The sequence below is a fragment of the Weissella koreensis KACC 15510 genome, from assembly GCF_000219805.1.
Lineage (GTDB): Bacteria > Bacillota > Bacilli > Lactobacillales > Lactobacillaceae > Weissella > Weissella koreensis.
The window spans coordinates 115,344-173,014 of the sequence record NC_015759.1; the positions used below are offsets into that span (position 1 = coordinate 115,344).

The window sequence follows — 57,671 nt, forward strand, 5'->3', positions numbered from 1 at the left end:
ATCGGCTGATGCACCAGTCATCCCTTTAGTAGCACCATTACCACCAGGTGTAGCCTTAAAGTGACTCTTGTATCGGAAATCCATCAAAGTGCGTAAACCTTCATCTACAACTAAGATTACATCGCCACCTTTTCCGCCGTCACCACCAAAAGGTCCCCCCATATTAATATACTTTTCATGTCGGAAAGAAACAGCTCCATCGCCACCTTTTCCACCTTTAACAAAAACTTTTACTTGGTCAACGAATGCCATCGTCGTACCCCCTTCTGCTCTATCTAATCATGTGATTAGAGCCGTTAAACTTATTTAAAATCTGTCAATTAGAAAAAATTACCAGCTTCCAAAAAGCAAGATTTGATGCGTTATTAACTTGTCTATTGTATCGTATTTAACTCGATAAAGCTAATACCTACGTCAATGAATTGCACCGAGTGATATTTTAAGTGATTGAATAACCTTATCAGAAAGTCCCAATTGCTTCAACTCATCTACAGGTGCTTTTTCAATTTTACCTAATGATCCATATTTTGTGAGCAATTTTTGCCGCGTTTTAGGGCCAACCCCCGCAATTTCATCTAATTTAGAACCAAGTGATGATTTAGAACGTAAATTACGATGAAATGTTATTACAAATCGGTGTACCTCGTCTTGGATTCTTTGTAATAAAAAGAATCCTTGCGACTTTGGATCTAGCTCGGTATGTTCATTGCCTTCCGACTTCAACAAATCTGCGGTTTTATGATGCTCATTTTTAACCATCGCCGCTACTGGTAAATCAATTAATCCTAACTCATCTTCCAAAACTTCTTTAGCCGCATTTAATTGAATGATCCCACCATCCATTAAAACAAGATCCGGCATTTGAGCATGTTCTTTTAATAAGCGTGAATAACGACGTCGAATCACTTCCATGGTTTCAGCTCGCTCATCTGCATGATCTACACTCTTAATTTTATATTTACGATACTTTTGTTTATTTGGAATTCCATCTTCAAAGACCACCATGGCAGAAACAATTTCTTCACCTTGTGTATGAGAATGATCAAAAGCCTCAATGCGATGAATTTCATCAATTCCTAAAGCATCCGCAATTTCTTGCATGGCTCCGTTAGTTTTTTTCTCATTCATTTCCATTAAACGAAACTTTTCATCTAAAACAATCTTGGCATTTTCGACTGCCAAGTTCATCAATGCTTTTTTCTCACCACGTTGCGGCGTCCGCACTATAGTTTGCAAAACAGAACTAATTAATTTAGTATCAACGCCAGATGGTACTAGGATTTCTTTAGGCAACACCGTATTTTTACGATTGTAAAATTGTAAGATAAAACTAGTTAATTCTTCATTTGGTTCATCAACAATGGCAAATAATCTTTTTTCTCGTTTCAACAACCGGGCTTGACGAATGAAGAAAATTTGGACCGACAGCCACCCCTTATCCATATAAAAGTTAAAAAGGTCACGTGGCGTTCCATCTTTAGAAATTATTTTCTGCTTTTCAACCGTTTCAGCAATAAAATGTAATTGATCTCGTAAATCAGCTGCCCGTTCAAATTCTAACTTTTCTGCCGCTTCTTCCATTTTTTGATGTAGTTTTTTAGTAACAACTTGGGTATTTCCGGCTAAGAAACTTTGAATTTTTTTAATTTGCGCTTGATATTCATCAGCTGGAACTTCATGCCAACAAGCTCCCAAGCACTGCCCCATATTTGCGTACAAGCAAGGACGTCCTTGATATCCACTACATCTTCTTAGTGGATAATTTTTCTGAATAAAATGCAATGTTTCTTGAGCAGCATACACATTCGGATAAGGTCCAAAATACTGTGCATTATCTTTTTTAACAATACTAACTAGCTCAATTTGTGGGTCCTTTTCATTCGTTATTTTAATATAAGGGTAACCCGTTCCTCTTTTTAACCGAATATTATAATATGGTTGATACTTTTGAATCAACGTAATTTCAAGTAAGAGCGATTCTTTTTCAGAACTAGTTACAATAAAATCAAAATCAGCAACATTACGAACTAATTCGGCTGTCTTACCATCATGCTCACTCTTAAAATAAGAACGCACTCTATTTTTTAAGTTTTTAGCCTTACCAACGTAGATAATTTTACCATTCAGATCTTTCATTTGATAAGAACCCGGTAAATCAGGTAATAAGGCTAATTTTTGTTCAATATGTTCTGATGCCATAGAGCCCTCTTTCACAACTATTTTCACCCTATTTATACATTTTCAAGTATTTAAAATTAAATTTTATTCTTGATTGTTGTTTTTTTCAAATTTATCAACAATTAGATAAAATATTATTACCATATCAATCTATTGGTTATAACTTAAAACTTTAATTTTGGAATTATCTAATTCTAATTTGGTAATGCTTCCGTTTTGCGGACGAATCTTCAAATCGAATTGACCTTTTCCATATAATTCCATAAGACTAAGCAATGTATTACCATGGCTAATGACTAATACATTATCTCCATCTTGCAAATTATGATTTTCAGAAATTAATTTGAAACCCTTTTGAATTCTTTCCCAATACTCATGCTGATCTTCTGCATCATGGAATGGATCAGCTAATTTCATCATATCTTTTGCTTCTGCTATAGAAAAGGATTCAATAATCTCAGCAAATGATGTCAAATGTTGTGGTGCACCAACTTTAGCCCAAACCGCATCCATATTATCACCCTCAAAAGATCCATAAAATTGTTCTCTAAAGTAGGATGATTTGGTAGCTTTGGTCAAATTACTTTGATGATTTTCAGCTAAAATTAATTCAGCTGTATCTTCAGCCCGCGTTGTGTCTGAAGAATAAGCAGCAGCAAATTTAACTTCAGCCAATTTTCGACCAGTGTCTAATGCATTTTGGATACCATTTTTAGTCAAAGGCGAATTACTCCAGCCTTGTAATTTGTTATAAATATTAAAATAAGTTTGTCCGTGCCGAACCAAATACAATGTTAATTTAGCCATATCATTCTCCTAATTTCAAAATAAATCAATCAAAATATTAATTAATTCAATTCATAAAGTCTACCTACTATTATTATAGTATAATGAACACAAATAAGGAGGAATTCACCTATGGGATTACAATCAAACCGTCAAAATAGCATGGAAACATCTTTTGATAATTTCATCGAATTACCAAAAAAAGATGATAACGAAAAAAATGCTTTCTTAGGTAAGAAAAAAACACAAGATTTATTATCTGAAGAAAAATAAAAAAACACGATAAATCGTCGATTATTATACAGACGACAGAGAGGCCAGGACATTTTTGTCCCAGCCTCTTTTTTAATTATTATCTTTTTCTTCACGCTTAACTTCAGCTAATAGCTTTCTTTCAGTTGCATCTAATTCATAATTTTCAAGTAAATCAGGCCGTCTTAAATAGGTCCGGCGAAGTGCTTCTTTTTTACGCCATTCTGCAATATTAGCGTGATGTCCACTCATTAAGACATCAGGAACCTTTTTACCTTTAAAATCAGCTGGACGGGTATATTGAGGATATTCCAAAAGCCCAGTTGAAAATGAATCATCAACCGCTGACATATCATCGCCTAAAGCTTCATCTAATAACCGTACAGTTGCATCAATAATAACCATTGATCCTAACTCACCACCAGTTAAAACAAAGTCACCCAAGGAAATTTCATCCGTAACTAGATCGCGTATCCTTTCATCATATCCTTCATAGTGTCCAGAAATAAACGTTAAATGTTCTTCTTGTGATAATTCTTCGGCCATCTTTTGATCAAAAGTACGCCCAGCTGGGTCTAAGAGAATCACACGCCCTCGGTTACCAGCTACAGCTTCAACATGCTCCATCGCTGAATAAATAGGTTGTGGCGTTAAAAGCATTCCCTGCCCACCACCATAAATGACATCATCAACATTATGATGTTTATTTTCAGTGAAATCACGAAAATCAACTACATTAAAATCAACCAGTTTACGTTCAATGGCCTTTCCAATAATGGATTCTCGCATAGGTGCAAACATATTGGGAAATAAACTTAATACATCAATTCTCATCAGCAACCCACTCTTCTAATAGAACAACTTTAGCAGTTTTGTCATCTAAGTTAATTTCTTTGACCACTTGTTCTGTAAATGGTATCAATAAATCTGATCCTTGCTTCCGTTGTATTACCCAAACATCATTTGCTGGTAATTCTAGAATTTCTTTGACGGTTCCAATAACACTTTGATCCTCATTATTAATAATAGAAAGTCCGACAATATCATGATAAAAATATTCATTTTGATCAAGTACTGGTATTTGAGTATCATCAACCATCAAATCCATTCCTTTATATTTTTCAATAAAATTAATATTTTGTAAGTCTTTAAAACTCAATAAGATAAACTGTTTGTGGTTACGTACAGTTGCAATTTCAACTTCTACATTATTTTTTGCCCCAATCACCATTTTGTTACCTGGCACAAACCGTTCAGTTGAAAAATCGGTTGTTGAAATTACCCGAACTTCCCCTTTAATTCCATGGGTATTGACAATAGTTCCTACTTTATATAAAGACATTCAATTGCTCACTCTCTTTTTTGATATACTATATTTCATGAATTTTAATGCTATGCTTCTAAACTTAAATACTTCTGTAAAGCCGCATTGAACTGTTCATCAGGTAATGTTTCATTTGTAAAACGACCCATAACCGTAAAATCATGCCGATTTTTGAAGCTCAAGGATTTTACCTCAACTAGTGCAACCGCCATGTTTTGTTCAGTTAAGAATATCTGTCCAGGCCCTCGTAATTTTCCTTTAGTGTGCTTACCAACACGCCAACTATGAAAATCAGCTAATTGGAGGGCGGTGTTTTCAACATGATATTGACCATTTAAATCTTGTTTAAGCATTACACCTACTAACTCTGCTGTTGAATATTTACTAGCCATATCTTTAACCGTCCTAATTATTCAATGTAATTAATTATAGATAAATCTAACTATCGACGCAATAGCCAACTACTTAGATTATCCGCTATTCTAAAAGAATTACCAACTTTAGATTTGACATTGATGACAAATGAGTTTAGTATAAATCAGGTCGGTTAATATGTGCAGTTGCACATAAAGGAGAAATATATGAACCCAGAGGTAAGTGATGACCAACTTCAAAGCTTTGGAATTGTCAGCCGTGTCATTCGTACTGAACTAAATCGGGTCCTTAAGCCTTACGGATTGAACGACAGCAATTATTTTTTTATATCTTATATTGCAGATCATCCAGAGTCTTCTCAAGGTGACCTAACTCGAACAATGTTTTTAGATCATAGTACGATTACTAGATCTGTTGCTAAACTAGTTGAGTTAGGCTATCTTGAAAAACATCTTGATGAAAAAGATCATCGAACGACACGTCTCTTTTTAACAAATAAGGGTGCTGAAATTCGATATGAAATACATGAACTCACTACGACTATTTTTGATAATACCTTTTCTGAAATTTCATCTGAAGAAAGTGAAACCATTAAAAGTATATTATTAAAAACAGCCAATCATTTAGAAAAAACGAGGTCTAAGAAATGAATAATACCGCTCAAAAGATGTCTACTAGAGACATCCTCTCGATTGCCGCTGCGGCAATCATGGCATTCATTGGTGTCTTAATTGAAACTTCAATGAATGTTACATTCCCAACTTTGATTCGTCAATTTAACGTTGATTTATCAATGGTGCAATGGCTTACAACTGGATATTTATTGGTTGTATCTCTTATTATCGTTTGTTCTTCTTATATTAAAGGAAGATTTAAAGAACGTAATATTTTTATGACAGGTGTTATCTTTTCAATTATTGGAGATCTTGCCTGTGCCCTAGCACCTGGTTTTTCCGTTCTATTACTAGGACGTCTAATCCAAGCAATCGGAACTGGAATTGTTCTACCACTTCTATTTAATATTATTCTTGAACGTGCCCCAATGGAAAAACGTGGAGTCTTCATGGGATTAGGTGGTCTAATTGTTTCAATGGCACCTGCCCTTGGCCCTACCTTTGGTGGAGTTGTCGTTAACTTTGTTAGCTGGCGTTATATTTTCTGGATTGTCCTACCATTAATGATTATTGGTTTTGTCTTAGGATTTTCAATTGAACAAATCACACCACTTGTTAAGCAAAAATTTGATTGGATTCGTTTAATCTTATTAACTATTATGTTTACAACTCTTACTCTAGGATTTAATACAGTTAGCCAACATGGTTGGTTGAATGGTGAATTAGGTCTTAGCCTAGTTATTACTGCTATTGTAGTATGGATTTTCATTGCTGTTTCTAATCGTTCAAAGCGAGTTTTGATTAATATTTCTATTTTTAAAAACCCTGTCTTCACATTGGCTCTAATTGCTTACGTATTAATTCAATTTTCAAATATTGGTATTAATTTCGTCTTACCAAATTATGCACAAATTGCTGATCATGCTACTGCTATGATTAGTGGTCTTATCCTACTTCCTGGTAGCTTAATTTCTGGATTATTAAATCCTGTCTGGGGTCGTATGTATGACACCCTAGGTGCTAAAAAGCCAATTTTCATTGGAAATTCGATCTTATTCTTAGCAATCATCGCCTTCGCTGTCTTTAGTCTTAAACTAGCACCAGTAATGATCTTAGTTTATTACCTAATCTTTGCCGTTGGAGTTGCTATGTCATTTGCTAATACAATGACTTATGCACTTACCATTACCGGTCCTGAAAAAGAAGCTGACGCTAATGCCATTTTCAACACCCTTCAACAATTCGGTGGTTCAATTGGAACTGTTATCGCCTCTAGCTTCCTAGCTTCTGGAACTGGTAACAATGCTGCTGAAGTAATGCAATCTGGTACACAACATGTCTTCATGTTCTTTGGTATCTTAATCTTCATTAACTTCTTCTTATACCACTTCACATTTAAATTAGGTCATAAATTAATGCCTAATCTATAAATAAATAATTAAAAAAGACTGGTCTATAAAAGACTAGTCTTTTTTTACGTATATAATGAATTACAATAAAACAAAACACTTAATAATTTACTGCATTCTTTTTGATATTTATTTGTATGTATCATTTTAAATTTGACATGATGATGTATTTACAACACTTTGGCTTTTATATTCGACTAAAACATCGTAAGCATCTCATTTTAAGCATTTATCATCATGGTATGAATACTTCATCAGTCTTTGCCTCTTATCACGTTAATAACCATTAAAATTTCATCTAAAAGACACTATAAAAAAGGTTAGTCCCTATTTCTACGGACTAACCTTTTTATAAAACCCTCAAATTACTTTGAGAACTTAGCTTCATGGTACTTCTTCATGATTCCAGCTTCTGATAACAAGTTTTTAACTGTATCAGAAGGTTGTGCACCATTGTTCAACCATCCCATGATAACTTCTTCTTCCAACTTAACTTCAGCTGGTTCAACCAATGGGTTGTAAGTTCCAACGTTTTCAATGAAACGTCCGTCACGAGGTGAACGTGAATCTGCTACAACTACGCGATAAAATGGGCGCTTCTTTGATCCCATACGCTTTAAACGAATTTTAACTGCCATGTTTAATTTCCTCCGGTAATTTTCTACTCTTATTATAATACCAGAGTTATATAACAGTGTAAAGTGTTTTTCCTTTACACATTATTTTTATTTTAGCGGCGCTTTTTCTTATTTTTTTTAATTTGACGCGCCATACGCTTCATAGCCATATCTTGCATCTTTTTACCCATATTACCGCCCATACCAGGCATGTTCGGCATTCCACTAGGCATACCAGGCATACCGCCACCTTGTAATGAACCCATCATTTGTTCCATTTGAGCGGTATTACCATTCATGGCTTTGCTCATCATGCCCTTCATTTGATTAAATTGTTTAATCATTCGGTTAACTTCAACAATCGGACGACCTGCTCCAGCAGCCAAACGACGACGTCTTGAAGGATTAATTAGATCTGGGTCTTCTCGCTCAGCTGGTGTCATTGATAGCACAATAGCTTTCATATGATCAATTTGCTTAGGATCCATCTGCATATTTTGCAAAGCAGGATTATTAGCCATTCCTGGAATCATTTTCATCAAATCTTCCAAAGGACCCATATTTTGAACTTGGTCCATTTGATCAATGAAATCATTGAAATCAAATGTGTTTTGACGCATCTTTTCAGCCTGTTCAGCGGCCTTTTTCTCATCAACATCTTTTTGGGCTTTTTCGATCAGGGTCATTAAATCACCCATTCCCAAAATTCGTGAAGCCATTCGTTCCGGATAGAAGACATCCAAATCGGTCATCTTCTCCCCTTGTCCTACGAATTTAATGGGTTTATTAGTGATCGCACGAATTGAAAGTGCTGCTCCGCCACGAGTATCACCATCCAACTTAGTCAAAACAACCCCAGTAATACCCAAACGATCATTAAAACCAGTTGCCGTTTCAGTAGCGTTTTGCCCAGTCATTGCATCAACAACCAATAAAATTTCATCAGGTTGCGCAATTTCCTTAACATCAGCTAATTCTTGCATTAATGCTTCATCAATTTGTAAACGTCCCGCAGCGTCAATAAAGACATAATCAGACTTCAATTCTTCAGCTTTAGCAAGCCCTTGCTTCACAATTTCACGAGGATCTACATTAGTTCCCATTGAGAATACTGGCACATCAATTTGTTGTCCCAAAGTTTCCAATTGATCAATGGCAGCTGGTCGATAAATGTCAGCAGCAATCATAAGTGGACGTGCGTTTTGTTCTTTCTTTAACTTAAAAGCAAGTTTACCGGCAGTGGTAGTTTTACCGGCTCCTTGTAACCCTACCATCATAATAACAGTGGGTATTTTTGGTGAACGATTTAAGGGAACATCTTGTTCCCCCATCATTGCTGTTAACTCATCATTCACAATTTTAACAATTTGTTGAGCCGGATTTAATCCTTCTAGAACTTTCTGCCCCGCAGCCTTTTCACGAACATCGCGAACGAAACTTTTTACAACCGTATAATCCACGTCGGCTTCCAACAAAGCCATACGAATTTCTCGCATTGTATCCCGTAAGTCAGCGTCTGTAACTTTTCCCTTTTTTCGTAATCCGCTCAATGCAGATTGTAGTCTTTCTGTTAATCCCTCAAAAGCCATTTTATTTAATCCTCCTCAAGCGTAATTAATTGTTCCATTAAATCAATTAATTGCTGATCATTTTGATAATTTTTTTTAATATATGTCTCAATTTCAGCAGCAGCTACCTGCCTTTTTAAATATTCAGCATATAAATGCAATTTATTTTCATAATTTTCTAAAAGCTGCGTACTTCGTTTTAAGTTATCATAGACAGCTTGTCTTGAAACAGAAAATTCATCTGCAATTTCACCTAGTGAATAATCATCTGCATAATATAATTCTAAATAATCATCCTGCTTACTCGTCAATAAAGAACGATAAAAATCAAACAGAATATTAAGCCGCATACTTTTTTCTAGTTCCATCTTATAACTCCAATAATGGTCCGAATAAGCTTTTGGCAAAATCATTAGCATCAAACGGTTTTAAATCACCTACTTGCTCGCCAAGGCCAATCCATTTAACAGGTAAGTGTAATTCATTTCGAATTGGCAAAACAATTCCACCTTTGGCTGTTCCGTCTAATTTAGTTAAGACTATTCCTGTAACATCCGTTGAACTTTTGAATAACTTAGCCTGCTGCAAAGCATTTTGACCCGTTGTTGAATCCAATACTAGGAGAACTTCAGCTGGCTGATCAGGTAATTCACGTTCAATAATACGTTTCATTTTAGCTAATTCTTGCATCAGATTAACATTATTTTGTAAACGTCCAGCTGTATCAACAAATAAGATATCAGCTTGCTGGTCAATCGCCGCCTTCACCCCATCAAATACTACAGAAGCCGGATCTGATTCCGGTGGTCCAGCAATGACTTCAACACCATCTCGTTCACCCCAAACTTGTAACTGTTGTGTTGCCCCTGCTCTAAATGTATCTGCAGCTGCGAGCAAGACCTTCTTTCCTTCTTGCTTATAACGTGCAGCCAACTTTCCAATCGTAGTCGTCTTTCCGACACCATTAACTCCTACAAACAAAATAACCGTTGGCCCAGATTGAGCGAAATGCATTGATGAATCTTCATCACGGCCTTGTTCAGTATAATGATCAACTAATTTCTGTAAAATAACGTTTGAAACTTCTTCTTTGCTCTTAGCATTTTGAAGCTTAACTTCATCTCGTAATTCATCAGTTAATTTAAAGGCGGTTTCAGCACCCACATCAGCCTTGATCAAAGTTTCTTCCAGATCATCAAAAAAGTCCTCATCGACGCGTCTAAAGTTGGCCATAAATTGGTTCCAACGTTGGCTCCAAGACTTTTTAGTTTTATTCAAACCTTGATCCAAGTCTGATTCTGTTGGTTGATTTGGCTCTTCAATGTCCTTCTCTACTTCTGATTCATATACTTCTGTCTGTTCTAAATCAGATGAAGAAGCAACCACATCAGTATTTGGCTCATAAACAGCAGACGCTTCTTCAACTATCTCAATATCCGAATTTTTAACTGCATGAATTTGTTCATTGTTTTGATCTAATAATTCAGCGGTTTTCTCTATTTCATAATCATTTGATACTAATTCAGATTCATTGGCATCAAAGTTATCCTCAACTGGACTTGCTTGTTCACTTGGTTCAGAAAAAGTAATCGTATCATTAGAATTAACTTTTGATATATCACTAACCTTCTCTGCTTCTGTATGAGCTTCTAGTGATTCGTTAACTTTCTCTGCTTCATCAATTACAGAATCAATCTCGATTGCCTTAGGTATCAATTGTTCGACTTTAACAATTGCCTGCTTCACTTTGGGCTGAAAAGGATTATCAGCCGTGATTCGTGGATATAACGTTACTACTTCAACCGGCTGTTTCGTTATCTTGGGTTCAGAAGGCTCTCCGGTAAATGCCTTTTTTATTGCATCAAATAATCCCATAATTTGAATTCCTCATTTGTAATTTTAATTTGTTAAACTTTGATAAGCATCTCGTGCAGCCGCTTTTTCCGCTTCTTTTGTCGATTTACCTTGACCTGCACCCAGCTTTTTATCATTGACACTCACAGCTACTGTGAAAATTTGCTCATTATTTTCAATTTGTTCTTCAGCTATTTTTTCATAATTAATTTCCACTGATCCATGCTTCTGCAACAATTCTTGTAATTTCGATTTATAATCAACAAAACGATCATAGAAACCTGTTTTAATTTTAGAAAAGAAAACAAGATCTAACAAATGCATTACTGCATCTTGACCTTGATCCAGGAATAATGCCCCGATAAAGGCTTCCCACAAATCTTCTAAAAGCGAATCTCGATTTCTCGCCCCAGACATCTCTTCTCCATGACCCAATTGGACATATTTATCAAGATGTAACTCACGTGACAAAGCTGCAAATGAACGGGTTTGTACCATTAAGATTCGCAACTCTGTCAATCGACCTTCATCCCAGTCTGGGTAATTTTGAAAAAGATAGACCGCAGATGATTGTTGCATAATTGCATCGCCCAAAAATTCGAGACGTTGATAATCGCGACCTTGATAACCTGGATGTTCATTAATATAATTAGCTTGCGTTAAAGCCTCTTCTAGTAATTTTAAATCATTAAATTGTAAGCCGTATTTATCGGCAATTTCTGCTTGTAATTGCGCAAACATTAAAAATCTCCTTCGATATTCTTCTTTGATTATTCTCTGTATAAGTATACCAAAAAACCGGACCCACAAACGTTCCGGTTTTTAAATTATCATGATATTGCTTACTTTTTAGCTTGATGTTCATAAATGTAATCAACGGTTTGATTAATCGTTGTTAACTTATCAGCATCTTCATCTGGAATTTCGGCATCAAATTCATCTTCCATTTCCAAAACCAATTCCACAAAATCAATAGAATCAGCGTCAATATCATTTAAAAAGTTCAAATCACCACTGATTTGATCTGTTGAAAGTTCAAAATGGTCAGCCACTAAGGCTGCCACACGATCATAAATTACTTTTTTCTCTAACATTTTATTTCTCCCTTAATTACTCTTGACTGTCAATTCTAGCGGCCAAATCATTTTTATGTTCAGCCACAAAAGTTTCAACCTTATTAATTAAATCACTACTTAACATTGATTCGATTTGAACCATCGTGGCAGAAATTGCCTCTGCACTGGCGGAACCATGCGCTTTAACAACCGGAGCTTTAACACCCAAAACAACTGCTCCACCATACTGCTCAGGATTCCATTGATGTGCTATATCTTTTAATGTTGGAAGTAATAATCCCGCTCCCATTTTAGCACGAATTCCACCATTTGAAAGTGAATGTTTTAATGTTTTCATAACGGTTTTAGCAGTTCCTTCAATTGCCTTTAAGGTTGCATTACCTGTAAAGCCATCCGATACTACTACGTCGGCCGGTCCTTGTAAAATATTTGCAGCTTCAACATTTCCTACAAAGTTAACCAAATGTTTTGCATGACCCGCCTTAAGCAACTGATGAGCGTCTTTATGCATTTGATCGCCCTTATCTTCTTCGCCACCATTGTTTAACAAACCTACCCGTGGCTGGTCATAGTGTAAGATTTCATGTGCGTAAAACGATCCCAAAACACCATATTCATAAAGATGATTAGCACGATTATCTGCGTTGGCCCCAACATCCATCATCACAAAAGCATCGTGTTCACCACCCATTGCTGGCAATAAAGTCATTAAAGCTGGACGACTAATCCCTTTAATACGTCCCACTAAGAAAATACCTGCCGCTAAAAGAGCTCCAGTATTCCCAGCTGAAAATAAAGCATCAGCCTCACCATGTTTGACCGCATTGGCAGCCATAACTAATGAACTATTTTTACGAGTACGAACCGATTTAACAGGTTCATCTGCCATTGCAATTGCATCATCTGCTTGAACTAAACTAATTCGGGTCATATCTTTAATTAGAGGCTTAACTTGATCAAGTTTTCCAAATAATACAAATTCTACATTTGGTAATTTGTCTCGAGCACTCTCTACCCCGGATACTACAGTGGTTGGTGCATCATCCCCACCCATTGCATCTACGGCGATTTTATACATCTTTTTTTCCTCTTTTTCTAGTATTATTACATAATATCATATAGATAAAATCACACCTAATCAAAATTTCGATATCTTTCCATCGTTTCTGACAAAAATTTACTAAGCATAATATTTTCAGGTTGATCAGCCCAATCGGGAGTATTCACAATTTCAAGAGCTTCTTGTTGAGCGGTTTCCATCATAATTAAATCATGAACTGGATCCCCCACCTTAAACTCAGGCATTCCAGATTGTCGATTTCCCAAAACGTCCCCTGACCCTCTTAATTCTAGATCTTTTTGAGCTAAAACAAAACCATTGGTCGTTTTAGTCATCGCTTCCATCCGTTCGATTCCAAATTGAGTTTTCGGATCTGAAATCAAAAAAGTATATGATTGACGTTGACCTCGACCAACTCGTCCACGTAACTGATGTAATTGAGCTAGTCCAAAGCGATCAGCATCTAAAATCAACATAACTGTAGAATTAGGCACATCAACCCCGACTTCAATCACCGTAGTTGCCACTAAGACTTGAAATTCATTCCGTTTAAAAGATTCCATCACAGTATCTTTTTCTTGATTAGACAAACGCCCGTGTAGCAATCCTACTTGATACTGTGGTGCAAAATATTTCATAAGGTCTTCATAAACGGCTTGTGCATTTTGAACATCTAAAGTTTCAGATTCTTCAATTAACGGAGTAACTACATAAGCCTGTGCACCTTCATCTAGTTGTTTTCGAATAAAGCTAACAGCCTTTTCAAATTCATTATTTCTTAACCATTGTGTTTTGATGGGCTTTCGTCCAGATGGTAACTGATCAATAACTGAAACATCCATTTCCCCATAAGCCGTAATAGCTAATGTACGAGGAATAGGAGTTGCAGTCATCGCTAAAATATCGGGATTCATTCCAATTTCACGCAATTTTGCACGCTGCTTTACTCCGAATCGATGCTGCTCGTCAATGACAGCCAGGCCAAGATTGTGAAAAGCAATATCCGTTTGTATTAAAGCATGCGTTCCAATTAAAATATCAATATCCCCATTTACTAAATCAGCTAATATCTGCCTTCGCGGACCAGCTTTCATTGATCCAGTCAATATTTCGATGCGAACATCATTTACATCAAAGAATTGGCTCAAAGTTTTGGCATGTTGCTGAGCTAAAATTTCAGTGGGAGCCATTAATGCTGCCTGCATACCAGCTGATACAGCTGCGTACATAGCTAAGGCAGCCACCACCGTTTTACCAGACCCTACATCTCCTTGCAGCAAACGATTCATATGCTTAGGTCGACGTAGGTCAGCCACAATTTCGTTCACCACTTTTTTTTGAGCAGCTGTTAGTTCAAAAGGCAATGTCTGAATAAAGGCTTTTAATTTATTATTATTAAACTCAATAGATCGTCCATGATAACTTTGGTCTGTCATTTTTAATAATTGTAAGCGCATTTGAAATAAAAAAAACTCTTCAAAAGATGCCGTTCGACGAGCAGCATGAGCCTCAATTGCATTTTTTGGTACATGCACTCCAAACAGCATTTCCATTCGTGGTAATAGGCGGTAACGGAATCGAATAGGCTCGGGAATTAAATCTACAAAGAGTTCTTTATATTTACCAAGTGCTTGCTCAATCAGCGCTTTCAATGTTTTTTGAGTAACTTCTTTTGAAGCAGGATAAGTAGCTTGTAGTTCATCCATACTATCTTTGGCTAAAATTTTAATTCCCATCAGGGTTTGGCGCCTTTGTTCATAGGTCCCATATATAGCAACCTCTTCACCTAACTTTAACTTTTCCTGCACCCAAGGTTGATTAAAGAATGTTACTACAATATTTTCGTTTTCGACAAGCAGTCTGAAATTTATGCGTGTTTTTCGATATCCATAACGGGATAAGACCGGTTCAGAAGAAACAAGACCTTTGAATGTTACTTTTTCCCCACTCCCTACTTCGGAGGGTAGTTTGGTGGCCAGATCACTATAGCGTAAGGGAAAATGGCTTAAAAGGTCTTCAATCGTAAAAATTCCTAAATGATGCAACCCATCAAGACGTTTAGGACCTACACCACTCAGTTCTGCGACCGAATCATTTAATTGCATTGTCTCCCCTCCTTTTTTATTATTCTATTAATTATACATTGTTTTTTTACAATAACTAACGAGCTTTATCATAAATCACTTAAATTTAGACCTATTTTTATCACATAATAAATTAAAAAAAGATCGCTTCAATTAGGCGATCTTTTTCTTAATATTTTAAATTAAAATGCTAATGAAATGAAATTTAGTAAGAATAGCAAAGCCACTACCCACAGTACCGGTGTAATTTCAGAAGCTTTCTTTTTGGCAAGCTTAACGATGATAAAGAAAATGAACCCAGCTGCAATTCCATATGAAATTGAATATGATAGGGCCATAAATGCGGAAGTAAAGAAGGCCGGGATGGCGACTTCTAAGTCATTCCAATCAATGGCCTTGAACTCATTCATCATTGAGATTCCCACAATGATCAAAATCGGTGCCGTGGCTGCAGAAGGTATTACCCCCACAAGTGGTGCTGCCACAATTGAGAACATAAATCCAATTGCAATGACCAAAGAAGTTAGTCCAGTACGACCTCCAGCATTAATTCCAGAAGCTGATTCAATGAAAGTCGTCGTATTTGAAGTTCCATATATTCCAGCAAACATTGTGGCAAAAGTATCAGCGACTAGTCCACGATCCATTTTAGATTTAAAGCCTTTACCTTCTTCAAATTCTTTTTGATCTTGCTTTGAAAAAATACCAGTTGTTAAACCAGTTCCAATGAATGTCCCAATCGCATCAAACAATCCGGAAAGTCCCATTGAAAATACCGTTAAAATAACTACTAAAATTTGCTTAGGCGTAGTGAACATCGACCAAAGGCCGTCTTTACCCAACGCTGCCCCAAATACAGTCCCAAAATCATGGAAAGTAGTAACAAATGAATTATGAATATCAACATGAATATTCGTTACTCCCATAGGTATTCCAATTAAGGTTGTTAATAATACAGTAATCAAATAGGCTCCACGAACTTGTTTCACTACTAAAATCACAATAATAATCAAACCAATTAAAGCTAATATAACTGGGGCAGTATTAAAGTTAGCTAATGATGGAGTTGTACCACCACCAGCAACCATTGTTTCAATTGCCTTAGTTCCTTGTCCTGAATGAAAAGGTTTATTATTAATGCTTAAAATACTATCACCACCAACAATAAAGTTAATAAATCCCGCATTTTTTAAACCAATATAGGCAATAAACATTCCAATTCCAGCAGCAATTGCATGCTTTAAAGAAATTGGAATAGCCTTGACGATGGCTGATCTTAATTTTGTCAACGTAATGATCACATCAACTAATCCAACCAAGAAAACCATCCCTAACGCTTGTTGCCAACTAAAGCCTAAGCCAAATACAATGGTATAAGTAAACATTGCTTGCATCCCAATTGAAGGTCCAATGGCATACGGTAAATTAGCAAAAAGTCCTGTAATTAATGTTCCAGTAATTATTGTTAGAATTGTGGCCATGAAGACACCTTGTGATGGCATCCCGGTCATTGATAAAACAGCTGGATTCAAGAAAATAATATAGGCCATCGCCACAAAGGTTGTTAAACCAGCTGTGACTTCCGTTCTAACCGTTGTATGGTTCTCCGATAATTTAAAAAAATGCTCAAACACGATTTATATCCCCCGAGAAATAAAATATGCGTCTCCGAATCCATACCAAAGACGCATGAAATAAAAGACGACGTAAAGTAATAAACTTTACGTCGTCAACAAAAACCTATAATGCCACTTAAAAAAGCAACATCAAAGTATTTTATTTCAAGTCTGTGGCAGAACACGTTAACGACTGATTGATTTAAAATGTTGTTTTAACAATACCGCTCATTTCAAAATTAGTCAAGATAATATCACAATTAAACAGATCTTAAATTTTTTTAAATATTTCTATAAAAAAACTAAAACTACGTTAAGACGTAATTTTAGTTTTTTATTTATAATTTAATATTACATCTCACTTGGTGCTTTAACTCCCAAAAGGCGCAAAGACTCAGTCAGATTATTTGATACCGCTTGTACAAGGGCTAAACGAGCATTCAATTCATCATCTTCTACCAAGATTTTTGAATTAGCATAATACTTGCTAAAAGTACGTGCTAAGTTCAAAGCATATTTAGCAATCACTGATGGTTCACGATCACGCCAGGCCCGACGAATAACTTCATTAAAAGTCCCAAGTAACTTAACTGTCTCCCAGACTTTTTCATCTGAAATTTCTAAGTGTTCTGGATCAATTTCTGGATTACCTGCTTTTCGCAAAATTGAGTGGGCCCGAGCATTAGCATATTGCACATATGGTCCAGTATCACCTTCAAAACGCACAACATCTTCTAGTTTAAAGTCAAAATTCAAAGTCCGTTCATTCATCAAATCATGGAAAACGACCGCTCCAGTTCCAACTTCATGAGCAACTTCTTCTTTATTTGGAAGATCAGGATTCTTTTCATTAATTTGAGCCAAAGCCAAATTTTCAGAATCAGCCAAAACATTCTTCAATAAAATAATTCGACCTGAACGTGTTGATAATTTCTTCCCATCAACCGTAATCATTCCAAATACGATATGTTCAATATCGTCAGACCATTCATAACCCATTTCTTTCAAAATAGCTTTCAATTGTTCGAAATGTTCACGTTGTTCCCCACCAACAATGTAAAGAGATTTTACAAAGTTGTAGTTCTTCTTACGATAAGTCGCAGCAGCAAGGTCACGAGTCATATACAAAGTAGCACCATCGGTTCGTTTGATCATAGCTACATTTAAATCATAATCATCCAAGTTAACAACTTGCGCTCCTTGTGACTCAACTAGCTTTCCTTTTTCTTCCAAGCGATCGATCACAGCTTCCATCTTATCGTTGTAGAAAGCCTCACCGTTGAATGAATCAAATTGAATATCCAAAGAATCATAGACATCCATAAACTCCTTTAATGATTCATCTCTAAACCATTGCCAAAGTTCCAAAGCCTCAGTATCGCCATCTTCTAGCTTTTTAAACCAAGCTCGACCTTGATCATTTAATTCTGGTTCATTTTCAGCTTTAGCATGGAATTCAACATAATAACGAACCAACGTATTAATTGGATCAGCTCTGACCTCAGCCTCTGAGCCCCATTGCTTGTAAGCAACAATCAACTTACCAAATTGAGTTCCCCAATCACCTAAATGGTTAATTTTAATTGGTTGATAACCATTGGCTTTTGATATTTCTGCCAAAGAATTTCCAATGACAGTTGACCGTAAGTGTCCCATCGACATTGGCTTGGCAATATTTGGAGAAGACATATCAATTGTAATATGTCCTGCTTCTCCATCTGTATTATGCCCATAATTTTCATTGGAAATAATTTCTTTTAAGATATTCGCCCCAGCAGCCTTAGGATCTAAAAAGAAATTAACATAAGGTCCCATTGCAATAACTTTTTGATAATCACTAGTATCCATTGCGTCAACTAAGTCACTTGCAATCAAATTGGGCGCTTTTTTTAATTCCTTTGCTAAGGTGAAGGTTGGGAAAGCATAGTCACCCTTGCTTGAATCTTTTGGAACTTCTATCTTGGCCTTTAACGTCTCAACATCTAAATCAGGTAAAATCGTTGACAATGTTGATGCTATTTTTACTTTATAATCCATCGACTTTTCTCCTAGTTCGTTTCTTCTGGCTTCTCATCCGTGGTTTCTTCTTCAGGCAATTCACGAGGAGCTGGGTTTTCAGTCTTAACTAAAATTTTTGTTTCACTCATTCGGGTAATTGCTCGTCGGTTATATTCAACCACAGTTGCATCGTCAGCTGGATCATTTTCAGTAATCATGACCAATAAGGCATGTTCGTATATTTTTTCAATAATTCCTTTAAAGGAATGTTCGAAATTAGCAAATGCGGGTGCTTCAACATAGTCACCAATATCAAATTCTGATGTATTTACAAGCGGTTCTTTTTTAGCCATTCGTCAATCCTCTTTTGTTTTTGTATTTAATTAATTTTGTATAAAAATTCAACGCCAATCAACATATTATACCAATTTTTAGGTTAATTTTCCAGCTCTGAAACAACTCGTTGTGCAACATTCCAGTCATTTTCATATGGGGTATCCACCCCATTAACTTTTTGATATTCATCTAGACCTTTTGCTGCTATTACTACAACATCATTAATTCCAGAAGCACTAATCGCTCGTTCAATAGCAAGCGAACGATCCATTTCTCTTAAAATTTCTACCTTTGGATTTATAATATTTTGTTCAATCTCATCCGCAATGGCTGAAGGATCTTCAAATTGAGGATCATCCGCCGTTAAAATGGCAACATCAGCTCCTTCACTTAAAGCTTTCCCAATGCCTGGGCGACGAGAAACCCCTTTATTTCCAGGAGCCCCAACCACTACGCGTAAGACCTTTACTGCTTCATTTGATCGTACGAATTTTAATAAGGCCGCAATTGAGGCATAGTTATGTGCATAATCCACATAGATTGTCCCATGCTTTTGCGTCGAAAACATTTGCATTCTTCCAGGAATTTGAACTTCTTCTAATCCAGCTTCAATTGCATCTGGATCAGCACCGACTAACCGACTTGCTAAAGCTGCCGCAGTGGCATTACTTTCGTTAAAATCGCCTGGCAAATCTAGATCATAATTTCCTTGAATATTTAGTCTTTGTGCCTGTTGATTCATTTCAATCAGATCAAAATTTGAACCGCTTAAATTAGCAGAATTTGTCCTAAATTCTAAGTCCGGTTTAACTCCATCATCTTGTTGCGCTCCATAAAGCCAAATCCCATCACGAGGAATTAACTCTGTAGCTCGAGCCATCAATTCTGAAAAATGTTGACTTTCTGCATTCAAAATAATCTGATCAGAATGATCAATTAACATCATTTTATGTGCTAAGTAGTCTTCAAATGTCGGATGTTCATTTTCTCCGACATGATCAGGAGAAATATTCAAAAAAATACCAACGTTATATCGGAGGCCATAAACCCGTCGCATTTTAAACGCTTGTGAAGAAACTTCCATCACCATATGTGTCATGCCATTATCAACAGCTTCGCGCATTAATTTAAATAGATCTAATGATTCTGGTGTTGTCAAATGAGCACGGTAATGATTTTCTGGTTTTGGTCCAGTAATCTGACTAATTGTTGATGACAAGGCGACTTTATTATCTGTAGCATGTTTTAAAATATCATAAATCATGTATGTCGTTGAAGTCTTCCCTTTTGTTCCCGTCACACCAATTAAGTTTAGGGAACGTTGAGGATAATCATAATAAGTCATACTTAAAATACTCATAGCCGCCAAACTATCTTCAACATACCAGATTGGAATTGTTATATCATTTAATACTGGCTTTTGTTGGGTAACAATTCCATTTGCCCCTTTTCGTAAGGCCTCTTCTAAATATTTAGCAGGTAATTCCCCTTTAATAATAAAAAGAGAATCTGATTCCACTTGCTTTGAATTATAACTAATCGTTTGAAAGACACGTTCTTGATCTTCTGGTGCCTGTACTAATAATCCTTCATCTGATAATACATTAGTTATTTGCTCTGATGTTAATACCATTGAAAATTATCCCTCTTCCTCGTTAAAAATTGCTCTTAATGTATAAATTGATCCCGTCACAACAATTAAAGCATTCGATGAAGCTCGATACTTACGGGCTAATTGTATTGCTGCACTAGGATCATCGGCAATTTCAACATCTATATTATTTTTAGTGTTGTGTAGACAATATGATGCCATTGCTTCAGCCGACATCCCCTCTTTTGACTCAGGGGTTACGGCAATAATTGTTGACGCGATACTAGCTACCAAATCAATTATTTCATGTGCATTTCGATCATCCAATAACCCTAAAACAAAAACAGGTTTAAATGGTAAATGCCAAGCTTTAATTGAATCTCTTAATCCGCTAATTCCATCTAAATTACTAGCACCATCATACAATATATTACGATCAGCAACATATTCCATCCGCCCAGGAATTGATATGTTAGATAAAGCTGCCATTGTCTTATCCTTGGACAATTGGAACCCTTTTTGCTGTAAATAATTAACGATTTGAAGCACCGTACTTAAATTACTAGCTTGATATGCTCCGGCCAATGGTAAATGAATATCAGGAATATCATCAATTTTTAATGATAATCCCTGTGGTGCAGTAGATAGAATCGTTATCTGAGGCAATGGGTAAGGGTTCCAAAATGCATGAACTGCATCAGTCTGTTCATGCAAAACTTTTTGAACATCATAATCTTGACCTGGGTAACTAACAATTAATGCACCTGGCTTTATAATTTTGGCATACTCATTAGCTACTTGTTTTAAAGTTGAGCCCGTTGAACAAATATTATCAACTGAAATTTTAGTATACGCAATTAAATAGGGGGTTCGGACCGCATTAGTGACATCATTACTTCCTCCTGGCCCCTCTTCTAAGATTACAAATTGAGTATCTTGTTGTGCAAAATAAACTAAGGCGATCAGAACCCACCACTCAAAAGTGCTGAGTAGTGAAAAATCACCATCATGTTTTTTAATTTGGAGTGTAATTTCATGAACAATTTTGACCACATCTTTTTGACCAATTGGTTGACCATCAATGGTGATCATCGTTAAATCATCTTGAATGGCTGGTGCCGAAAAATGGCCAACATGGTACTGACTCTCCTGTAGGATGCTTTTCAGCATAGTTCCTGTTGATCCTTTACCATTGGTCCCAGCAATATGAATAATTCGTAGCCGTTTATCTGGATTCCCTAACCACGATAAAATTTCGCTAATCATACCCACGCGGGCTAACGAAGGTTTTACAGCTTTCGCAGCTGTAATTTTTTTATTAATTTTACTGTAATCTTCACGACCAACCATATCATCACTATCCTTATTATTATTGTTCCATTTCAAAACTTCTTACCAAATTATACAATGTTTTGTCGAAAAAAAACGTTATTCACAAAAACTTCAAATTTAGAGCATTAAAATCACACATAATATGCAATAAAAGAGGATTGAAGTCATGCATAATTCTTCAATCCTCTTATTAAATTAACATTAACTCTATGTGTTCAGTATACAAAAAATTTATAACTTTTCAAGTGCTGCAATTCTTTGTTCCATCGGTGGATGAGTCGAAAATAGATTGTTCATCTTATCTCGACTTAAAGGATTACTAATATATAATCCTGCGCTCGATGGCGCGACATTATCTTCTTGCATAGGTTCGCTCTGCGATATTTTTTGTAAAGCTGAAATCAGCCCTTGCGGATTTCGTGTTAACTCAACAGCACCAGCATCAGCCAAATATTCGCGATTTCGCGAAATAGCAAGTTGGACAACAGTTCCCATAATAGGAGCTAAGATCAGTACCAGTAATGAAACAATTATACCTAAAATATTATTACTGTTATTGTCTTCATCGTCTCGACGTCCGCCACCCCAAAACATAAAATTAGTTCCAAAGTTAGCTAACAAGGCAATTACTGATGTTAAAGCAACTGCCAATGTTTGAATCCGAATATCATAATTTCGTACGTGCGTCATTTCATGAGCCATAACGCCTTCTAATTCTGTCCGATTTAATCGTTGTAGAATTCCAGTCGTGGCTGCAACTGCTGCATTTTTAGGATTATTACCAGTTGCAAATGCATTTGGCGAAGGATCATCAACAATAAAAACACGCGGCATTGGAACATTTGCTACTAAAGCCATATCTTCCACAATGTGCCACAGTTCTGGTGCATCATCTGGACCTTGCAACTCCTGAGCATGATTCATTTGCATTACAATATCAGTCGATTGGCTATAGATGTAACCAACATAAACAATTCCTACAACCAAGGTAATCATTAACCCCATAGACACTGATCGCCACATAAAGTAGCCCAAAGCCGCTCCTACAATTGCCAAAAAGATAAAGAATCCGATAAATAACAACACCGTTTTTCGCTTATTTTGACTAATCTGGTCATACAACATATTTATATTCCTTGATCATTAAATGAAACTTTTGGTGCGACTTTTTCCTCACTAGGAACTTCTAAGAAAGCAGACGGTTCAAAATGTCCCATCTTAGCAACAATTGAAGTTGGAAACATTTGAATCTTCGCATTGTAATTTGAAGTTGTTGAATTAAATAATTGACGAGAATATGCAATTTTATTTTCAGTATTAGTTAATTCTTCCATCAAATTAGTATATTGCTGATTAGCTTTTAAATCAGGATAGGCTTCTGATAAAGCAAAAACAGATTTCAAAGCTGATGATAATTGATTAGAAACCTCCATAGTTGCTTCTTGATCATTTGCTGGAATCTCCATCAATTGGTTTCGCAAACCTATTACTTTTTCCAAAGTACCTTGTTCATACTTGGCATAACCCTTAACCGTCTCAATTAAATTTGGAATCAAATCATTACGTCGCTTCAATTGAACATCAATTTGAGCCCATGACTCCTTAGTGTGCATCCGTGCTGAAACTAAGCCATTATAAATGACTACATAAGCAATCACTAATACTACTATTATTACAATTAAAATAAGTATACTCATATAAATTATTTATCCCCTTTAACTATTAAAGATAAGTTGCAATCGTGGCTTGAATGGCAGTTAATTGATCATCAGCCTCAGCGGATGTTGCGCCTTTCGTCCCCACGTAAAACTTAATCTTTGGCTCAGTTCCTGAAGGGCGAACAGCTACCCATGAACCATCAGACAACCAATATTTCAATACTTCTGCAGTTGGTAATGTTATTTTTTGAACTGCCCCTGTTTGCATATCAGTTTCAGTTCCAGCTGCAAAGTCCTCGACCTTAATAACATTCAATGAACCAAAATGTTTAGGTGTTTCTTGACGGAATTTAGCAATTAATTGTTCAATTTGTTCTTTTCCATCAATACCCTTAAAGGTCAATGACTTAGTGTTTTCAACAAAATAACCAAATTTTTCAAATAATTCTTGGACACCATCATAGACAGTTTTACCAAGTGATTTATAGTAAGCGGCCACTTCAGCCATCAAAATTGTTGCTTGAACTGAATCTTTATCACGTGCAAACGGCTTTACCAAGTAACCATATGATTCTTCAAAACCAAAGAGAAAAGTATGATCATGGTTAATTTCATAATTTTTAATCTGTTCAGCAATATATTTAAATCCAGTCAAAACGTTAATAGTCTCAATCCCAAAGCTGGCAGCAATATCTGCAGCAAATTCTGAAGAAACGATTGACTTAACTAACACCCCATTTTCAGGTAACTTATTAGCTTCCTTTTGAGCAGTTAAGATATAATTCATCAAAACTGCACCAATTTGATTACCCGTCAACATAACATATTCACCAGATGGTTGACGTACGGCAGTTCCCATTCGATCAGCATCGGGGTCAACAGCGATTACTACATCAGCACCTTCTTGTTTAGCTAGTTCAATCCCCATAGCCAAAGCTTTTGGATCCTCGGGATTAGGTAATTCAACAGTTGGGAAATCACCATTTGGTTCTTTTTGTTCTGGAACCATTAATACATTTTTAAAACCTGCATTTTCTAAAGCTTGACCAGTAATCATCGCCCCAGTTCCATGCAAAGGTGAGTAGACTAACTTCATATCACGCCCAACAGTGTCGATTAATTCATGATTAATTGATACTGTTTTAACGTTTTCAAGATAAGCTTGATCTAAATCATCAGATAAATCTTGATATAAATCTTTAGCTCGTAAATCATCTAAGTTAGCCACTGGAACATTAAACATATCAACCTGTCGAATTGCATCAGTAATGATATCAGACTCTTTAGGTGGCATCTGCCCACCATCTTCACCATATATCTTATAACCATTGTAGTTTTTAGGATTATGAGAAGCTGTAATCATAATTCCTGCATAAGTATTTAAATGTCTAACCGCAAATGATAGCTCTGGCGTTGGTCGAAGGCTTTCAAAGACGAACGCTTTGATACCATGCGCTCCCAACACGCGTCCTGCTTCTTGAGCAAATTCCTGTGAATAATGTCTTGAATCATATGAAATTGCTACACCACGTGCTTTTATAGCGTCATCATTAAATGAATCAATTAACTGTGAAAGGCCTTCAGTGGCTTGACGAACAGTATAAATGTTCATCCGATTAATTCCAGCCCCAAGGATCCCACGCATTCCAGCTGTTCCAAAACTTAATGGTGTATAAAAAGCATCCTCTCGTTCACTATCATTTTGCATGTTAGCTAAATCAGCTTTTAAATCGGCAGGTAAATCGTGCTTTTCTGACCAAATTTTATATGTTTCTTCCCAACTCATATTATTTCTCCTAGTTCTAACTAATCTTTATCGTATTACATCTTTGAAATTGTTTACATTATTATATCACAGCACTATTAGTACCACTATCCTGACATGTATTAATTAGTAAAACATTATAAATGCAGCTTAAAGCAAAAAAGCAAATTAGACAAAATATGTCTAATCTGCTTTTTAAAATTTAATGTTATTAATAACTTTTAACATTATATTCTTTTTATTTAATTGAAAAGTTAGTTATTCTACTGCCAAATAAATAGGATAAAGAGGTTGATTTCCAGAATGAATTTCGACTTCCATCTCACTATCTAATTCTTCAATATAGTTAGCCAACTCTTCAGCCTCAGACTTAGTTGAATCTGCTCCATAAATTAATGTAACAATTTCATCATCCTCATCTAACATTTTTTCCAGCAATTTTTGGGCTGCTGCTTTTATATCACCCGCAGGTTCGGCGACAACGATGTCTCCATCCAAAAGGCCAATCGCATCACCAACATGAATCTCTAACCCACCAATTGTTGTATCTCGTACTGAAGTTGTGACAGAACCAGACTTAACATCAGCAAGTGCCAAAGTCATATTTTTAGCATTATCTACTAACGATGCATCTGGATTGAAACCAACTAGCAAGGCTGTTAACCCTTGTTGAACTGTTCTGGTTTTAATAATTTCAACCGGAATGTCTAACATCGACTTGGCTTGATCAGCTGCCATAAAGATATTGGAATCATTTGGCAAAACAATTGCTTGTTTGGCTCCACTATCTTTAATCGCTGAAACAATATCAGATGTTGATGGTGCTTGGGTACTATCAATAATAATATTAGCCCCTGACGTCTTAAAGAGGTCTTGTACACCATCACCAGCTGCAATTCCAATGACTGCCAATTCAACTTGAAGTGGTTCATTCTTTTGTTCATCTTTAGCTTTTTGCGCTGCCATAGATGCTTCTACTTGTTGATAACGCATGTTATCAACTTTAGTCTTACGTAACGACCCATACTTCAAGCCCCATTCAAAGACTTTTCCTGGATGCTCAGTATGAATATGAACTTTAACAACTTCTTCATCATTAATAACCAACAATGAATCACCTAAATTAGCTAAGTAATCGTAAAATTGATCATAATCAAATTCAGTATCATAAGTTGTTCCAACAGCAAGATCGACCATCATTTCAGTACAATAACCATATTTAATACTATCTGGATTAAGCTCACCCTGAACTCCAGTATTATGCAAATCTTGAATCATAGCTTCAAGACCAGCATTATCAACAGCATTATGCTTGATTTCTTGACCAGACAAAACAGCATAAAATGCTTCAAGAACAATAACTAACCCTTGTCCACCAGAATCAACCACACCCACTTCCTTTAAAACAGGAAGCAAATCAGGTGTAGATGCTAAAGCCTTTTCAGAAGCATCATAAGCTGCTTTTGCAATTTCAACTACGTTATCAGATTGTTTAGCTGCATTATTTGCTGCTGATGCTGCCTCGCGAATAACAGTTAAAATAGTCCCCTCAGTGGGCTTCATAACAGCTTTATAGGCCGTTTCAGCTCCACCCATTAAACCATTAGCAAAAGTCCGGGCTGTCAATACCTCTTCATCTTTAACGGCATTAGCAAACCCACGGAAAATTTGAGATAGAATAACTCCAGAGTTTCCACGAGCGCCCATCAATAAACCTTTTGAGGTTGCCTTAGCTAAAGAACCAAGGCGCAAATCAGTTTCATCACGCTCATACTCAGCTCCAGAAGCCATCGACAAAGTCATATTAGTTCCCGTATCCCCATCTGGAACTGGAAAAACATTTAATTTATTAATTTTTTCTGCATTATCTTGCAATGTATTTGCTGCAGCGTTGATCATTTTACCAAATTCAACGTTTGTAATTTCTGTTACAACTTCCACAATTTCAAATCCTCCGAAATACTCCGATTATTCACCCAAAATACGAACGCCTTGGACAATCACATTGACTTCATCGGCGATAATTCCCAGCATACTACTTAAATCATTTTTAACACGTGCTTGCACGCTCTTTGATATTTCTGAGATCTTCATTCCATAACCCACAATCACATAAACATCTACAGCAATTCCAGTTTCAGTCTCACGAACAACTACCCCTTTAGCATAATTGTCTCCACTCAAAGCTTGGTTAATTCCATCACGTAAAGGATTTTGGCTGGCCATCCCAACCACACCATAATTATCAGTTGCTGCGCCACCAACAATTTTAGCAATTACATCATTTTCAATTTGAACGGTTCCTTGTTCGGTTTGAATCTTTACTGCCATATCCTAAAACCCCCTTATAAAATCCATAATCAATATTTTATCACAGAACTTAAGACAGCTCTATCAATTGTCACTAAATTCAATGGTTACTTTATTTTAACGCAACTGATTAAAAATGTGTAAATTATTGTTAAATCAGCCTACCATTACTGGTAAATAAAAATTGTCATTTTCTCTTTTTTGTAAAGAAAAAGCTACCTAAATAATTAGATAGCCATAATCTATTTGATATTAAACACGTTCGATTGAACCGTTCTTCAACCCAGCCTTCAAAGTACGGGCTGATAAGTAAACTTTTTTAGGTGCTGCTCCGTTAATTTTAACGGTTACCTTTTGCAAGTTTGGCTTCCAGCTACGACGGCTTGAGTTAAGGGCGTGTGAACGTTGGTTACCGAAGCGCGTACGCTTTCCGTTGACTGCATCAACTGCCATGGTGTGACCCTCCCATCTTAAGCTCTTTATTTCAGTGCTTTAATTTACTTAAATAATCTTATCAAAGCGCGGAACAATATGCAAGCACTTTGTGTAAAGTAATATTACTTTACATCATTTTTTTTGAATAATTAGTCGGCATCTTTAGATTGAATGACCGCAATAAGTCCCGATTTAAATGAAAAATGGTTTGTTTCACCCACAAATTCATTAGATCCCCAAATAGTGACTGGACCATTCCAATCAGTTAAAGGATATTTTTCATCAATTAACGTTAATCCAGTGACAGGTTCAATCGCGGCAAATCCAACATATTTCATCCCAGAAATCTTTTCAATAGTATAATTACCAGGAAGATAGAAATCAATCACATTATTTTTATCAATAATACGACACTGATCGGCTATTCTTTTCAAATTAGGCTTCGCAAACATCAAAATATTATGCAACAAATGATCTAAACGACCACCAGTTGCACCATATATTTCAATCAATTTTGGCTGGTATTTTTGTTCAATTACCTGCAAAATTGCCTCAGCGTCTGTTTGAACTTGTTCTTCTTTGCTAATTATTTCCGGCAATTTCGATGCAAGATCAGAATGATGTTCAAAATGAATTGAATCTAAGTCACCAAACGTTAATATAGGAGTTATGCCTAGCTTCATTAAATATAGTGCGCCACGATCAGCAGCCACCCATGGTCCCGATAAAGATCCATTTTTTAACTCTAACGGCCATTCAGACTGAGGTCCACCAACTAGTAATCGAATTAATGGATTAGTTTTATCCTGTGCCTGCATCAATCCTCACCTCATTTGACTCGAATTACTTAGTGACTTCCTTTAAACGTGCAACCTTAGCTGCAGGATCAACTTTGTCATAAACATATGAACCAGCAACAGCAACAGTAGCACCTGCTTCGTAAGCTAGCTTAGTCGTCTCATCATTGGCACCACCATCAATTTCAATATCATAATGATATCCATTTTTAGTCTTTAATTCAGATAATTCAGCAATCTTAGCTAAAGTTTCGGGCAAGAATTTTTGTCCCCCGAAGCCAGGATTAACAGTCATAACCAATACTTGGTCAACCATATGTAATACTGGTGCAATTGATGAAACAGGTGTTGCTGGGTTGATTACAACCTCAGATTTGATCCCATGCTCATTAATTTGTTGTAATGCTCGGTGAAGATGTTGAGTAGCTTCATAATGAACACCTAAAATATCTGCCCCAGCTTCAACGAAAGTATCAATATAACGTTCTGGTTGTTCAACCATTAGGTGCACATCCAAGACCATGTTAGTTTTTGGCTTCAAGGCTTTCACCCACCCTGGACCATATGAAATAGATGGTACAAACATTCCGTCCATCACATCAATATGCAAATATTCAGCGCCTGCTTTCTCAACAAGCTTGACATCTTGTTCTAAGTTCAAATAATCAGCTGCTAAAATTGATGGTGCTACTTTAATTGACATAATATCCCCATTTCCTGTTGAATTTGAATGTAATTCAAATTATTCTAAATTAACTCACCTAGATTGGTAAAGTTAATGTTTTTTATCATGTTTATTATATACCGGCCGGCGGTCTTCAATCAAATCATAAAACAATTTATAGTTATTATATCTTGATTGCATTATTTCACCATTCTCAACGGCTTCCTTTACTGCGCAATTTGGCTCATTCAAATGGACACATCCGCGAAAACGGCATTGGCTAGAATATTGGTTAATTTCACGGAAATATTTGGTTAAATCCCGAGCTTTCATTTTGAAAACTTCAAAAGTAGAAAAACCAGGTGTATCTGCAACCCATCCTTGTCCCATTGCAACTAAGCTCACTTGTCTAGTAGTGTGTTTCCCACGGCTTAAGGCCTGTGACACTTCTCCTGTAGCAAGATTTAGCGTTTCATTTAGATGGTTTAACAGTGTTGATTTACCAGCTCCTGTTTGCCCCATCACTACACTTAACCCCTCGTTTAAAATCTCCCGTAATTCTTTTAAGCTAGGTTCATCAAATGATTTTTCTGGCAAGACCACCTGATAACCAGCATTTCGATAACCAACAACTACTTCGGCTAAATTTTCATACTCCACTGGTGTTAATAAATCGATTTTAGAAAAATAAATAATCGGTTCAATTCCATCATCTTCTAATGCTACCAATTGTCGATCTAATAAATTGGTTGAAAAATCAGGCAACTTAACTGCTGTTACTAAAATCGCTTGATCAACATTGGCCACGGGTGGTCGAACTAAACTATTTTTACGTGCATCAATTTTTAACAAATAACCATCTTGATCAGCATCAGCGGAAAACTCCACAAAATCACCAACCAAAGGTGTCAAACCTTTTTTCCTGAAATTCCCGCGTGCTCGAGTTCGTTTCATTTTGCCGTCATCCGTTAAAACATCATAAAATCCAGCTAATGATAGATGAATTTGTCCATGATAATTGGTCATTCAATTTCCTCAATTTTCTATAGATATTAGTATTCCTTAATTTTAGCGTAATATTGATTTAAAAACCATGCTGAAAATTTTCTTACTCTCACTAAACTATCAAAATTAAAAAAATATCAGATCCGGTCAATTCTTTAGAATTACCTTTTCTGATATATATTTCTTTAAATATTATGTTTGATCTTCTATCTGATTAACTTGATGAACTACTAGTACTAGATACGCTACTGCTAGCGCTAGAACTACTGCTACTTGAACTATTACCTGATCCGCTTGAGACACTAATCTTCAAAGTTCCACCCTTTTTAAGGGTTCCACCTGAGGAGATATTTTGACTAGTTACCTTGCTGCTATCATCTGCTCCAGCTGGATCAACATTAACCTCAATCCCATTCTTATCAGCCCAAGACTTAACATCTCCATATGTTTTACCTACGAAATCTGGAACTGAAATTGGGTTTGCCCCAGATGAAATTGCTACCGTAACAACAGTCCCATCTTTAATTTTTGTTCCAGCCTTAATCGACTGTGAAATAACGTTATTTTCATCAACAGAATCCGAGGCTTGCTGAGCAAATGAAACGATAACCCCCTGTTTATTAGCTAATTTTTGTGCCTCATTTTGAGTCATATCACTAAAATCAGGTACAACTAATGACTTTTGTCCTCTTGATACCGTAAAGGTAATCGTTGTTTTTGAAGGATCTACCTTATATTCAGCAGGAATATCTTGTTCACTAATATAACCTGACGGTACATCAGCATTATACTGATGTACGGCTTTGATCTTATAGCCTCTGGTTCGTAGCTGACTGGCAACTTTTGAATATTTCTCACCTGTATAATCGCCAACACGAACCATCTTAGCGCCACTTGAAATATAAAGATCAACACTATCACCTTTATTAATTTTTTGACCAGCTTTTGGATCAGTTTTAATCACATAGCCCTTTTTAACATCTTTATTATTAACATGATAAACTTGTCCAACTGTAACCCCATCTTGTTTCAAAGATTGGCGTGCCGAACTTTCGGTATCTCCTGTAAAATCAGAAATCGTTACTTTATTAGGTGTTAGACCAAAAATCAAAAAGATAGCCAAAATTGCAGCAAATGCAATCGCAATCCAGGTCATAATCCGACGAGGTTTACTCCAAATTTTAATACTAGATTGTTCCTTACCCTTACCTGATTTTTTCTTAACATCCCGTTGAGCTTTACGTGATATTGGTTCTGATGTTGTATTATGCTTAGACTCTTGATTAGCCACCGCTCCCAAAACATCATTAGGAATAATTTTAGTAACTGTTGTCGTATCGTCAGCTTGGTTATTCAAATTCAAACGCGGCTCATTTAAACGTTCAGTCGACATTACATTTGATAAATCTTGGCGCATCTCATTAACTGAACTATAACGGTCCATTGGATTTTTCTGTGTAGCCCGTAAAATCACGTTTTCCAACGCTTGTGGAATTCGTGGATCAATATCACGTACAAATGGCATTGGCTCTGACGAATGCATCAATGCCACACTAACTGCCTCTTGGGCATCAAATGGCACCTTACCAACCAACATTTCATAGAGAATAATACCTAATGCATAAATATCGCTACGCGTTGTTGCCATCCCCCCTTTAACTTGCTCAGGAGACATATAATGTATTGAACCAATTGCAACGTCAGTTTTAGTTAATCCCAAACTAGATTGTGCTAATGCAATCCCAAAATCAGTAATCTTAGCGCGGCTACTTTCATCAATTAAAATATTTTGTGGTTTTAAATCACGATGAACAATGTTATGACTATGTGCCATTGCCACTCCAGCCAAAACATCATCCATAATTTCTAATGTCCGCGTTATCGTTAGCGGATGATGACTAGCAATGTAACGTTTTAAATCTTCTCCCTTAACATATTCACTGACTAAAAATTGCAGTTGATTAGATTCACCAAAATCGTAAACTTGGATAATATTTGGATGGACCAACTCAGTTGAGGCAGCGATTTCATTTTCAAAACGTTGACGACTAGTACTGTTATCACGCATATCCAAACGAAGCAATTTAACGGAAACATCCCGATTTAAAATTTGGTCATGTGCACGATAAACATTGGCCATACCACCTTCACCTAATGGCTCAATGATTTGATAACGATCGGCAATTAATTCATTAACTTGCATTAGTATTCCCCTTCTCCTTCCTGCATACCTAAGAGCACTGTTATATTATCTGGCGTACTCTTCTGATTAGCTGTTGCAATTAAATGCGCTACTGCTAAGGAAATGTTATCACTATCTTGAATGATTTTAACAACCTCATAATCAGAAAGCGCCTTTCCTAATCCATCTGTGGTGAGGAGGAGGAGGTCTCCTTCTTCTATTTTCATATCTTGAATATCTGGTTTTGCCTCAGTATTAACTCCTAATTGACGAGTAATCATATTACGACCAGGATGATCTTTTGCTTCTTCTGAAGTAATAGCTCCCCGTCGTAATAACTCGCTCGCCAAATTGTGATCCTGTGTTAGTTGTAAAATACTATCACGACGTAAAAGATAGGCTCTCGAATCGCCTAAATTTGATATAACCAAAGAATTGGGCAAGATTACTGCAATGACTAATGTTGTTGCCATCCCTTTTAAAGTTTTATAGCGATTAGCGGTTGTTAAAATTTTTTTATTTTCTTGGAGTGTCTGTGCTAACAGCCAATCTTTAGCCGCGCTTGGAGTGTATATCTGTGTCATAAGCCAGTCATTTCCAAAATGTGAAACGGCCATAGTCGCCGCTACATCACCGGCATTTTGACCACCAACGCCATCCGCAACAATCGCTAATTGAACTCCTCGTTGATTCACAAAAACATCAACATAATCTTGATTATCAGCACGAACAGTTCCACGATCTGTTGCAAATGCGATTTTCATAACTTGCCCTCTCCTTTTAGTTTCTCCAATATAAATTATATATTACTTTTTTTTACGTAACGTCGCAACGAAAAATCCATCTGAATCAAAATCGTCAGGGAAAACTTGCATTGTTAATTGTGATCGTTGAGGCAAAGGGCCAATGGTGGGTACTAATTCATAATCTGAATTTTGCTCTAAAAAGTCTTGAACAACAGCATCATTTTCAATTTCTAAAATAGTGCAAGTCCCATAGACCAAATTTCCACCCTTTTTTAATTTAGGAGCCACTGCATTTAGCATATCTAGTTGAATTTGGTGTAATTTCATACTATCAGCGTAGCTTTTTTCATATCTAATCTCAGGCTTTCGACGTAATAATCCAAAACCTGAACATGGAGCATCAACTAAAATCGCATCAAAGGTTTCATCATCAAACTGTTCATCGACTTTACGAGCATCTAATTCTTGAGCGTGCACCTGATCAGATACGTGCAGTCTTTGTGCATTTTCTTCGATCAATTTGATCTTATGAGGGTGGATATCAAGTGCTTCCACGATACCGCCTTGCTTTGGATCTAAATAACTGGCGATTTGTGTTGTCTTACCACCAGGAGCGGCCGCAGCATCTAATACTTTCATTGATGGTGTTAAATTTAGATTAGGAACCATTAGCATAGCTGATTCATCTTGTAATGTTAGCAAGCCATCTTCAAATGCTTTAGAAGAAGCAACATGTCCATGTTTGATACGAAGTGCCTCAGGTGTAACTTTAGAAGCTTCTACTTCAAAGCCTTCTGCCTCCAAAACAGTAGTAACTTGTTCCTGCGTTGTAACTGCCCGATTAATTCGTGCAGATTGAGCTGGTGCATCATTAATAGAACGAGCGATCTTAACCATTTTTTCATGGCCAACTTCACTTTCTAGTTGCTTTAGTAGCCAAACTGGTAACGAAGCTTCAATTGATAATTGTTCAATTGGATCTTTAATTGTCGTAAATTCAGGTAATCCTTGCCGTTCAAGGCTATGCAAAACCCCCGTTACATACTTACGAATTCCATCATGACCACGGCGCTTAGCAATTTGAATTGCCTCATCAAAAATGGCATGTTGTGGTATTTTATCAAGGTATTGCATTTGATAAACTGATATCATTAATAACTCTTTGACAAATGGATCAACATTCCCACGTAAGAATGGTTTTAACCAATATTCTAAAGTCAGGCGATGTTGAATCACACCATAAACAATTGTTGTGAGTAAATGTATATCTCGCTCCTCTAATTTTGAGGCTTTCGCAAGTTGATTTAATTGCAAATTTGAATATGCGCCATCTTTGACCCGTTCTAATACCCGAACTGATAACGCGCGGGCATTACTTTGTTCCCACCCCGCGATTTGTTTTGAATTTCCTTTACTCATGAGTAATTATTTGTTCTCCTTCGGTAAAATTAGCATGCCCATTTAAGTAGGCGGTAACATCCATTTTTGGTTTTCCAGCTGGCTGCAATTCATCAATTGCTAAAATATTTCCATCACCAGCGACTATCCATAATTCATGTTTATTCTTTTTGAAAACTGTTCCGCTTGGTAAATCACTATGTTCATCAATTAAATGGGATTTTTGAACTTTTGTACGTTTCCCTTTAATTTCAGTATGTGCAATCGGAAAAGGATATAATCCTCGAATTTGATTAAATATTTCTCGTGCCGATTTTGAAAAATCAAGTGACTCTTCTTCTGGCTTAATATTCGGTGAAAAGGTTACCAAATCAGGATCTTGCGGTGTCGCTACATTCGTTCCATCGATTAATTCCGGCAATGTTTTTAATAATAAATCGCGGCCAAGAATAGATAATTTTTCAAATAAAGTTCCAGTGTTGTCATCATCTGTAATAGGTAATGTAGCTTGTGATAGAACATCACCAGCATCCATTTGCTTAATCATATACATGATTGAAACACCCGTTTCAGTATCACCATTAAGTAAGGCATAGTGAATTGGAGCCCCGCCTCGATACTTTGGCAGCAATGAAGCATGGACATTAATAGCACCAATTTTAGCTGCATTCAATAATTTTGTTGGTAAAAATTGACCATAAGCAGCTGTAATCATAATATCAGGCTGTAAATCAATTAAAGCCTGTAATTCTGGTGAACCACTTAACTTAGCCGGTTGAAACACAGGAATCCCCGCTTTAACAGCAACTTCTTTGACGGGTGTAGGCGTCATGACTTTCTTGCGCCCCACTGGTCGATCTGGTTGTGTTAAAACAGCAATCACATCGTAATCAGGATGATTAATTAATGATTCTAAAATACCAACTGAAAACTGGGGAGTTCCCATAAAAATAATTTTTGTTTGCATATTTACTCCTAATTTTACAAATTAATAGGGTCACGATTAATACTAATTTGAATATTTTTATCAATAATCTTTTGAGCATCATTAACTAAAAGATTAAGCGCTTGTTCTAATTTATCATCATACTTAAATCGTAATGAAATTTGATAAACATACCGATTTTTAACTCGACGAATTGATCCCGGAGCGGGCCCAAATATCATAGTACTAGGCATAATTTGTTCTCGTAACCAGTTAACAATTTTATATGCTATTTTAGCTACATCCTGCTCGTTTGGATGAGTCAATTTAATCTGAATAGCATAATAATATGGCGAATAATGCCAAGTTTTACGTAGACTCATTTCTTGCTGATAGAAAGCTTCATAATCTTGATTTTGAGCTAATTTGATAGCATAATGCTGTGGATTAAAGGTCTGAATAACGACATTCCCAACCTTATCAGCCCGACCTGCTCGACCTGCAACTTGAGTGATTAACTGAAAGGTCCTTTCACTAGCACGATAATCTGGAATTTTCAAAGTTGTATCCGCATTTAAAACTCCTACAAGAGTCACATTGGGGAAATCTAATCCCTTTGCAATCATTTGCGTTCCAATCAAAATATCCGCCTTTTGTTGACCAAACTGTTCCAACAGTTGATCTGTAGCGCCTTTTTTACGCGTCGTATCATTATCCATACGGATAATACGTGCTTGAGGAAACTTGTCTTGCAATTGTTCTTCCACTTTTTGCGTTCCAGTCCCAAAAGGCCTAATCCGAGTGGACCCACATACTGGACATTTATGAGGTATCGGCTGTGTAGCACCACAGACATGGCACTCCATTCGATGAGTATCTTTATGCATTGTCAATGCTAAATCGCAATTAGGACACATTGGAACATAGCCACAATCTCGACACATCATAAAATTAGCATAACCACGTCGATTAAGCATTAAAATAATTTGTTGCTTTTTTTCTAAACGTTCTTCAATTTGATCAAGCAATTGTGGTGAAAAAACTTCATCCCCTCCCGACTTAATCACTTCACTCATATCAATAATTTGAGCTGTTGGTAATGGATTTGCGAGTGCCCGCTTTTTCAATTCCAACAACTGATAGACATGCTTTTGTGCCCGTGCTCGACTTTCTAATGAAGGCGTGGCTGATCCCAAAATAAGGACTGCTTGATGTCTATTAGCACGCCACGAGGCAATATCACGAGCATGATATCGTGGATTATCATCTTGCTTATAAGAACTTTCATGTTCTTCATCCATAATTATCAAGCCAATCTGTTCCAAAGGGGCAAAAATAGCCGAACGTACTCCTACAACTACATGGACCTCTTGGCGCTGAATTCGACGCCACTCATCATATCGTTCACCATCTGATAAAGCCGAATGCAATAAAGCCACATCATCTCCAAAACGTCCTTTTACACGTCGGACCATCTGTGGAGTTAATGTAATTTCAGGAACTAAAAATAGGGCTGTTTTTCCGGCCTCAATAGTTCTAGCAATTGCTTGTAAATATATTTCGGTTTTACCCGAACCAGTCACACCCTCTAAGAGGAAAGTTGTTGAAATTTGTTGGTTCAATGCGCTATTAATCGCATCAAAGGCAACTGATTGTTCTTCATTCAAAACTAATGGCTTAGTTTTTTGAATAGTGCTTGATAATGTTGGCGTACGATACGTTTCCATTTCAGTCATAGAAATCCAACCATTGGTAACCGCCTGATTTATATCTTGTGCTGTTAATTTATATGAATGTTGCAACGAACTAACTAATTGCCAATCTGGTGTTGGATTTTCCATTAAAGCAGTTACAAAACGCGCCTGCTTTTTAGCATTTTTGTTAAGATTCCTTCTAATCTCATCATATTGATCAGATGACAATTTATTTTTATATTTTTTGACTTTTTTAATCTTAGCCTTATTTTTTAAATAATATTTAAACCCTAGAGCCTTTATTGCTTGATAGTGTTTAATTTTGCTCATCAATTCAATTGGAATAAAATCTAATTCAAACGGAATTTCATCGCGATCAATAAACAAATCATTAATATTATTATCGTCAATCAAATTTGGATCTAATAAAATTAGCGTTTTTTGATATTTAGCTTTCATCACATTAGGCAACATCGCCTGTAAAACATTAATTTGAAAATTAAAATTATGTTCAGCAATTTTTGCACTTAATTGAAGCAATTCTTGATTTAAAACCGGTTCTAAATCTAAAACATTAGTTATCGGTTTCAACGGCTTAGTAGTTGTCTCGCCTTTAACCACCTCTAATACGAAGCCTTGAATTTGGCGTCCCCCGTTACCAAAAGGAACTTGTACTCGCATACCTGGCTGTACAATTGATTGAAGATTTTCTGGAATTTGATATGTCCATGGTTTATTCGTTTGTCGTGTGGAAACATCTACAATAATTTTTGCGACATCCATTAAGATCATCTCCTTCCAAAAATTACACTTCTAATAATTATAGCAGACCATGCACCTTTTCGGACCGTATAAATTATATTATGATTTATTTTAAAAAATTGACTGAATTTTACCTTGGAATTAAAAAGAACTAGATACACGTAAATTCGTCTATCCAGCTCTTTTAAAATTAAATTTACTTTTTCAATGATTCAACATCGCGTGCAATCATGATTTCTTCATCTGTTGGCACAATCAAAACCTCAGCAGTTGATCCTTCGGCAGTCAAAATTGTTTCTTTACCGTAAACATCATTCTTTGATTCGTCCATCTTAATACCCATAAAGTTCAAGCGTTCAATAATGTGAGAACGTTGTTCCTTAGAATTTTCTCCAACTCCACCAGAAAATACTAAGACGTCCACACCGCCCATTTCTACGATATATTGACCAATATATCGTAGAACACGGTCTTCCCACATATCAATAGCTAACTTAGCATGTGGATTAGTTTCGGCTACTTCTTTCAAATCACGCATATCTGAAGAAATAGTAGACACTCCTAACAAACCAGACTTTTTGTTCATAATTTCAAGCATTTGCTCATTAGTTAATCCTTCACGCTCTTGGATATAGTTAACTAATGATGGATCAATGTCACCCGTTCGCGTAGCCATCATTACTCCAGCTAATGGTGTGAAGCCCATTGAAGTATCAAATGACTTTCCATCCTTAATGGCTGTAATTGATGATCCAGCTCCCAAATGCAATGTAATAACCTTTAGTGATTCTAATGGCTTACCTAACATTTCAGCGGCACGAGCTGAAATATAACGGTGTGAAGTTCCATGTGCACCATATTTACGTGCACCGTACTTCGTATAATATTCATATGGTAAACCATATAAATAGTTAACTTGCGGCATTGTCTGATGAAAGGCAGTGTCGAAAACTGCAACTGATAATGCATTTGGAATTAATTTTTTAAAAGTCTTAATCCCTACAATGTTAGCTGGTTCATGTAGTGGTGCATAATCAATTAGTTTTTGTAATTTCTCCATAACATCGTCATCGATTACTACGGAATGATTATACCATTCACCCCCAGCAACGACACGATGTCCTACACCTGTAATTTCTTGAATATCAGAAATTACACCGTGTTGCTTAAATTGTTCAAGTACATAAGCAATTCCTTGCTCATGATCTTTGATATCTAAGATGTTTTCAAACTTTTCTCCATTAAATTTCAATGAAAAAATAGAATCAGATAGTCCGATTCGTTCAATTTGTCCCTTTGCAATTACCTCTTCACTTGGCATTTCAATTAATTGAAATTTCAAAGATGAAGATCCTGCATTAATTGCTATTGTCTTCGCCATTCTTAAATATCTCCTTTATTTTTCGCATTACATCAAAGTTAATAGTAACTTTATATAAATTATATTTTACCATGAAAATAAGAATCTAGGGTTTGCTATTTCTAAATCTTAGTTTTCCAGTCTAAGAAGTCTCCAATAAATTGTTTATTAGAGGAACTATCACCGATTTCTGGTATTTGGGCTAACAAAACAGGTTCAGCTTGAGTATGACTTTCATCACGCCTTTGTAAAATCATTAACTCTTTACCAACTGCTCCTTGTTTAAACAGCTTTTGAGGGAATTTAATAATTGCCTGTAGTAGAACTGTATCATCTGCAAATAGTCTTAAAAGATCAGGACCTTGCTCTGTTTCTAGGATGTTTTCGGGAACTAGCAATAAAGCTGTCCCACCAGGAACCAATGTATTCAATGCTTTTTCAATCAATAAATGGTGAACGTATGTTAAATCGTTATCTTGTTTAGTTTTAACGTTATAGCCATCTTCGACCTGTTTAGGATACATTCCAACTGGTAAGTCACCCACTACGATATTAAATTTATTCGTGAAATTAAAATCAACAGCATCGGCTAACTGTAAATTCCAATCATAACCTAAAATTGAATTCATTCCACTTGCCAAGGTAAGCATTGTATCGTCATTATCAATTCCCGTTATTTTAACCTGATCACCATTTTCAACGACTTGCTGAATTGTTGCACTCAAATTACCTGACCCAACTCCCAAATCTAATATTGATAGATTACTCTTATTTTCTATATTATTAAACTGATCTACAAAATATGCTACCCACATTCCTATAGCGTCTGGTGTAATTTGATAATTAGCCTGTAACTGGTCCTCCATCAAAGTTCCCACCAAAACCAATTGTAAAATTTGACGTCTATCTGTAACGTTCATTTTTTCTAATGACAATGAATTTACATTGTTTTCCCAAGCCGTAACCATTTCTTGATCTAACATGTTCAAATCTTCATGATCATGCTCCACAATCATAGAAAACACTTCTATTAAAGCTTCAATAGATGAAATATCCATTTCATCGCTTATTTCATTCCGCGTTAATTGTAGAACATTAACTGCTTGCTCAATTTTTTCAAACATGCTTTCACCTCTAAAAATTTTATATTAAATATAATTTTCAGTTTAGTCATTTTTAAAGCTTTTAGCAAGGGATGTTTTCTGCTTATTCTCTCGTTCAATCAGTAATCGATAATGTTTAATTTCACGTTTTAGTCGTTTATTTTGTTCAATTATTACTGCATATTGTCTACGTTCAATTCGTGAAAAACAATTCAAAGTTGTCATACATACCAAACTAAACAATAAAATTGTTACTGTAATATGTCCTTTTCTACGCAATATAAATCCTCTATTTACATTAATCATTGTTTAAATAAATTATGCGTTTCGCATATAAGCAGTCGTCATTTCTACCGGTATGCTTAAGATGCTCCAATTCCCTGATAATAATATTAAAATAATTAGGTTTATCAGATGTTAATATTTTTTCTACATAAATGCCTTTGCTCAATGGCATAAACCCTTTATTACTACCCGTTAGAACTAACCGTCGATGCCAAATTATCAACCGATAATCTTTATTATTTTTTTTAGAATAAAAATGATAAACTGGTCTCTTTTCAATTTTAGTATTACCCATAACAAATTTTAAATTTAGCTTAGGATGATTTAAATCTAAAATTAATCGGTTGGCTTGATATTTAAAATAGTCTTTTTCTTCTAATATCTTGAAATTAATTAACTGGTGTACATTGACCGTAATCATTTGAGCCACTATCCCCAAAACAAAAAGCGAAGCCAAAACCTCAACCAGTGAAAATGCCTTTCGTTCAACTTGCATAAATCGCCCACTGTTCTCTTACCTCTTGCAATTGTTTTGACAACTTTATCTGTTCCTGAATTAATCTGTTTGTATTTTGATGATGATTAGATATGACCATCTGACAAGTAATTGTTGTTTGACATATAACAACTAAAGCCAACAAAGCATCTAACATCAAATATCCTTTACGGCGTTCTAAGATCAAAATCACCCCACCCCATTGAGAAAACTAATTCTTTAAATTCTTTCTTTTTAAGATTTTTAAGCGTTATGGTTCCAGGTTGGACCCAACCCGAGTGTACTGAAATAGCACCATAATATACAGCCCACCCCTCGGGTAAGTAAACCATAGACTTCATTCTATTTTGTATCATAATTGCTCGATTATCTTTTTGTTCACAACCCTCAATTAAAACCTGAGATGTTTGTGACAAATTACGCGCTCTATCAACTTCAAATTGTAACTCTCGTCTAAAGTTAGCCCAGTTTTGCTTAGTTGGGGTTGAAGGTTTAAAATACGCGAATGTACTTAATATTAAAAACGTCAACATCGCTGCTATAAGAACTTCAATCATTGTAAAACCTGATCTTTTCGATTTCATCATTTCCCGTTTTTGTGGCGTTTTACATTCCCTTCATGGTCAAAATCAAGACCTAATTGTTCCATACGAGCTGATTGTTGATTGCTTAAATAGTTGTCCTTTAACAATTTTTCCTTAGTGACAGGCCTGTCTTCTGGATGCTCTAATAAATATAAATCAGCTTGGCTTTGAATTGTTCTTTCCATCGTTTCTGCCTGACGTCGATTAGCAATATCGCGAACTCTATGAATATTGGGCAAAATCAACATTGTTAATAACCCAATTATAAATAACGCAGTTACCACTTCGATCAATGTAAAACCTTTTCTTTTTTTCACCATCCGTTAAAATCCCCCATATTAGAATAAATCGGTAATAAAAACTTCAAATATAATGCGATAATCAAACATCCAATTATGCCAAAACAAATTGGCTGGATTAACAACAATACTCTTTCCATCAAACGATCTAATTGTTCTTTCTTCAAAAGAGCTAGGCGAATAAAATCGCAGCCAATTGTCGCTTGTGATTTACCAGTCTTAAATAAGCATTCTGCTTCTATTGGTAAAAAAGGCATTTCTTTTAAGGCAGTTACTAAATCTTCACCCTGTAAAAGATGTTTTTGCATCTCCGAACCAAGCATTTCAATAAAAGGAACTGTCCTCACTCTATTAATTCGTGTAATGACTGTTGCTAAGCTAACCCCTGATTTCAATAAAATTCCCATATGAAATAAAAAATAATAAGATATCAACAAATTTAATATCTTATTTAAAAGTGGAATTTTTGAATAAAGATACCAATAATTTAAAATAGTTTTACGAAATACGTTTTTCATCAAAATTATTATTATTATTATTAAAATTAATACCAAGCCCATCCCTAACAATTCAGGAGAATTTAATAATGTATTGCTATTATTAGACCAAATATCATTCGAGAAAAATAATACTAATCCAATACCTAATAAAGTTACTAAAAGCAGCAATATTCCTGGATATAATAACAACATTTTAATTTTTTGTTGATGAATAAAATGAATATATTCTTGTTTACCAATCTCTTGCACTACTACCCTCATATTGCCGTGCAATTGAATAAAGCTTAATTGAAAATTTATTCTAATTGGCATATATGATTTAATCGCCAGTTCAAAACTTGTTCCTTGCCTCATATCCAATAAAACACTTTCTAATATATTTCTATTTTTAGGCTGCAACATTTGAATCGAATTTAATGCGTCTTGTAGTGAATAGCCTGAATTTAGTAAATCTCCTAAAACTTCAAAAAATTGCACTTGATCATGACGCGACCATTGCGAACGTTTAAATCCCATTTTTCTCCATTTCAATCAATAAATCTTGTTGGGTTAAATACTGTAAATCAGCCATTTTTTCAGCATTTACCGTTGTCATTATTTGATAACCAACGCCTGATAAAACATGTTTCAATGCCCACTCATCTACGCCCAACCCCAGCATGCGATACCATACTCCTAAACAAGAATCGGCATGTACAGTGCTCAAAACCAAATGACCGCTCATCCCGGCTTCAACCGCTATTTTTGCAGTTTTAGAGTCTCTAATTTCTCCAATAATTAAAATTTCAGGATGATGTCGTAATGCCAATTTCAATAATTGTTGATAGCTCATATCAGCAAGTGTATTGATTTGAAGTTGTAATATTTCACTATCTTCAATTTCAACTGGATCTTCAATGCTTAGTACCAATCGAGCTGTTTTTAACTGCTGAATAGCATAATAAAGTGTACTTGTTTTACCAACTCCTGTCCTCCCACTTAATAAAATTAAGCCACTCATATTTTTTACTGATTCAATTAACTTATAAATTGGTTCAGGATCTTTAAATTTAATACCTATATTGCAAATTTGATATAAAAATCTAATAACCATTGATTCTTTATTCAAAAAATCACCAACGCTTGAAATTCTACAATTGTAATTAGTTCCCCCTACTTGGTAAGTCATTCTACTTAACTGAGGTCTACGTGTTTCACTAATATCCATCCCACTACAAAACTTAATATAACGAAGCAACCGTAAGCCAATATCAACTTCAACTTGCCGCAATTTTTTTAAACCATTATTAGTAATCATAATAATACGATAATAATTACTGGACGGTAAAATATATAAATCACTCCCCTTTTCTTTAATAACACATTCAACTAATTCATTAAAAATATTTTCAATTGTCATTTTGACCCCCTTACACAGTAAGGAACCAATAAAACATAAAGTGTTTTTTAATTTTTAAAATAAAATAAAAAGCCAAACGCGCTAATGCACATTTGACTTTAAAAAAATTATTATTCAGCTGTAGTAAATACCGCGGAAACATCATCATCAGCTTCTAATTCTTCAACTAGTTTTGCTAATGATTCTGCATTATCTTCTGGAACTTCCATTGGATTATCAGCGATCATTGTTACTTCATCATTAATCAATGTGTAACCTTTTGCTTCTAGTGCATCTCGAACTTCTGGGAAAACCTTTGGATCTGTATAAATTTCAAATTGATCATCATACGTCTTCATATCATCGGCACCAGCTTCTAACATGTCCTCAAACAATTGATCTTCATCAATTTCAGGAGCGTCTTCACCACGGGCAATTTCGATATATCCCTTACGTTCAAACTGAAAAGCAACTGAACCAGAAGTTCCCAATTCTCCACCAGCATGCTTAAAGGCAGAACGAACATTTGAAGCAGTTCGATTAGTGTTATCAGTCAATGTTTCAACCAAAACAGCAATTCCAGCTGGTCCATAACCTTCATATGTTAACTCTTGGTAATTTGCACCACCAGCACCAGAAGCCTTATCAAGGGCACGTTGCACGTTGTCCTTAGGCATGTTAGCTGCTTTTGCTTTTTCCATCACTAACCGTAATCCAGGGTTACCATCTGGATCTACTCCACCCGACTTAGCCGCAGTATATAAGTCACGTGATAACTTTTGGAAAATTTTTCCACGTTTAGCATCTTGGGCGTTCTTACGTCCTTGAATGTTATGCCACTTACTGTGTCCTGACATTTCAAAAACCTCTTTTCAATCTATTTTGACAGTCTACTCATTAATTATATAATAAATCAAATTTACAACAATATCAATATTTGAACCAAATATATTTGATTTAAATATCATTACTCTTTACTAAACTAATTCGGTTATTATTTTTAACTTTAATGATAATAAAAAAATTATCGATGATATGCAAACTTTTGAGCAGCTTTAACGGATTTTTGCCAATTTTCATAATGTTTTTGCATTGTCTGTTTATGCTCTTCATTATAGTCAACCGTTAGCATCTCAGGATTATCGGGTAGTTGATCAATAGATGACCAAAATCCACTTTGTAATCCAGCTAAATACGCAATTCCACGAGCAGTCATTTCAAGTTTTCGTGGTCTCGTGATTTTTATTTGAAGTAAATCAGCCATAAATTCATGCAAATATTCGTTCGCTGCAGCACCACCATCAATAGACAGATGAGTTCGTGTGAGTCCTGTATCAACGGTCATTACATCTAAAACATCTTTAGTTTGATATGCCAAAGATTCAATTGTAGCTCGTACCAAATCTTGATTTCGAGTTGCTCTAGTTAATCCAAAAGCAGCTCCACGAATTTTTTGATCCCAATAAGGTGCACCAAGGCCCGTAAAAGCTGGTACCAGGTAAATATCTTGATAAGGAACTGACTGGCTTGACTGATAAGCATATTCTGCTGACATTGCTGAATTATCAATGATATCCATTCCTTCTTCTAACCACTGAACTGCTGATCCAGCGACGAAAATTGAACCTTCAAGTGCATATGTGATTTTTCCGTTTAAACCATAAGCAATCGTTGTTAGCAAACCATGCTTTGAAACTTTTGGTTGATCTCCAGTGTTCATGACAATAAACGCGCCAGTCCCATATGTACTTTTAATAGAACCAGGCTTAAATGCTTGATGTCCAAACAAGGCAGCTTGCTGATCACCAGCTAATGCTCCAATCTTAATTGGAACACCTTTCAGAATCGTTTCACCAAAATCATCTGATGAATTTTTAACTTTCGGCAATAAGTTTGGGTTAATTCCATAAAGCTCCAATAACTCTGGATCCCATTGCAAAGTATGAATATTAAAAAGCATAGTTCGTGATGCATTGGTATAATCCGTAGCATGGACCTTTCCTCTAGTGAGCTTCCACAACAGCCACGAATCTATTGTCCCAAAACGAAGTCGATTCTCATCCATCAATTGTTTTAATTCTGAATTTTGGTCTAATAACCACATTATTTTAGTTGCTGAAAAATATGAATCAATCCATAGACCCGTTTTATCATATATTTTTTCTTCTAAATGATTTTCTTTGAGTTTATCAGCCATTATATTTGACTGCTTAGATTGCCAAACAATAGCTGGCGCTACTGGTTCACCGGTTTCTCGGTCCCATAAAACTGTTGTTTCGCGTTGATTAGTAATTCCAATTGAATCAATCTCCTGAGCAGGAATATCATATTTTGTTAAAACTTGCTGCATCAACCACTCAGTGTCAATCCAAATTTGATTTGCATCGTGTTCAACCCAGCCTGGCTCCTGAAAAATTTGAGGTAGCTCTTTTTTAACCATCCCTACTGTATTACCATTTTTATCATATAAAATGACGCGAGTACTAGTGGTTCCTTGATCAATTGCCATTACATATTCTTTTGTCATTATTTTTTACCTATTACCCTCAAATAAAAATTAGTTGGTTAAATATTTTTAAATAAAAAGGCGAGGCAAGTTTGCCTCACCTAAATTATTGACTAAGCTAAAACTATCTCAGTCCCCTATAATCGTAATATCAAACGTTTTTTCACATTTTAAGCTAATACGTGCTTTAAAAATAAAGATAACTTTATTTTATGCTTCGGACTTTAGAGTTCCGCCATCCATATAACGATTTTTAGGCATTTCATTAACGATTACTTTAATTGCATCACGTGGTGCGCCGGCATTTTTTTCGACTGCATCTGTAATTTCTGACATCATTGCTTTTAATTGAGCTTCTGAACGTCCTTCTACTAATTCAACATGTACAAATGGCATCTTTTCTCTCCTATTATTAATTATTTAAAACATCTGAAATTTGCTTTTTAGCAGCAATTTTCTCAACCTGAATTTGACGCTGTAAATCCTCATTAATGAAATTATTAGATACATTTACAGTATTCAATACATTGATGAAGGCATCTGGATCAGCTTCTTTAGTTAAATTTTCCATATCTGCTAATTCATAACGCGAAAGGACCATCATCAATGTTTTTGATGGGTGCTTGGTATAGGCACCCACAGAATCAAGAATTGTAATACCACGAACAACATTCGCCTGTAAGTTTTCAATGACTTCATCAGGATGCTTTGTGACAATAAATGCGGTTAATTTTCGGTGTTTAGTATAAATATTATCCATAGCAACAGATGTTGCATAAATTCCAATAATCGTATACATCGCATTTTGCCAGCCAATAAAGAAGCCGGCAATCAAAACTATACCCCCATTAATCATCATACTAACAGATCCAATTGACCGACCCGTTCGTTTTTGAACAATAGCAGCAACAACATCCATTCCACCAGTAGAAAAACCTAATCTAAAAGTAATCCCAATGGCAACCCCTAATAACATTCCACCAAATAACGCAGCTAAGATCGGCTCATTATTTACAATGCTCACTTTTGGCATCCAAACTTGTAGACCAGATGCCAATAAATTGTTCAAGAAACTTAATACTACGAAACGACGACCAGCCCAAAACCAACCTGCAATCGCAATCGGAATATTAAAGACCAAAATCATTGTTCCTACTTCAATATGAATATGAAACAAATAGGTCAAAAATAAATTTAACAGTTGCGCAATTCCATTAAATCCAGCTGAAAAAATATTATTAGGAATAAAGAAGAAATTCATGGATACCGCAACAAGTAATGAACCAAATATAAATCCCCCCACGAGGATACTGTAATTTTTAACTGATGTCCAAACCAAAGCATCTTCCTCCTAAATGTTATTTTCCGCGAGCCTGATCAGATGCTTTCTTTTTAGTCTTACGATTAGCACGTAACTCTTCACGGTCAGAAACTCGTTTCTTAAAGCGAGCATCTTTAGCAATTGCTGCCTTAATTTGATGCTTATATCCTGGTTTAACGTGCTTCTTCTTCTTTTTAACCATCCCCAACATCGTTGGATCAAGCTTTTGGGTAGACTTATGTCGTTGACGACGACGACGACGATCAATTCCGTCCTTCAATTCCCCATGACTAAAGTTTTTAGGTTGGAATTCAATCCCCATTTTTTCAACACTAGCTACTCGGTCTTCTTCATCTGGATTATAAATTGTAATTGCCGTTCCAGTTTGACCATTACGACCAGTTCGTCCAACTCGATGAATAAAGAATTCCAATTCATTTGGAATACCATCATTAATAATCAAGTCAACCCCTGGAATATCAATTCCTCGAGCGGCTAAGTCGGTTGCCACGACATATTGATAATCAAGTCGTTGAATAGCAGTCATCACTCGACGACGTTCTCGTGGTTGAATATCTCCGTGAATTTCAGCAACTTTAAGTCCCTGTTGTCGTAAATACTTAGCCAATTCTTTGGCACGAACCTTAGTATTAGTAAATACTAAGGCCATGTATGGATTACCCATCGTTAACAAACTATAAACGACTTCATCTTTTGTCTTACCCTTAGTTCCAACCAATAGATTTGTAATAGTATTAGCAATTACCGTCTCACTTGGAATTTCTTCAATAATTGGGTTATTTAAATACTTTTTCAAAAATGGTTGTAATTTTTTAGGAATCGTAGCCGAAAATACCATCATTTGTAGATCACTTGGCAACGCTCCAGCAATCGCATCAACATCTGGTAAGAAACCACCATCCAATGTCATATCAGCTTCATCAATAACTAAAGTTGATGCTTTATGTATATCTAAAGCTCCATTTTTTGAAAGGTCATGAATTCGACCAGGTGTTCCGATAACAATTTGTGGTTGTTTATTTTCTAGTTGTGCAGTTTGACGGGCTTTATCGGTTCCACCAACGTAGTACCCGATTTGAGGCCGAATTTTTTCATCAAACATATCCGCAATTTGCTTAGCAGCACGATTAATTTGAGCCGCTAATTCTCTTGAAGGTGTAGTGATAATAACTTGTACTGTTGATTCCGTTAAATTCAATTTTTCAAAGATTGGGATCAAGAAAGCATGAGTCTTACCCGATCCAGTTTGTGACTGTCCCACAACTGAACGACCTTGTAGAATCACTGGAATCATTTTCTCTTGAACCGGTGTTGGCTCTTTAAAGTTGATTGCACCTAGAGCTTGATATATTTCTGATTTTAAATTATAATCCGTAAATTTTGCCATTAATTTCTCCTGTTTTATTCGTTAATGGTTGTTTATAATACAGCATTAACTTCATCAATAATTGTGTTTATTTCAGTTTGATCTTGTGCTAAAGCACCCGAAGCAAATGGGTGTCCACCTCCACCGTGACGTGCCGCAACTTTGTTAATGACCACGTCACGAGAGCGCATGCGAACTCGATAAAAACCTTCTTCTTGTTCTTCAAAGATAATCCAAGCTTTCATCGTATTAACTTTTCCTAAGAGTGGCACTACAAAGGCAGTCCCAAAATCTCCCAATTCAAAGCTTTCAACAACATCATGTTTCAAAATAATATAATTTAAACCTAGATCGTTCATTTGCATATTACTTAAAACATAACCAGACATTTTAGCAGCAGCTGGTGAAATAGTATCCATCATTTGATTAATTTTAAACCAATCAAAATCAAATTCCATTAATCCTGCAACAACTTCCATTGTCTTAGCATTTGTAGCATATAAGAATCTTCCAGTATCACCAACAATTCCGTTATACAAATATGAAGCACCACTATTTGATAACGCTAATTCATTTTTAAATTGTTGATAGAAACTAAAAATTATTGCAGAGGTTGAAGAGGCACCTTCAATCACCCAATTATAATCTCCATAAGGTTCTTCGTTTGGATGATGGTCAATTTTTACAATTGTATCCCCTTGTTCCCAACGTTGATCATCCACTCGGGGAGTATTGGCAGTATCTACTACAATAACTAGTGCATCCTCATAGAGTTGGTCCTCAATTTCATCCATAGTTCCCATCCAAAGGGCACTGTGTTGCATTTTACCAACTGTATAAACTTTTTTTTCTGGGAATGAGTTTTGAATTAAATCCGCTAGACCAAATTGTGCACCAAAAGCATCTGGATCGGGTCTTTGATGTCGATGAATGATAATTGTATCATGCTTTTTAATTTGCTCTAAAATAACTGTTTCAGCCGTCATATTTTTATCTCAATTCTTTCAATTATATTTTTAATTATTTTCTAATCACTAACAACAAATTATAGCACAGATAAGCTGGTTAAACCCCATATAAATCCAGCGGAACATCGGTAAAAGTTATTGGTGCCAAATTCGTCATCGTCAATCCTAATAACCGAATTGGTTCTTGAAAACCTCCTAATTCATCCCAAAGTTCCAATGCCAAATCGTAAAATAAATCAGCTTTATTTTCCATAAAGTCTAGATTAGTTCGACGCCGTGTTTCAGTTTTAAATTCTGAATCTCTAACTTTCAATACTAAAGTCTTTCCATGCTTTTTTTCTTGTTGCACGGACGTTTCTAATAAATTAGCTAAATGATGAAATGCCTCGAAAACATCAGCTTCTTCAGATAAAAAGGGACCATAAGTTCTTTCATTTCCAATCGATTTTCGTTCTCTTTTCCACTCCACCTCACGATCATCAACTCCTCGAATTCTTTGATAAAAATCAAAACCTGCACGACCAAAATGATCAATCAAGGTCGCTTGACTTTGCTGATATAAATCATATCCATTATAGATTCCCAAATCGTTCATTTTAGGAATCGTTTTTTTACCAATCCCTCGAATTTCTTGAATCTTAAGATCATTCAAAAATTCTCTAATTTGGCTAGGATCAATATATGTAAATCCGACCGGTTTATTGTGTTCTGAAGCTAACTTAGCCATAAATTTGTTATATGAAACGCCCACCGATGAGGTAAGCTTTAATTCATCAAAAATCGTCTGTTGCAAATGATGCGCCAAATCTAAATCTGAATCAAATGTCGATAAATCATTAGTAACATCCAAATAGGCTTCATCAAACGCTACTGGTTCTATTTTTTCGGTATATCGATGGAAAATTTCATGAACTAATTGAGACGTTTTTCGATATAATTTGAAATTAGGAACTACGAAACGGGCATGAGGTGCCAATTTCAAGGCTTCTACAGCACTCATTGCTGAATGCACCCCTAGTTTACGAGCTTGATAATTAGCAGTTGCAACTACTCCACGTCCTCCCGTTAAACGTGGATCATTGGCCAAAATTATTGCTTCATCTCGATATTCTGGATGGTCTCGCATTTCAATTTGCGCATAAAATGCATCCATATCAATATGTATAATATGACGATCACTATTTAATTTTAATGGAATATCAAATAAATCAGCCATATCATTTACTATCCTAACTTTAGAATGCATTTAAACATTATGTCGATATAAAAAGAGACTTGGATATAAATACACCAAGCCTCCTCACCAGATTAAAAATTAATCTTCTTTTGTTGAAACAGCATCCTCTTTAACAGAACTAGTTTCATCAACAATCTTTGTGTTTTCTGCTACTACTGGAGCATCTGTAGTTTCAACTACTTCAGCTGCATCCTTATTCTCAACGACTGTTCTAATAGCAGACCGTTCAAAAGTTAAGAATACACCATCAGCATCAAGACTAAATGTATCTTTATCAAGTGAATCAATCTTACCATGCAAACCACCAATGGTAACAATTTCAGTACCTGGCTTTATTTCGTTTAACATACTTTGACGCTTTTTTGCAGTTTTTTGTTGTGGGCGAATCATCATGAAATACATCAAGGCGATAAACGCAACAAAAATCAATAAACTTTGTGACATGTGTTAAAATCTCCTTCTCTAAAACAACCGTGCATTTGGCTGATTATAACCATAATCTTCCAAAACTTGCGCTCTGAAATCTAATAATTCATCATGATAGATTGCCTCACGCATCTCTTCCATTAACTTTAACAGATATCTTAAATTGTGAACAGATGCAATATTTTGACCATACAATTCATTGGCCTTAAATAAGTGATGTAAATAAGCTTTAGTAAACGTATTTGAACCATAATCTTCAGTATCTTCATCAATTAAGCTAAAGTCATCTTTATACTTACTATTTGTTATGACAATTCGACCATGCTTTGTCATTAGTGATCCATTTCGAGCAATTCGAGTTGGCAAAACGCAATCAAACATATCAATTCCCCGGATAGCTGAATCAATTAATGAGTCTGGGGCTGCTACTCCCATCAAATAACGAGGCTTATCCGCTGGCATCCAATCCACGGTGAAATCAAGTACACGATTCATTTCTTCCTTAGATTCACCAACAGAAAGCCCCCCTACTGCATAACCAGGTAGGTCTAAATCGATCAAACCATCTGCAGAAAGTTTACGTAAGTCTTTGAATCCCGCTCCCTGAATAATTCCAAACAAAGCTTGATCATTTGGCCGATTATGAGCTTCCTTAGCTCTTTTGGCCCAGCGGGTCGTTCGTTCAACTGAATTTTTAACATAATCATAAGTTTCAAAATATGGTATTGCCTCATCGAGTTGCATCATTACATCAGATCCCAAATTATTTTGAATTGACATAGCTACTTCTGGCGAGAGGAACATCTGTGAGCCATCAACATGGTTCTTAAAATCAACACCTTTTTCAGAAATCTTATTGTTTTTAGACAATGACCAAACTTGGAACCCACCTGAATCAGTTAAAATTGGTCCGTTCCACTGCATAAATTTATGCAACCCACCAGCTTTAGCGATTAACTCATCTCCTGGACGAACCCATAAATGATAAGTATTTGAAAGAATAAATTGAGAATTAATATCCTCTAAATCTCGCGGTGAAACATTTTTAACTGAAGCTTGAGTTCCAACTGGCATAAACATTGGCGTATGTACCACTCCATGCCGTGTATAAATTCTTCCTAAACGTGCACCAGTATGTTTTTCAACATGCAATAATTCATAAACAACTGGCCGCTTGGGATCATTCATTAATTCTTCTTTTAATGGATATTTTTCCATTAAAAATTGATCAAATTCACTATATTGACGCATTTTTTCTCCTTTTAATGATGAATAAACATCGCATCTCCAAATGAAAAGAAACGATATTGTTCTTCAATAGCATGCTGATAAGCATTTAAAATATTTTCTCGTCCCGTAAAAGCCGCCACCAGCATTACCAAAGTTGATTTTGGTAAATGGAAATTAGTGATAAAAGCATCAACCGTTGTCCATTGATAACCCGGCTTGATAAAGATATCAGTCCATCCAGAATCAGCTTTTAGTTCCCCATTGAACTTTGACCCAATGGTCTCCAAAGTCCTAATGGAAGTCGTTCCAGTCGCAATAATCCGACCGCCATTTGCCCTGACATCATTCAAAGTATCAGCTGCAGATTGATTTAATTGGTAAAATTCAGAATGCATCTTATGATCTTCTAAATTATTAGTTTCAACTGGTCGAAAAGTTCCCAATCCAACGTGTAAAGTCAATTCTACTAGTTTAACACCCTTATCTGCAACTTTTTGTAGTAATTCCGGTGTCCAATGCAATCCAGCTGTTGGTGCTGCTGCTGATCCATTTACCTTAGAATAAACTGTTTGATAACGTTCTTGATCTTCCAATTTTTCCTTAATATAAGGTGGCAAAGGCATTTCACCTAAGGATTCCAAAATTTCCAAGAAAATTCCATTATAATGAAATTCGACCATTCGGCCACCGTGCTCTAGCTCTTCAGTTACCGTGGCAGTTAATTCACCATTCCCAAAGGAAATTTCCGCACCAATTGGATATTTACGGGCCGGATTAACCAAAGTCTCCCAGACATCCCCATGATCTTGTCGAAGCATCAATACTTCAACGTGACCACCTGTCTCAGGGCGAATTCCATGAAGTCGTGCAGGCAACACTCGCGAATTATTCATCACAATAGCATCACCTGGCTTTAAATATTCTAAAATATCGTAAAAATGACGATCTTCAAGCATCCCAGTATCTGCATTCAATGCTAATAAACGTGAAGTATCCCTTTTTTCTAATGGAGTTTGTGCAATCAATTCTACTGGTAAATCATAATCAAAATCATCCAAAGTATAATTTGATAAATTCATTTTTTATCTTCTTTCTTTATCATAAGCAATTTGCAGATGATCATAGGCTTTCATAGTCACCATACGACCGCGTGGTGTTCTTTTTAGATAACCGATCTGCAATAAGTATGGTTCATACATTGACTCAATAGTATCAACTTCTTCACCAACATTTGCCGCCAATGTTTTAATCCCTACCGGTCCACCATCATAATTTTCAATCATCGTATTCAGAATTTTTAAATCAACTTGATCTAATCCCGATCGATCAATTTTGAGCAATCCTAAGGCAAAATCCACCAAGGACAAATCAATCGAATCATAATTTTTGACCATAGCAAAGTCTCTAACTCGGCGTAAAAGGCGATTTGCAATTCGTGGTGTCCCATGAGATCTTCGAGCTAACTCTGCTGCCCCAGATTTCTCAATTTCAATCCCGAATACACCAGCTGAGCGCAAAATAATTTCACTAAGCTCTTGTTGATTATAATAATTCATATGTTCAACGATTCCGAAACGATCTCGCAATGGTTGCGAAAGCATTCCACCACGGGTTGTTGCCCCAATCAATGTAAAAGGAGGCAGCGGAAAATGCACAGGTCGTGAATTTTCACCTTCGCCCACAATGATATCAACATAAAAATCTTCCATAGCAGAATATAACATTTCTTCGACCGTTTTAGGTAAACGATGAATTTCATCAATAAACAAAACATCGCCTGGTTGTAATTCATTTAAAACTGCCAGTAAGTCTCCCTGCTTTTCAATAACAGGACCTGTCGTCGTTTTAATATTAACTCCTAGCTCTGTCGCAATTACCAGTGCAAGAGTTGTTTTACCAAGTCCTGGTGGACCATAGAGCAACGTGTGATCTAATGCTTCTTCTCGTTGTTTAGCCGCTTGAATATAAACTTGCAAACGTTCTTTTAATTCTGCTTGCCCGATGTACTGTTTCAACGTATTAGGCCTTAAATTAAGATCACTTTGCTCCTCGTCCGGATTCAGGGACGTTTGATCTAAAATCCCATCACTCATGTTATTACTCCTTCAGGCTTACTTAGTTAAACAATTTTAAACCTGCTGAAACATATCCAGCAGTATCCAAAGTATCTAAGGCTGCCAATTTATTAGACACCTTATCTACTTCACGCGCTCCGTACCCAAGCGCTTTTAAAGCTTCCAAAGCATCATCTAATGCTGGATTTTCCGACTGTTTTGGTTGCTCAATTCCAGTAATATTATTAAAATCAAATGGTAATTTAGCTAAATTATTCTGTAAATCAAGGACAATTTGTTGCGCAGTCTTTTTTCCGATACCGGGGAACTTAACCAAATAATTAACATCACCCGAAACAATGGCCTGAATAAGACCGGTATGATCAGAATTTGCTAAAATTGCTAAAGCACTCTTCGGTCCAATCCCAGAAACAGCTAGTAATTGCTCAAAAAGCTGTTTTTCACCAGACGTTTGAAAGCCATATAACGTTTCTTCATCTTGGCGTAAAATCTGTTCAATATAAACCTTGGCTGACTTATTTTGTTCAAAGGCGTAGGGATTACCAACGATAACCCGATACCCAACTCCACCGGCTTCAACGACAATAAATTTTGGCGCTAAAACTGTAATTAAGCCATTTAAATATTCATACATTATCTCATTTCCCCTCATCTAAAATCGCATAAATTAATTATAACCTATCTGGAAGAATAAACGACCATGTCAAATAACTAATTCAATATAGATTATCTGGAATAAATTATTAGTAAATAGGATTTATTACCTAAATTCAAACACCTTATTTAACATCCTGATTTTCTTTTTTTATTCCAATTCCCGTCCAAGCTGATAATAACGAAAAGACTGGCGACAAGATGGCAAAGAAAACAAAAGGCGCAAAATCTGCCACTGGAACTCCCAAAGTTTGAGCCGCAAAGCTACCGGCAACTCCCCATGGAACTAAGTAGTTCATAACAGTTCCTGAATCTTCTAATGCTCTTCCTAAAGCCAAACGACTCAATTTAATTCGGTCAAAAGCTGGTTTCCAAAGTTGTCCAGGTAATATCGTAGACAGGTATTGTTCTCCGATTAAAAAATTTGCGGCAATTCCTGTAAAGATTACACCAGTTAAGACTCCAGATGCTGAATTAATTTTTTGTGAAAGTGGCGCCATAACCGTTTGTAGAATCCGTTGTTCCGTTAAAATTCCACCTAAAGATAATGCTAACATAATAACGATGACAGTTGGCATCATCGACATCATTCCTCCACGATTTAAAAGGTTTACTAAATTAGGATTAGTTGATGTTGTTTTAAATCCGTCCATTAAAATTTGACTAAGGGCTTGGGGTGAATGATTAAACAAGTATACCGTACCAGTCAAGCCAATGTTTAATAATAAAGTTGGAATAGCTGGAACTTTCAAAATGGCCATACCGACTAGTAATACCAGCGGAATAATGCTCCACCAAGTGGGTGTAATCAATTGACTTAGTGTAGCTAACCGACTTGTTGATCCACCATGATGACCCAAACCAAGAATAATAAAAATTATCAAAGAACCTAATAATGCTGGTAAAGTCGTCCACATTAAATTTTTAATATGTGCAAATAGATCAGTTTCAGCAATTGACGCTGCTAAGTTCGTAGAATCCGATAATGGTGATGATTTATCTCCAAAAATTGCTCCTGATAAAATTGCCCCTGCTACTAAGGCTGGGTTAAATCCAAGCGTTACTCCCACCCCCATTAAGGCTACCCCTACTGTTCCAATTGTAGTAAAGGCTGAACCAATCATTGAACCAACCAAAGCAGTTACTAATAAGGTACTTGGCAAAAACCATGTACTATTAGCTGACTTAAACCCTAACCATAACATTGAGGGGATGACTCCAGTTCCCATCCACAATGCAATTAGCATACCAATTAATAAGAATAAAAATAATGGAGCTAAACCAGTTCTTATCCCTGCCAATATGTTATCTTGCATCTCAGACCATGAAACTTTTTTAAAACGTAATATTATCGTGAGTAAAACTAAGCTGACAATCAATGGCATAAAAGCTGGAAGATTGAGACCAATAATTCCAGTACTAAAAATCAAAATAAGTCCTAGAACAATACT

56 protein-coding genes (2 of these 56 cut by a window edge) are annotated in these 57,671 nt (G+C 35.9%); 3 read left to right on the forward strand and 53 right to left on the reverse strand.

Translation table 11 applies throughout. The annotated features are described in order from the left end of the window. The 3 genes from obgE to WKK_RS00520 all read right to left on the reverse strand — a co-directional run. Positions 1 to 252, reverse strand: the beginning of a protein-coding gene (gene obgE, locus WKK_RS00510) for a GTPase ObgE (protein WP_013989114.1). 1,059 nt of this gene lie to the left of the window's left edge; only the first 252 of its 1,311 coding nucleotides appear in the window; it begins with the start codon at positions 250 to 252; the stop codon falls past the left edge of the window. A gap of 162 nt (positions 253 to 414) precedes the next feature. Then, positions 415 to 2,199, reverse strand: coding sequence for an excinuclease ABC subunit UvrC (uvrC, locus tag WKK_RS00515; RefSeq protein ID WP_006845490.1), 1,785 nt, complete (start codon positions 2,197 to 2,199; stop codon positions 415 to 417). Between the two features lie 129 nt (positions 2,200 to 2,328). Next, a complete protein-coding gene (locus tag WKK_RS00520) occupies positions 2,329 to 2,985 on the reverse strand; it encodes a histidine phosphatase family protein (RefSeq protein WP_006845491.1) in 657 nt (218 codons plus the stop codon). Positions 2,986 to 3,096: 111 nt separating this feature from the next. Between WKK_RS00520 and WKK_RS07175 the strand changes: the two genes are divergently transcribed. Next, complete coding sequence (locus WKK_RS07175; protein ID WP_013989115.1) at positions 3,097 to 3,237, forward strand: hypothetical protein; 141 nt, start codon at positions 3,097 to 3,099, stop codon at positions 3,235 to 3,237. A 72-nt stretch (positions 3,238 to 3,309) separates the two neighbouring features. Here WKK_RS07175 and trmD read toward each other — a convergent pair whose 3' ends face one another. From trmD to WKK_RS00535, 3 genes are read right to left on the reverse strand one after another with little or no spacing between them, the layout of a single operon-like run. Further along, positions 3,310 to 4,050 (reverse strand): tRNA (guanosine(37)-N1)-methyltransferase TrmD, encoded by a 741-nt coding sequence (gene trmD / locus WKK_RS00525; protein ID WP_006845493.1) that lies wholly within the window; start codon positions 4,048 to 4,050, stop codon positions 3,310 to 3,312. Beyond that, entirely contained in the window at positions 4,040 to 4,558 is a 519-nt protein-coding gene (rimM, locus tag WKK_RS00530) for a ribosome maturation factor RimM (protein WP_013989116.1), read from the reverse strand. The genes trmD and rimM overlap by 11 nt, the downstream gene beginning before the upstream one ends. Before the next feature lie 50 nt (positions 4,559 to 4,608). After that, positions 4,609 to 4,932: a DUF7671 family protein gene (locus WKK_RS00535; RefSeq protein WP_006845495.1), complete on the reverse strand. Its 324-nt coding sequence runs from the start codon at positions 4,930 to 4,932 to the stop codon at positions 4,609 to 4,611. A 189-nt stretch (positions 4,933 to 5,121) separates the two neighbouring features. Between WKK_RS00535 and WKK_RS00540 the strand changes: the two genes are divergently transcribed. Both WKK_RS00540 and WKK_RS00545 read left to right on the forward strand, forming a co-directional pair. Further along, on the forward strand, positions 5,122 to 5,565 hold the full coding sequence (locus WKK_RS00540; RefSeq protein ID WP_006845496.1) for a MarR family winged helix-turn-helix transcriptional regulator: 444 nt from the start codon (positions 5,122 to 5,124) through the stop codon (positions 5,563 to 5,565). Then, the gene (locus WKK_RS00545) at positions 5,562 to 6,959 is read left to right on the forward strand and encodes a DHA2 family efflux MFS transporter permease subunit (protein ID WP_006845497.1); all 1,398 of its coding nucleotides are present in this window, start codon (positions 5,562 to 5,564) and stop codon (positions 6,957 to 6,959) included. Before WKK_RS00540 ends, WKK_RS00545 begins: the two co-directional genes overlap by 4 nt. 344 nt (positions 6,960 to 7,303) lie before the next feature. Here the strand turns inward: WKK_RS00545 and rpsP are convergent, their stop codons facing one another. From rpsP to WKK_RS00780, 47 genes are all read right to left on the reverse strand, one after another. Next, positions 7,304 to 7,576: a 30S ribosomal protein S16 gene (gene rpsP / locus WKK_RS00550; RefSeq protein ID WP_006845499.1), complete on the reverse strand. Its 273-nt coding sequence runs from the start codon at positions 7,574 to 7,576 to the stop codon at positions 7,304 to 7,306. 92 nt (positions 7,577 to 7,668) lie between these two features. Next, positions 7,669 to 9,144 (reverse strand): signal recognition particle protein, encoded by a 1,476-nt coding sequence (ffh, locus tag WKK_RS00555; RefSeq protein WP_006845500.1) that lies wholly within the window; start codon positions 9,142 to 9,144, stop codon positions 7,669 to 7,671. A gap of 5 nt (positions 9,145 to 9,149) precedes the next feature. After that, positions 9,150 to 9,491 (reverse strand): putative DNA-binding protein, encoded by a 342-nt coding sequence (locus WKK_RS00560; protein WP_006845501.1) that lies wholly within the window; start codon positions 9,489 to 9,491, stop codon positions 9,150 to 9,152. Between the two features lies 1 nt (position 9,492). Beyond that, the gene (ftsY, locus tag WKK_RS00565; protein WP_013989117.1) at positions 9,493 to 10,998 is read right to left on the reverse strand and encodes a signal recognition particle-docking protein FtsY; all 1,506 of its coding nucleotides are present in this window, start codon (positions 10,996 to 10,998) and stop codon (positions 9,493 to 9,495) included. A gap of 24 nt (positions 10,999 to 11,022) precedes the next feature. Continuing rightward, on the reverse strand, positions 11,023 to 11,718 hold the full coding sequence (gene rnc, locus WKK_RS00570; protein ID WP_006845503.1) for a ribonuclease III: 696 nt from the start codon (positions 11,716 to 11,718) through the stop codon (positions 11,023 to 11,025). Positions 11,719 to 11,819: 101 nt separating this feature from the next. Next, entirely contained in the window at positions 11,820 to 12,071 is a 252-nt protein-coding gene (gene acpP, locus WKK_RS00575) for an acyl carrier protein (RefSeq protein WP_013989118.1), read from the reverse strand. 16 nt (positions 12,072 to 12,087) lie between these two features. Beyond that, a complete protein-coding gene (gene plsX, locus WKK_RS00580) occupies positions 12,088 to 13,131 on the reverse strand; it encodes a phosphate acyltransferase PlsX (protein WP_013989119.1) in 1,044 nt (347 codons plus the stop codon). A 56-nt stretch (positions 13,132 to 13,187) separates the two neighbouring features. Further along, positions 13,188 to 15,218, reverse strand: a complete 2,031-nt coding sequence (recG, locus tag WKK_RS00585) for an ATP-dependent DNA helicase RecG (RefSeq protein ID WP_013989120.1) — start codon at positions 15,216 to 15,218, stop codon at positions 13,188 to 13,190. A gap of 161 nt (positions 15,219 to 15,379) precedes the next feature. Next, the gene (locus WKK_RS00590; RefSeq protein WP_006845507.1) at positions 15,380 to 16,831 is read right to left on the reverse strand and encodes an NCS2 family permease; all 1,452 of its coding nucleotides are present in this window, start codon (positions 16,829 to 16,831) and stop codon (positions 15,380 to 15,382) included. A gap of 333 nt (positions 16,832 to 17,164) precedes the next feature. Continuing rightward, positions 17,165 to 18,850 (reverse strand): arginine--tRNA ligase, encoded by a 1,686-nt coding sequence (argS, locus tag WKK_RS00595; RefSeq protein ID WP_006845508.1) that lies wholly within the window; start codon positions 18,848 to 18,850, stop codon positions 17,165 to 17,167. 11 nt (positions 18,851 to 18,861) lie between these two features. Next, positions 18,862 to 19,164 (reverse strand): hypothetical protein, encoded by a 303-nt coding sequence (locus WKK_RS00600; RefSeq protein ID WP_006845509.1) that lies wholly within the window; start codon positions 19,162 to 19,164, stop codon positions 18,862 to 18,864. A gap of 83 nt (positions 19,165 to 19,247) precedes the next feature. After that, positions 19,248 to 20,780 (reverse strand): Mur ligase family protein, encoded by a 1,533-nt coding sequence (locus WKK_RS00605; RefSeq protein WP_006845510.1) that lies wholly within the window; start codon positions 20,778 to 20,780, stop codon positions 19,248 to 19,250. A gap of 6 nt (positions 20,781 to 20,786) precedes the next feature. Next, positions 20,787 to 22,088 (reverse strand): bifunctional folylpolyglutamate synthase/dihydrofolate synthase, encoded by a 1,302-nt coding sequence (locus tag WKK_RS00610; RefSeq protein ID WP_013989121.1) that lies wholly within the window; start codon positions 22,086 to 22,088, stop codon positions 20,787 to 20,789. Between the two features lie 213 nt (positions 22,089 to 22,301). Next, positions 22,302 to 23,195 (reverse strand): zinc metalloprotease HtpX, encoded by an 894-nt coding sequence (gene htpX / locus WKK_RS00615; RefSeq protein ID WP_013989122.1) that lies wholly within the window; start codon positions 23,193 to 23,195, stop codon positions 22,302 to 22,304. Positions 23,196 to 23,197: 2 nt separating this feature from the next. After that, entirely contained in the window at positions 23,198 to 23,767 is a 570-nt protein-coding gene (locus WKK_RS00620; protein WP_013989123.1) for a LemA family protein, read from the reverse strand. A 25-nt stretch (positions 23,768 to 23,792) separates the two neighbouring features. Continuing rightward, a complete protein-coding gene (locus WKK_RS00625) occupies positions 23,793 to 25,514 on the reverse strand; it encodes a phospho-sugar mutase (RefSeq protein WP_013989124.1) in 1,722 nt (573 codons plus the stop codon). A gap of 237 nt (positions 25,515 to 25,751) precedes the next feature. Beyond that, complete coding sequence (locus tag WKK_RS00630) at positions 25,752 to 27,434, reverse strand: DAK2 domain-containing protein (protein WP_013989125.1); 1,683 nt, start codon at positions 27,432 to 27,434, stop codon at positions 25,752 to 25,754. A gap of 27 nt (positions 27,435 to 27,461) precedes the next feature. Then, on the reverse strand, positions 27,462 to 27,824 hold the full coding sequence (locus tag WKK_RS00635) for an Asp23/Gls24 family envelope stress response protein (protein WP_006845516.1): 363 nt from the start codon (positions 27,822 to 27,824) through the stop codon (positions 27,462 to 27,464). 231 nt (positions 27,825 to 28,055) lie between these two features. Beyond that, entirely contained in the window at positions 28,056 to 28,256 is a 201-nt protein-coding gene (gene rpmB, locus WKK_RS00640; RefSeq protein ID WP_006845517.1) for a 50S ribosomal protein L28, read from the reverse strand. Positions 28,257 to 28,387: 131 nt separating this feature from the next. Next, complete coding sequence (locus WKK_RS00645) at positions 28,388 to 29,056, reverse strand: thiamine diphosphokinase (RefSeq protein ID WP_013989126.1); 669 nt, start codon at positions 29,054 to 29,056, stop codon at positions 28,388 to 28,390. A 25-nt stretch (positions 29,057 to 29,081) separates the two neighbouring features. Then, positions 29,082 to 29,738 (reverse strand): ribulose-phosphate 3-epimerase, encoded by a 657-nt coding sequence (gene rpe, locus WKK_RS00650; RefSeq protein WP_006845519.1) that lies wholly within the window; start codon positions 29,736 to 29,738, stop codon positions 29,082 to 29,084. 72 nt (positions 29,739 to 29,810) lie between these two features. Continuing rightward, positions 29,811 to 30,725, reverse strand: coding sequence for a ribosome small subunit-dependent GTPase A (rsgA, locus tag WKK_RS00655; RefSeq protein ID WP_006845520.1), 915 nt, complete (start codon positions 30,723 to 30,725; stop codon positions 29,811 to 29,813). Positions 30,726 to 30,918: 193 nt separating this feature from the next. Continuing rightward, entirely contained in the window at positions 30,919 to 32,907 is a 1,989-nt protein-coding gene (gene pknB / locus WKK_RS00660) for a Stk1 family PASTA domain-containing Ser/Thr kinase (protein WP_013989127.1), read from the reverse strand. Beyond that, positions 32,907 to 33,650 (reverse strand): Stp1/IreP family PP2C-type Ser/Thr phosphatase, encoded by a 744-nt coding sequence (locus tag WKK_RS00665; RefSeq protein WP_006845522.1) that lies wholly within the window; start codon positions 33,648 to 33,650, stop codon positions 32,907 to 32,909. Before WKK_RS00665 ends, pknB begins: the two co-directional genes overlap by 1 nt. Positions 33,651 to 33,692: 42 nt before the next feature. Continuing rightward, on the reverse strand, positions 33,693 to 35,051 hold the full coding sequence (gene rsmB / locus WKK_RS00670; RefSeq protein ID WP_006845523.1) for a 16S rRNA (cytosine(967)-C(5))-methyltransferase RsmB: 1,359 nt from the start codon (positions 35,049 to 35,051) through the stop codon (positions 33,693 to 33,695). Next, positions 35,044 to 35,997, reverse strand: coding sequence for a methionyl-tRNA formyltransferase (fmt, locus tag WKK_RS00675; protein ID WP_006845524.1), 954 nt, complete (start codon positions 35,995 to 35,997; stop codon positions 35,044 to 35,046). The genes rsmB and fmt overlap by 8 nt, the downstream gene beginning before the upstream one ends. 14 nt (positions 35,998 to 36,011) lie before the next feature. Then, positions 36,012 to 38,432 carry a primosomal protein N' gene (gene priA, locus WKK_RS00680; protein ID WP_013989128.1) on the reverse strand — a complete coding sequence of 807 codons (2,421 nt, stop codon included), beginning with the start codon at positions 38,430 to 38,432 and terminating at the stop codon, positions 36,012 to 36,014. A 175-nt stretch (positions 38,433 to 38,607) separates the two neighbouring features. Continuing rightward, positions 38,608 to 39,792, reverse strand: coding sequence for an acetate/propionate family kinase (locus WKK_RS00685; RefSeq protein WP_013989129.1), 1,185 nt, complete (start codon positions 39,790 to 39,792; stop codon positions 38,608 to 38,610). Between the two features lie 101 nt (positions 39,793 to 39,893). Continuing rightward, on the reverse strand, positions 39,894 to 40,895 hold the full coding sequence (locus WKK_RS00690; protein ID WP_006845527.1) for a class I SAM-dependent methyltransferase: 1,002 nt from the start codon (positions 40,893 to 40,895) through the stop codon (positions 39,894 to 39,896). Positions 40,896 to 41,172: 277 nt separating this feature from the next. Continuing rightward, positions 41,173 to 41,655 carry a type II secretion system protein gene (locus WKK_RS00695; protein ID WP_013989130.1) on the reverse strand — a complete coding sequence of 161 codons (483 nt, stop codon included), beginning with the start codon at positions 41,653 to 41,655 and terminating at the stop codon, positions 41,173 to 41,175. Positions 41,656 to 41,822: 167 nt separating this feature from the next. Then, a complete protein-coding gene (locus WKK_RS00700; protein ID WP_148235958.1) occupies positions 41,823 to 42,242 on the reverse strand; it encodes a prepilin-type N-terminal cleavage/methylation domain-containing protein in 420 nt (139 codons plus the stop codon). Beyond that, positions 42,239 to 42,559, reverse strand: a complete 321-nt coding sequence (locus WKK_RS00705; RefSeq protein ID WP_013989133.1) for a competence type IV pilus major pilin ComGC — start codon at positions 42,557 to 42,559, stop codon at positions 42,239 to 42,241. The genes WKK_RS00700 and WKK_RS00705 overlap by 4 nt, the downstream gene beginning before the upstream one ends. Further along, positions 42,553 to 43,554: a type II secretion system F family protein gene (locus tag WKK_RS00710; RefSeq protein WP_006845533.1), complete on the reverse strand. Its 1,002-nt coding sequence runs from the start codon at positions 43,552 to 43,554 to the stop codon at positions 42,553 to 42,555. The genes WKK_RS00705 and WKK_RS00710 overlap by 7 nt, the downstream gene beginning before the upstream one ends. Beyond that, entirely contained in the window at positions 43,544 to 44,437 is an 894-nt protein-coding gene (gene comGA, locus WKK_RS00715; protein ID WP_013989134.1) for a competence type IV pilus ATPase ComGA, read from the reverse strand. Before comGA ends, WKK_RS00710 begins: the two co-directional genes overlap by 11 nt. Positions 44,438 to 44,547: 110 nt before the next feature. Then, positions 44,548 to 45,273 (reverse strand): YebC/PmpR family DNA-binding transcriptional regulator, encoded by a 726-nt coding sequence (locus tag WKK_RS00720; RefSeq protein ID WP_013989135.1) that lies wholly within the window; start codon positions 45,271 to 45,273, stop codon positions 44,548 to 44,550. Positions 45,274 to 45,440: 167 nt separating this feature from the next. After that, positions 45,441 to 46,943 carry a glycerol kinase GlpK gene (glpK, locus tag WKK_RS00725; protein WP_013989136.1) on the reverse strand — a complete coding sequence of 501 codons (1,503 nt, stop codon included), beginning with the start codon at positions 46,941 to 46,943 and terminating at the stop codon, positions 45,441 to 45,443. A 189-nt stretch (positions 46,944 to 47,132) separates the two neighbouring features. Beyond that, on the reverse strand, positions 47,133 to 47,318 hold the full coding sequence (locus WKK_RS00730; RefSeq protein WP_006845537.1) for a 2-hydroxymuconate tautomerase: 186 nt from the start codon (positions 47,316 to 47,318) through the stop codon (positions 47,133 to 47,135). Positions 47,319 to 47,334: 16 nt separating this feature from the next. Continuing rightward, a complete protein-coding gene (locus WKK_RS00735) occupies positions 47,335 to 48,261 on the reverse strand; it encodes a YitT family protein (RefSeq protein ID WP_006845538.1) in 927 nt (308 codons plus the stop codon). Positions 48,262 to 48,280: 19 nt separating this feature from the next. Then, the gene (locus WKK_RS00740; protein WP_006845539.1) at positions 48,281 to 49,651 is read right to left on the reverse strand and encodes a DEAD/DEAH box helicase; all 1,371 of its coding nucleotides are present in this window, start codon (positions 49,649 to 49,651) and stop codon (positions 48,281 to 48,283) included. A 32-nt stretch (positions 49,652 to 49,683) separates the two neighbouring features. Next, complete coding sequence (locus tag WKK_RS00745) at positions 49,684 to 50,616, reverse strand: DHH family phosphoesterase (protein ID WP_013989137.1); 933 nt, start codon at positions 50,614 to 50,616, stop codon at positions 49,684 to 49,686. 79 nt (positions 50,617 to 50,695) lie between these two features. Next, the gene (gene dinB, locus WKK_RS00750; protein ID WP_013989138.1) at positions 50,696 to 51,814 is read right to left on the reverse strand and encodes a DNA polymerase IV; all 1,119 of its coding nucleotides are present in this window, start codon (positions 51,812 to 51,814) and stop codon (positions 50,696 to 50,698) included. 99 nt (positions 51,815 to 51,913) lie between these two features. Further along, positions 51,914 to 52,279, reverse strand: a complete 366-nt coding sequence (gene yajC, locus WKK_RS00755) for a preprotein translocase subunit YajC (protein WP_006845542.1) — start codon at positions 52,277 to 52,279, stop codon at positions 51,914 to 51,916. Positions 52,280 to 52,297: 18 nt separating this feature from the next. Continuing rightward, on the reverse strand, positions 52,298 to 53,449 hold the full coding sequence (gene tgt, locus WKK_RS00760; protein ID WP_038241098.1) for a tRNA guanosine(34) transglycosylase Tgt: 1,152 nt from the start codon (positions 53,447 to 53,449) through the stop codon (positions 52,298 to 52,300). A 74-nt stretch (positions 53,450 to 53,523) separates the two neighbouring features. Then, on the reverse strand, positions 53,524 to 54,570 hold the full coding sequence (gene queA / locus WKK_RS07120) for a tRNA preQ1(34) S-adenosylmethionine ribosyltransferase-isomerase QueA (protein WP_013989139.1): 1,047 nt from the start codon (positions 54,568 to 54,570) through the stop codon (positions 53,524 to 53,526). A 3-nt stretch (positions 54,571 to 54,573) separates the two neighbouring features. Then, on the reverse strand, positions 54,574 to 55,584 hold the full coding sequence (gene ruvB / locus WKK_RS07125; protein ID WP_006845545.1) for a Holliday junction branch migration DNA helicase RuvB: 1,011 nt from the start codon (positions 55,582 to 55,584) through the stop codon (positions 54,574 to 54,576). Positions 55,585 to 55,606: 22 nt separating this feature from the next. Next, positions 55,607 to 56,200 carry a Holliday junction branch migration protein RuvA gene (ruvA, locus tag WKK_RS00775; protein WP_006845546.1) on the reverse strand — a complete coding sequence of 198 codons (594 nt, stop codon included), beginning with the start codon at positions 56,198 to 56,200 and terminating at the stop codon, positions 55,607 to 55,609. 145 nt (positions 56,201 to 56,345) lie between these two features. Continuing rightward, positions 56,346 to 57,671 carry the 3' portion of a Na+/H+ antiporter NhaC family protein gene (locus tag WKK_RS00780; protein WP_013989140.1) on the reverse strand. 42 nt of this gene lie beyond the right edge of the window, so 1,326 of the gene's 1,368 nt are visible here — the last part of the coding sequence; the start codon falls outside the window, past its right edge; it ends in the stop codon at positions 56,346 to 56,348.

What these genes read in the sequence shown, in the direction of transcription:
- WKK_RS00620 (WP_013989123.1), bottom strand. Translation starts at nt 23,767, where the DNA reads ATGAGTATACTTATTTTAATTGTAATAATAGTAGTATTAGTGATTGCT.
- argS (WP_006845508.1), bottom strand. Translation starts at nt 18,850, where the DNA reads ATGGATTATAAAGTAAAAATAGCATCAACATTGTCAACGATTTTACCT.
- WKK_RS00540 (WP_006845496.1), top strand. Translation starts at nt 5,122, where the DNA reads ATGAACCCAGAGGTAAGTGATGACCAACTTCAAAGCTTTGGAATTGTC.
- WKK_RS00685 (WP_013989129.1), bottom strand. Translation starts at nt 39,792, where the DNA reads ATGGCGAAGACAATAGCAATTAATGCAGGATCTTCATCTTTGAAATTT.
- WKK_RS00645 (WP_013989126.1), bottom strand. Translation starts at nt 29,056, where the DNA reads ATGCAGGCACAGGATAAAACTAATCCATTAATTCGATTACTAGTTGGT.
- queA (WP_013989139.1), bottom strand. Translation starts at nt 54,570, where the DNA reads ATGAATTTATCAAATTATACTTTGGATGATTTTGATTATGATTTACCA.
- WKK_RS00740 (WP_006845539.1), bottom strand. Translation starts at nt 49,651, where the DNA reads ATGGCAAAATTTACGGATTATAATTTAAAATCAGAAATATATCAAGCT.
- WKK_RS00690 (WP_006845527.1), bottom strand. Translation starts at nt 40,895, where the DNA reads ATGTTTGAAAAAATTGAGCAAGCAGTTAATGTTCTACAATTAACGCGG.
- acpP (WP_013989118.1), bottom strand. Translation starts at nt 12,071, where the DNA reads ATGTTAGAGAAAAAAGTAATTTATGATCGTGTGGCAGCCTTAGTGGCT.
- WKK_RS00710 (WP_006845533.1), bottom strand. Translation starts at nt 43,554, where the DNA reads ATGGGATTTAAACGTTCGCAATGGTCGCGTCATGATCAAGTGCAATTT.
- WKK_RS00695 (WP_013989130.1), bottom strand. Translation starts at nt 41,655, where the DNA reads ATGCAAGTTGAACGAAAGGCATTTTCACTGGTTGAGGTTTTGGCTTCG.
- plsX (WP_013989119.1), bottom strand. Translation starts at nt 13,131, where the DNA reads ATGTATAAAATCGCCGTAGATGCAATGGGTGGGGATGATGCACCAACC.
- trmD (WP_006845493.1), bottom strand. Translation starts at nt 4,050, where the DNA reads ATGAGAATTGATGTATTAAGTTTATTTCCCAATATGTTTGCACCTATG.
- ffh (WP_006845500.1), bottom strand. Translation starts at nt 9,144, where the DNA reads ATGGCTTTTGAGGGATTAACAGAAAGACTACAATCTGCATTGAGCGGA.
- WKK_RS00600 (WP_006845509.1), bottom strand. Translation starts at nt 19,164, where the DNA reads ATGGCTAAAAAAGAACCGCTTGTAAATACATCAGAATTTGATATTGGT.
- fmt (WP_006845524.1), bottom strand. Translation starts at nt 35,997, where the DNA reads ATGCAAACAAAAATTATTTTTATGGGAACTCCCCAGTTTTCAGTTGGT.
- rsgA (WP_006845520.1), bottom strand. Translation starts at nt 30,725, where the DNA reads ATGACCAATTATCATGGACAAATTCATCTATCATTAGCTGGATTTTAT.
- pknB (WP_013989127.1), bottom strand. Translation starts at nt 32,907, where the DNA reads ATGCAAGTTAATGAATTAATTGCCGATCGTTATCAAATCATTGAGCCA.
- rpmB (WP_006845517.1), bottom strand. Translation starts at nt 28,256, where the DNA reads ATGGCAGTTGATGCAGTCAACGGAAAGCGTACGCGCTTCGGTAACCAA.
- WKK_RS00545 (WP_006845497.1), top strand. Translation starts at nt 5,562, where the DNA reads ATGAATAATACCGCTCAAAAGATGTCTACTAGAGACATCCTCTCGATT.
- WKK_RS00605 (WP_006845510.1), bottom strand. Translation starts at nt 20,780, where the DNA reads ATGGTATTAACATCAGAGCAAATAACTAATGTATTATCAGATGAAGGA.
- rsmB (WP_006845523.1), bottom strand. Translation starts at nt 35,051, where the DNA reads ATGAGTAAAGGAAATTCAAAACAAATCGCGGGGTGGGAACAAAGTAAT.
- yajC (WP_006845542.1), bottom strand. Translation starts at nt 52,279, where the DNA reads ATGTCACAAAGTTTATTGATTTTTGTTGCGTTTATCGCCTTGATGTAT.
- comGA (WP_013989134.1), bottom strand. Translation starts at nt 44,437, where the DNA reads ATGACAATTGAAAATATTTTTAATGAATTAGTTGAATGTGTTATTAAA.
- ftsY (WP_013989117.1), bottom strand. Translation starts at nt 10,998, where the DNA reads ATGGGATTATTTGATGCAATAAAAAAGGCATTTACCGGAGAGCCTTCT.
- rpe (WP_006845519.1), bottom strand. Translation starts at nt 29,738, where the DNA reads ATGTCAATTAAAGTAGCACCATCAATTTTAGCAGCTGATTATTTGAAC.
- WKK_RS00520 (WP_006845491.1), bottom strand. Translation starts at nt 2,985, where the DNA reads ATGGCTAAATTAACATTGTATTTGGTTCGGCACGGACAAACTTATTTT.
- tgt (WP_038241098.1), bottom strand. Translation starts at nt 53,449, where the DNA reads ATGAATGATCCCAAGCGGCCAGTTGTTTATGAATTATTGCATGTTGAA.
- glpK (WP_013989136.1), bottom strand. Translation starts at nt 46,943, where the DNA reads ATGACAAAAGAATATGTAATGGCAATTGATCAAGGAACCACTAGTACT.
- WKK_RS00535 (WP_006845495.1), bottom strand. Translation starts at nt 4,932, where the DNA reads ATGGCTAGTAAATATTCAACAGCAGAGTTAGTAGGTGTAATGCTTAAA.
- WKK_RS00610 (WP_013989121.1), bottom strand. Translation starts at nt 22,088, where the DNA reads ATGGTTGGTCGTGAAGATTACAGTAAAATTAATAAAAAAATTACAGCT.
- WKK_RS00635 (WP_006845516.1), bottom strand. Translation starts at nt 27,824, where the DNA reads ATGGCAGTAAAGATTCAAACCGAACAAGGAACCGTTCAAATTGAAAAT.
- recG (WP_013989120.1), bottom strand. Translation starts at nt 15,218, where the DNA reads ATGCAATTAAATGATTCGGTCGCAGAACTGAGTGGTGTAGGTCCTAAA.
- WKK_RS00625 (WP_013989124.1), bottom strand. Translation starts at nt 25,514, where the DNA reads ATGAGTTGGGAAGAAACATATAAAATTTGGTCAGAAAAGCACGATTTA.
- WKK_RS00700 (WP_148235958.1), bottom strand. Translation starts at nt 42,242, where the DNA reads ATGATGAAATCGAAAAGATCAGGTTTTACAATGATTGAAGTTCTTATA.
- WKK_RS00705 (WP_013989133.1), bottom strand. Translation starts at nt 42,559, where the DNA reads ATGGTGAAAAAAAGAAAAGGTTTTACATTGATCGAAGTGGTAACTGCG.
- rnc (WP_006845503.1), bottom strand. Translation starts at nt 11,718, where the DNA reads ATGTTTGCGCAATTACAAGCAGAAATTGCCGATAAATACGGCTTACAA.
- dinB (WP_013989138.1), bottom strand. Translation starts at nt 51,814, where the DNA reads ATGGCTGATTTATTTGATATTCCATTAAAATTAAATAGTGATCGTCAT.
- htpX (WP_013989122.1), bottom strand. Translation starts at nt 23,195, where the DNA reads ATGTTGTATGACCAGATTAGTCAAAATAAGCGAAAAACGGTGTTGTTA.
- ruvA (WP_006845546.1), bottom strand. Translation starts at nt 56,200, where the DNA reads ATGTATGAATATTTAAATGGCTTAATTACAGTTTTAGCGCCAAAATTT.
- rimM (WP_013989116.1), bottom strand. Translation starts at nt 4,558, where the DNA reads ATGTCTTTATATAAAGTAGGAACTATTGTCAATACCCATGGAATTAAA.
- priA (WP_013989128.1), bottom strand. Translation starts at nt 38,432, where the DNA reads ATGGATGTCGCAAAAATTATTGTAGATGTTTCCACACGACAAACGAAT.
- rpsP (WP_006845499.1), bottom strand. Translation starts at nt 7,576, where the DNA reads ATGGCAGTTAAAATTCGTTTAAAGCGTATGGGATCAAAGAAGCGCCCA.
- WKK_RS00560 (WP_006845501.1), bottom strand. Translation starts at nt 9,491, where the DNA reads ATGGAACTAGAAAAAAGTATGCGGCTTAATATTCTGTTTGATTTTTAT.
- ruvB (WP_006845545.1), bottom strand. Translation starts at nt 55,584, where the DNA reads ATGAGTGATGGGATTTTAGATCAAACGTCCCTGAATCCGGACGAGGAG.
- WKK_RS00745 (WP_013989137.1), bottom strand. Translation starts at nt 50,616, where the DNA reads ATGACGGCTGAAACAGTTATTTTAGAGCAAATTAAAAAGCATGATACA.
- uvrC (WP_006845490.1), bottom strand. Translation starts at nt 2,199, where the DNA reads ATGGCATCAGAACATATTGAACAAAAATTAGCCTTATTACCTGATTTA.
- WKK_RS07175 (WP_013989115.1), top strand. Translation starts at nt 3,097, where the DNA reads ATGGGATTACAATCAAACCGTCAAAATAGCATGGAAACATCTTTTGAT.
- WKK_RS00720 (WP_013989135.1), bottom strand. Translation starts at nt 45,273, where the DNA reads ATGTCAGGACACAGTAAGTGGCATAACATTCAAGGACGTAAGAACGCC.
- WKK_RS00730 (WP_006845537.1), bottom strand. Translation starts at nt 47,318, where the DNA reads ATGCCATTTGTACATGTTGAATTAGTAGAAGGACGTTCAGAAGCTCAA.
- WKK_RS00665 (WP_006845522.1), bottom strand. Translation starts at nt 33,650, where the DNA reads ATGAAAATCGCATTTGCAACAGATCGTGGAACTGTTCGTGCTGATAAT.